This window comes from Kitasatospora sp. NPDC101447, from assembly GCF_044767225.1.
Taxonomy (GTDB): Bacteria; Actinomycetota; Actinomycetes; order Streptomycetales; family Streptomycetaceae; genus Kitasatospora.
In genome coordinates this window covers 1-57,671 of sequence record NZ_JBIWNL010000032.1, presented here as the reverse complement: position 1 = coordinate 57,671, position 57,671 = coordinate 1, and the positions used below count along the sequence as shown (strand labels likewise).

General features: G+C 70.0%; 49 protein-coding genes and 6 pseudogenes (1 of these 55 running past the window's edge). 28 read left to right on the top strand and 27 right to left on the bottom strand.

From position 1 onward, the window contains the following. Together ACIRST_RS32335 and ACIRST_RS32330 are read right to left on the bottom strand one after the other, a co-directional pair. Position 1: a 1-nt sliver of a winged helix-turn-helix domain-containing protein gene (locus ACIRST_RS32335; RefSeq protein WP_350526862.1), read on the bottom strand. The gene continues 539 nt to the left of window position 1, outside the view; a 1-nt sliver of its 540-nt coding sequence is all that appears in the window; the start codon is cut by the window's left edge — 1 of its three bases falls inside, at position 1; its stop codon lies off the left edge, out of view. Between the two features lie 181 nt (positions 2-182). Further along, positions 183-1,382 (bottom strand): IS701 family transposase, encoded by a 1,200-nt coding sequence (locus ACIRST_RS32330; RefSeq protein ID WP_402806747.1) that lies wholly within the window; start codon positions 1,380-1,382, stop codon positions 183-185. Positions 1,383-2,092: 710 nt separating this feature from the next. Here ACIRST_RS32330 and ACIRST_RS32325 point away from each other — a divergent pair. From ACIRST_RS32325 to ACIRST_RS32305, 5 genes are all read left to right on the top strand, one after another. Then, positions 2,093-2,278 (top strand): hypothetical protein, encoded by a 186-nt coding sequence (locus tag ACIRST_RS32325; protein ID WP_402806667.1) that lies wholly within the window; start codon positions 2,093-2,095, stop codon positions 2,276-2,278. Between the two features lie 56 nt (positions 2,279-2,334). Beyond that, positions 2,335-2,646, top strand: a complete 312-nt coding sequence (locus ACIRST_RS32320; RefSeq protein WP_402806664.1) for a hypothetical protein — start codon at positions 2,335-2,337, stop codon at positions 2,644-2,646. 179 nt (positions 2,647-2,825) lie between these two features. Next, on the top strand, positions 2,826-3,074 hold the full coding sequence (locus ACIRST_RS32315; protein ID WP_402806661.1) for a hypothetical protein: 249 nt from the start codon (positions 2,826-2,828) through the stop codon (positions 3,072-3,074). Between the two features lie 56 nt (positions 3,075-3,130). After that, the gene (locus tag ACIRST_RS32310) at positions 3,131-4,456 is read left to right on the top strand and encodes an IS701 family transposase (protein ID WP_402806658.1); all 1,326 of its coding nucleotides are present in this window, start codon (positions 3,131-3,133) and stop codon (positions 4,454-4,456) included. A 34-nt stretch (positions 4,457-4,490) separates the two neighbouring features. Then, on the top strand, positions 4,491-5,036 hold the full coding sequence (locus tag ACIRST_RS32305; RefSeq protein WP_402806655.1) for a hypothetical protein: 546 nt from the start codon (positions 4,491-4,493) through the stop codon (positions 5,034-5,036). Between the two features lie 454 nt (positions 5,037-5,490). Here ACIRST_RS32305 and ACIRST_RS32300 read toward each other — a convergent pair whose 3' ends face one another. From ACIRST_RS32300 to ACIRST_RS32290, 3 genes are read right to left on the bottom strand one after another with little or no spacing between them, the layout of a single operon-like run. Continuing rightward, positions 5,491-6,735, bottom strand: a complete 1,245-nt coding sequence (locus ACIRST_RS32300) for a HEAT repeat domain-containing protein (protein WP_402806652.1) — start codon at positions 6,733-6,735, stop codon at positions 5,491-5,493. Next, a complete protein-coding gene (locus ACIRST_RS32295; protein WP_402806650.1) occupies positions 6,728-7,504 on the bottom strand; it encodes a hypothetical protein in 777 nt (258 codons plus the stop codon). Before ACIRST_RS32295 ends, ACIRST_RS32300 begins: the two co-directional genes overlap by 8 nt. Next, the gene (locus ACIRST_RS32290; protein ID WP_402806647.1) at positions 7,504-7,806 is read right to left on the bottom strand and encodes a hypothetical protein; all 303 of its coding nucleotides are present in this window, start codon (positions 7,804-7,806) and stop codon (positions 7,504-7,506) included. The genes ACIRST_RS32295 and ACIRST_RS32290 overlap by 1 nt, the downstream gene beginning before the upstream one ends. A 551-nt stretch (positions 7,807-8,357) precedes the next feature. Here ACIRST_RS32290 and ACIRST_RS32285 point away from each other — a divergent pair. Then, positions 8,358-8,732 carry a hypothetical protein gene (locus tag ACIRST_RS32285; RefSeq protein WP_402806646.1) on the top strand — a complete coding sequence of 125 codons (375 nt, stop codon included), beginning with the start codon at positions 8,358-8,360 and terminating at the stop codon, positions 8,730-8,732. 87 nt (positions 8,733-8,819) lie between these two features. Here the strand turns inward: ACIRST_RS32285 and ACIRST_RS32280 are convergent, their stop codons facing one another. After that, positions 8,820-8,975 (bottom strand): hypothetical protein, encoded by a 156-nt coding sequence (locus ACIRST_RS32280; protein ID WP_402806643.1) that lies wholly within the window; start codon positions 8,973-8,975, stop codon positions 8,820-8,822. Between the two features lie 75 nt (positions 8,976-9,050). Continuing rightward, positions 9,051-9,473, bottom strand: a complete 423-nt coding sequence (locus ACIRST_RS32275) for a hypothetical protein (protein ID WP_402806641.1) — start codon at positions 9,471-9,473, stop codon at positions 9,051-9,053. Between the two features lie 541 nt (positions 9,474-10,014). On the opposite strand from ACIRST_RS32275, the gene ACIRST_RS32270 reads away from it, so the two are divergent. Then, a complete protein-coding gene (locus ACIRST_RS32270) occupies positions 10,015-10,905 on the top strand; it encodes a hypothetical protein (RefSeq protein ID WP_402806639.1) in 891 nt (296 codons plus the stop codon). Between the two features lie 456 nt (positions 10,906-11,361). After that, positions 11,362-11,673: a hypothetical protein gene (locus ACIRST_RS32265; protein WP_402806636.1), complete on the top strand. Its 312-nt coding sequence runs from the start codon at positions 11,362-11,364 to the stop codon at positions 11,671-11,673. 374 nt (positions 11,674-12,047) lie between these two features. On the opposite strand, the gene ACIRST_RS32260 is transcribed toward ACIRST_RS32265, so the two are convergent. After that, on the bottom strand, positions 12,048-12,581 hold the full coding sequence (locus ACIRST_RS32260) for a YrhB domain-containing protein (RefSeq protein WP_402806633.1): 534 nt from the start codon (positions 12,579-12,581) through the stop codon (positions 12,048-12,050). A gap of 352 nt (positions 12,582-12,933) precedes the next feature. Here ACIRST_RS32260 and ACIRST_RS32255 point away from each other — a divergent pair, with 352 nt between their 5' ends. Then, positions 12,934-13,473, top strand: a complete 540-nt coding sequence (locus ACIRST_RS32255) for a transposase (protein WP_402806631.1) — start codon at positions 12,934-12,936, stop codon at positions 13,471-13,473. Between the two features lie 57 nt (positions 13,474-13,530). Here ACIRST_RS32255 and ACIRST_RS32250 read toward each other — a convergent pair whose 3' ends face one another. Beyond that, positions 13,531-15,291, bottom strand: coding sequence for a serine/threonine-protein kinase (locus ACIRST_RS32250; RefSeq protein ID WP_402806628.1), 1,761 nt, complete (start codon positions 15,289-15,291; stop codon positions 13,531-13,533). 448 nt (positions 15,292-15,739) lie between these two features. Continuing rightward, positions 15,740-16,228 (bottom strand): hypothetical protein, encoded by a 489-nt coding sequence (locus tag ACIRST_RS32245; protein WP_402806625.1) that lies wholly within the window; start codon positions 16,226-16,228, stop codon positions 15,740-15,742. 319 nt (positions 16,229-16,547) lie between these two features. Between ACIRST_RS32245 and ACIRST_RS32240 the strand changes: the two genes are divergently transcribed. After that, positions 16,548-17,258 (top strand): hypothetical protein, encoded by a 711-nt coding sequence (locus tag ACIRST_RS32240; RefSeq protein ID WP_402806623.1) that lies wholly within the window; start codon positions 16,548-16,550, stop codon positions 17,256-17,258. A 112-nt stretch (positions 17,259-17,370) separates the two neighbouring features. Here the strand turns inward: ACIRST_RS32240 and ACIRST_RS32235 are convergent. Beyond that, positions 17,371-17,517: pseudogene (locus tag ACIRST_RS32235) on the bottom strand (RidA family protein); the annotation flags it as partial. Between the two features lie 184 nt (positions 17,518-17,701). Here ACIRST_RS32235 and ACIRST_RS32230 point away from each other — a divergent pair. The 7 genes and pseudogenes from ACIRST_RS32230 to ACIRST_RS32200 all read left to right on the top strand — a co-directional run bounded on the left by ACIRST_RS32230 (position 17,702) and on the right by ACIRST_RS32200 (position 24,831). Then, complete coding sequence (locus ACIRST_RS32230; protein ID WP_402806620.1) at positions 17,702-18,718, top strand: hypothetical protein; 1,017 nt, start codon at positions 17,702-17,704, stop codon at positions 18,716-18,718. Between the two features lie 857 nt (positions 18,719-19,575). Continuing rightward, positions 19,576-20,676 (top strand): peptidoglycan-binding protein, encoded by a 1,101-nt coding sequence (locus ACIRST_RS32225; RefSeq protein ID WP_402806618.1) that lies wholly within the window; start codon positions 19,576-19,578, stop codon positions 20,674-20,676. Between the two features lie 140 nt (positions 20,677-20,816). Then, positions 20,817-20,984 (top strand): hypothetical protein, encoded by a 168-nt coding sequence (locus tag ACIRST_RS32220; RefSeq protein WP_402806615.1) that lies wholly within the window; start codon positions 20,817-20,819, stop codon positions 20,982-20,984. 500 nt (positions 20,985-21,484) lie between these two features. Next, positions 21,485-22,713: pseudogene (locus tag ACIRST_RS32215) on the top strand (IS110 family transposase). Positions 22,714-22,850: 137 nt separating this feature from the next. Beyond that, positions 22,851-23,156, top strand: coding sequence for a hypothetical protein (locus ACIRST_RS32210; protein WP_402806612.1), 306 nt, complete (start codon positions 22,851-22,853; stop codon positions 23,154-23,156). Positions 23,157-23,294: 138 nt separating this feature from the next. Beyond that, positions 23,295-23,726, top strand: coding sequence for a HEAT repeat domain-containing protein (locus ACIRST_RS32205; protein ID WP_402806609.1), 432 nt, complete (start codon positions 23,295-23,297; stop codon positions 23,724-23,726). Positions 23,727-24,354: 628 nt separating this feature from the next. Next, positions 24,355-24,831, top strand: coding sequence for a hypothetical protein (locus ACIRST_RS32200; RefSeq protein WP_402806606.1), 477 nt, complete (start codon positions 24,355-24,357; stop codon positions 24,829-24,831). A gap of 62 nt (positions 24,832-24,893) precedes the next feature. On the opposite strand, the pseudogene ACIRST_RS32195 reads toward ACIRST_RS32200, so the two are convergent. The 3 genes and pseudogenes from ACIRST_RS32195 to ACIRST_RS32185 form a co-directional block, all read right to left on the bottom strand. Beyond that, a pseudogene (locus tag ACIRST_RS32195) lies at positions 24,894-25,187 on the bottom strand (IS630 family transposase); the annotation flags it as partial. Positions 25,188-25,237: 50 nt separating this feature from the next. Continuing rightward, positions 25,238-25,722, bottom strand: a pseudogene (locus ACIRST_RS32190) (winged helix-turn-helix domain-containing protein). A 38-nt stretch (positions 25,723-25,760) separates the two neighbouring features. Continuing rightward, on the bottom strand, positions 25,761-26,390 hold the full coding sequence (locus ACIRST_RS32185) for a hypothetical protein (RefSeq protein WP_402806604.1): 630 nt from the start codon (positions 26,388-26,390) through the stop codon (positions 25,761-25,763). A gap of 873 nt (positions 26,391-27,263) precedes the next feature. Here ACIRST_RS32185 and ACIRST_RS32180 point away from each other — a divergent pair. Continuing rightward, a complete protein-coding gene (locus ACIRST_RS32180; protein WP_402806601.1) occupies positions 27,264-32,033 on the top strand; it encodes an RHS repeat-associated core domain-containing protein in 4,770 nt (1,589 codons plus the stop codon). 187 nt (positions 32,034-32,220) lie between these two features. Further along, entirely contained in the window at positions 32,221-33,138 is a 918-nt protein-coding gene (locus ACIRST_RS32175; protein WP_402806598.1) for a hypothetical protein, read from the top strand. Between the two features lie 375 nt (positions 33,139-33,513). Here ACIRST_RS32175 and ACIRST_RS32170 read toward each other — a convergent pair whose 3' ends face one another. Beyond that, the gene (locus ACIRST_RS32170) at positions 33,514-33,846 is read right to left on the bottom strand and encodes a carboxymuconolactone decarboxylase (protein WP_402806595.1); all 333 of its coding nucleotides are present in this window, start codon (positions 33,844-33,846) and stop codon (positions 33,514-33,516) included. Between the two features lie 109 nt (positions 33,847-33,955). On the opposite strand from ACIRST_RS32170, the gene ACIRST_RS32165 reads away from it, so the two are divergent. Continuing rightward, the gene (locus ACIRST_RS32165) at positions 33,956-35,350 is read left to right on the top strand and encodes a polyprenyl synthetase family protein (protein ID WP_402806592.1); all 1,395 of its coding nucleotides are present in this window, start codon (positions 33,956-33,958) and stop codon (positions 35,348-35,350) included. 30 nt (positions 35,351-35,380) lie between these two features. Here the strand turns inward: ACIRST_RS32165 and ACIRST_RS32160 are convergent, their stop codons facing one another. From ACIRST_RS32160 to ACIRST_RS32150, 3 genes are all read right to left on the bottom strand, one after another. Beyond that, positions 35,381-37,018 carry an FAD-dependent oxidoreductase gene (locus tag ACIRST_RS32160; protein ID WP_402806590.1) on the bottom strand — a complete coding sequence of 546 codons (1,638 nt, stop codon included), beginning with the start codon at positions 37,016-37,018 and terminating at the stop codon, positions 35,381-35,383. A gap of 173 nt (positions 37,019-37,191) precedes the next feature. Further along, positions 37,192-38,262: a LuxR C-terminal-related transcriptional regulator gene (locus ACIRST_RS32155; RefSeq protein WP_402806588.1), complete on the bottom strand. Its 1,071-nt coding sequence runs from the start codon at positions 38,260-38,262 to the stop codon at positions 37,192-37,194. Positions 38,263-38,272: 10 nt separating this feature from the next. Next, on the bottom strand, positions 38,273-38,704 hold the full coding sequence (locus ACIRST_RS32150) for an ester cyclase (protein WP_402806587.1): 432 nt from the start codon (positions 38,702-38,704) through the stop codon (positions 38,273-38,275). Between the two features lie 321 nt (positions 38,705-39,025). Between ACIRST_RS32150 and ACIRST_RS32145 the strand changes: the two genes are divergently transcribed. Beyond that, positions 39,026-40,261: a PP2C family protein-serine/threonine phosphatase gene (locus tag ACIRST_RS32145; RefSeq protein WP_402806584.1), complete on the top strand. Its 1,236-nt coding sequence runs from the start codon at positions 39,026-39,028 to the stop codon at positions 40,259-40,261. Positions 40,262-40,515: 254 nt separating this feature from the next. On the opposite strand, the gene ACIRST_RS32140 is transcribed toward ACIRST_RS32145, so the two are convergent. Continuing rightward, positions 40,516-41,445, bottom strand: coding sequence for a CPBP family intramembrane glutamic endopeptidase (locus ACIRST_RS32140; RefSeq protein ID WP_402806581.1), 930 nt, complete (start codon positions 41,443-41,445; stop codon positions 40,516-40,518). A 180-nt stretch (positions 41,446-41,625) separates the two neighbouring features. Between ACIRST_RS32140 and ACIRST_RS32135 the strand changes: the two genes are divergently transcribed. Continuing rightward, on the top strand, positions 41,626-42,843 hold the full coding sequence (locus ACIRST_RS32135; protein ID WP_402806578.1) for a histidine kinase: 1,218 nt from the start codon (positions 41,626-41,628) through the stop codon (positions 42,841-42,843). Beyond that, entirely contained in the window at positions 42,831-43,508 is a 678-nt protein-coding gene (locus ACIRST_RS32130; protein WP_402806576.1) for a LuxR C-terminal-related transcriptional regulator, read from the top strand. Before ACIRST_RS32135 ends, ACIRST_RS32130 begins: the two co-directional genes overlap by 13 nt. Here ACIRST_RS32130 and ACIRST_RS32125 read toward each other — a convergent pair. Next, positions 43,447-43,773 (bottom strand): annotated as a pseudogene (locus ACIRST_RS32125) (hypothetical protein); the annotation flags it as partial. The gene ACIRST_RS32130 and the pseudogene ACIRST_RS32125 overlap by 62 nt on opposite strands. Here ACIRST_RS32125 and ACIRST_RS32120 point away from each other — a divergent pair. Beyond that, positions 43,774-43,950: pseudogene (locus ACIRST_RS32120) on the top strand (LysR substrate-binding domain-containing protein); the annotation flags it as partial. It abuts the pseudogene before it with no gap. A gap of 216 nt (positions 43,951-44,166) precedes the next feature. Here ACIRST_RS32120 and ACIRST_RS32115 read toward each other — a convergent pair. Then, entirely contained in the window at positions 44,167-44,691 is a 525-nt protein-coding gene (locus tag ACIRST_RS32115) for a MepB family protein (protein ID WP_402806573.1), read from the bottom strand. 48 nt (positions 44,692-44,739) lie between these two features. Then, the gene (locus ACIRST_RS32110) at positions 44,740-45,303 is read right to left on the bottom strand and encodes a TetR/AcrR family transcriptional regulator (protein ID WP_402806570.1); all 564 of its coding nucleotides are present in this window, start codon (positions 45,301-45,303) and stop codon (positions 44,740-44,742) included. Positions 45,304-45,386: 83 nt separating this feature from the next. Here ACIRST_RS32110 and ACIRST_RS32105 point away from each other — a divergent pair, with 83 nt between their 5' ends. From ACIRST_RS32105 to ACIRST_RS32095, 3 genes are all read left to right on the top strand, one after another. Then, positions 45,387-46,271: an NAD(P)H-binding protein gene (locus tag ACIRST_RS32105; RefSeq protein ID WP_402806567.1), complete on the top strand. Its 885-nt coding sequence runs from the start codon at positions 45,387-45,389 to the stop codon at positions 46,269-46,271. A 412-nt stretch (positions 46,272-46,683) separates the two neighbouring features. Then, the gene (locus ACIRST_RS32100) at positions 46,684-47,160 is read left to right on the top strand and encodes a DUF4265 domain-containing protein (RefSeq protein ID WP_402806564.1); all 477 of its coding nucleotides are present in this window, start codon (positions 46,684-46,686) and stop codon (positions 47,158-47,160) included. 515 nt (positions 47,161-47,675) lie between these two features. Beyond that, positions 47,676-48,242, top strand: a complete 567-nt coding sequence (locus ACIRST_RS32095; protein WP_402806562.1) for a hypothetical protein — start codon at positions 47,676-47,678, stop codon at positions 48,240-48,242. A gap of 103 nt (positions 48,243-48,345) precedes the next feature. On the opposite strand, the gene ACIRST_RS32090 is transcribed toward ACIRST_RS32095, so the two are convergent. The 5 genes from ACIRST_RS32090 to ACIRST_RS32070 form a co-directional block, all read right to left on the bottom strand. Further along, entirely contained in the window at positions 48,346-49,881 is a 1,536-nt protein-coding gene (locus ACIRST_RS32090) for a phosphatidylinositol-specific phospholipase C domain-containing protein (protein WP_402806560.1), read from the bottom strand. A 254-nt stretch (positions 49,882-50,135) separates the two neighbouring features. Continuing rightward, entirely contained in the window at positions 50,136-51,284 is a 1,149-nt protein-coding gene (locus ACIRST_RS32085) for an LCP family protein (protein ID WP_402806557.1), read from the bottom strand. An 82-nt stretch (positions 51,285-51,366) separates the two neighbouring features. After that, positions 51,367-51,900, bottom strand: a complete 534-nt coding sequence (locus ACIRST_RS32080; RefSeq protein ID WP_402806744.1) for a SigE family RNA polymerase sigma factor — start codon at positions 51,898-51,900, stop codon at positions 51,367-51,369. 551 nt (positions 51,901-52,451) lie between these two features. Continuing rightward, on the bottom strand, positions 52,452-52,958 hold the full coding sequence (locus ACIRST_RS32075) for a hypothetical protein (protein ID WP_402806554.1): 507 nt from the start codon (positions 52,956-52,958) through the stop codon (positions 52,452-52,454). Positions 52,959-53,294: 336 nt separating this feature from the next. Then, positions 53,295-53,582: a dTMP kinase gene (locus ACIRST_RS32070; protein ID WP_402806551.1), complete on the bottom strand. Its 288-nt coding sequence runs from the start codon at positions 53,580-53,582 to the stop codon at positions 53,295-53,297. 271 nt (positions 53,583-53,853) lie between these two features. On the opposite strand from ACIRST_RS32070, the gene fxsT reads away from it, so the two are divergent. Beyond that, the coding region (gene fxsT, locus ACIRST_RS32065; protein WP_402806548.1) for an FxSxx-COOH system tetratricopeptide repeat protein at positions 53,854-57,671 on the top strand (3,818 nt) is incomplete at its 3' end.

Here is a 57,671-nt window from a genome sequence, read left to right as displayed (position 1 = left end):
CACCATTGGCATACCGCAGGGGTCACTACCTGTCACCACCGACAACAGAACGAAAACCTCAGTAGTAGTGCTTTGTTAGGTGGTGTCGTAGGGCTGCCACGGGATGGGTTGTCGGCATGTGGGGCAGGTTCCGGTCCAGGTGGCGATGAGGTGTTGGAGGAGGTCCAGGGCCTGGTTGAAGGTCAGGCCCTGGCCAGGGCTTTTGGGAGGGCGCGCTGTTCGGTGAGGAACAGGTGGGCGGCGCTGACGAGGGTGACGTGGCGGTGCCAGCCGATGTAGGAACGGCCCTCGAAGTGGTCCAGGCCCAGGCGGGTCTTCAGCTCGCGGTAGTCGTGTTCGATCCGCCAGCGTGACTTCGCCAGCCGGATCAGGTCCTTGGCAGGGATGTCGGCGGGCAGGTTCGAGATCCAGTACTTGACCGGCTCCGTCTCGCCCTCGGGCCACTGGGCGATCAGCCAGGTGAGCGGGATCGTGCCGTCGGCGGCGGGCTTGGGCCGCCGCCCGGCGAGGCGGACCCGCAGCAGGACGAAGTGCGAACTCATCGCCGCCTTGGAACCCTTGCGCCAGGTGACGATCCGCCCGGAGCGGCGCCCGGCGGCCAGCACGTGCTCGCGCAAGGGCACGGGCCGGCACCGGTAGCGCGGCAGCGGCCGCGGCCCCAGACCGCCGTAGGGCGGCTGATACGGCTCGGCGTCCTCGGCGTAGGCGGTCATCTCGCCCTTGGCCTGCAGCGCGTAGGCCACCTGGCGCTCCTCCAGACCGTGGCGGAAGTCGGCGTTCGCCCCGTAGGCGGTGTCCGCGACCAGCACGGCGGGCCGCAGCCCCGCGCCGGCCAGTTCGTCGAGCATGTCCAGCGCCAGACGCCACTTCGGCCGGTGGTGCTCGTCCTCGGGGATCCGGCAGGCCGCCCGCCGACCGGCGGCCTCGGGTCCGTCCCAGCCCTGGGGCAGGAACAGGCGCCACGACAGCGGGCAGGAAGCGTTGCCGGAGACCGCGTGGACGCTGACACCGATCTGGCAGTTGGCGACCTTGCCCAGGGTGCCCGAGTACTGCCGGGCAACCCCGGGAGAGGCCTTGCCGTCCTTGGGGAAGCCGGTGTCGTCCACGGCCCACACCTCCGGCCGCACCGCCCGCACGGCCCGCCGCGCCAGGCGGGCCCGCACGTCCTCGACCGGCCAGGTCGAGGACGTCATGAACTGCTGCAACCGCTGATGGTCGACGCCCAGCCGCTCGGCCATGGGCTGCATCGACTTGCGCCGGCCCTCCAGCAACAACCCCCGCAGATATAAACCGCCCTTGGCCCGCTGATCACAGCGGGCCAAGGGCGCGAACCTCCGCCGCGAACTCCTCCAACCGACCCCGCCACATCGCCAACTCCCCAGCCCTCATACGACCAGAGAACTACCAACCACACGACGTGACAAGCCACCTAACAAAGCACTATTAGAGCTTGTCACCAGGTGGTCAGCTTTGCTGTCGCCTGCTGATGGGCGCCCTCGCGGGCGCGGCCCGGCCGGGACGGCGGCGGGCGGGAGGCAGGGCGGCGCGGCGGCCGAGCGGGGCAGCACCAGCAGGCCCGAGCTCTTCGCGGCGCGGTCCCGCTCGCACCTCGGGCACTCCCGCCGGTCCGGGCCGGCCTTCACCCGCAGCTCTCGCTTTTAGCCCACCTCCCTGCCGATCGAGCCACGGCACGGCCGCAGCTTCGCGTTGGCCCGCGCGAGCCGTCCCCAGCCCTGCCGATCGGCCACCTGAATGAGCGTCACGGGCAGCCGGGCCACCGGGTCGGCCAGCCGCCGCAATCAACGGCCGAAGCCGTGGCCTCGCTCGTGCGGGTGAACCGCCGCAGCCGCGGTTGCAGGAGCGCCCCGGCAAGACAGGCCCAGCGAGTGAGCCGCCAGACTGCCGGAAGCCGTCAGCCCGGGCTGCCAGGCCCGCGGCCGTCCCCGTCCCCGTCCCCGCTGTCGGTCCCGCCACCGGCCGGCTCCGGCACCGCGCTGCCACACGCGGACTGAGGCCGGAGTCCGCACCCGTCGCAATCGGGTTCCAGCAGCTGACCGAACACCACGACCCCCCGACCGAAGGGATCCCGCCCATGAACATCCTGCTCGCCCACACCATGACCGCCCTCGCCGGCACCACCATCTCCCTGGCAGCGATCTCACCGGCACCGCACCCGCCCACGCCGCGCCCCGCACACCTGCGGGACAAGATCGAATGCCCTCGGCCGCGGATGTCGGGCAGGTGGCGGACGCTGCCGTCGGTGGCGCGTTTGACGTAGGGCTGTCCGGCGAAGTCGATGTCGGGGTAGATGCACGCGAACCCGCTGGCAGCTCCGTGATCAACAACAGCAGCCGCACAGCCCGCGTCTACCAGAAGGACAACCACTTCGGCCGCCACGTCTGCGTCGGCGCCGACGGCGGTTCCATCCACGACCTGCGCTCCTACCAGCTCAACGACGTCACCCACTCCCTCAAGACCAACCACACGCCCTGCGGCGCCTGCACCGACCTGCCGGGCACACCGCGCCCGCCTCACCCTCGTCCCCGGGCCCCGGGAGGTGCCGGTCCGCCGAACGGCTCGGCGTCACCGGGCTGGTGCTCGGCATGGCCCGGGCGGCGAGGAGTGTCCGGCCTCAGCAAGCCTTGAGCAGTCTCAAGTTTTCTTGTGTACCTGCGATGCCACCACAGGGGGCTTGCCGCACAGTAGGCAGACCTGGATCATGCGAGCCATGACGGACATGACGGCCGTGATAGGGCTGATTGGCGGGTTAGTACTCCAGTGCGACTTCGCGATCATGTCGGCCTCCCGGTCTACCCTGGCTGACCATGGGCTACGACGTGCACATCACGTGGCGTGTGAACTGGTGGGCTGAAGAAGGCCAGGACATCAGCATGGCGGAATGGGAAGCGGTGGTCGCTGATGATCCCGGCCTCGCGATGGTCCCGATGTGGTGGACCGCCGGCCGGATCGTGTCCAAGAACCCGAGTGATGCGGTGATCGCGACGATGTGCCAGGTGGCGAAGGTGCTGGACGCGCGAGTTCAGGGCGACGACGGCGAGCACTACGACGCCTGACGCGTGCGGCCACCGCGAGATGATCAAGGGTTGTGTCGACTCTTGAAGATCGTGCGATGGCCGCGAGCCATAGCGTAGACCCTGCCCGATGGCGGGCGTTGTTCGACCAGGCCGTGGCCCGGATCGCGGGCCGGTTCGGGCGGGTGGAACCTCGCGCCACCGCCCGCGCCTATCTGCTCGGGTTGCTGTCCGGTGCCGAGCGCAAGAACTGCTGGCAGCTCGCGGAGCACGCAGGTCATGCCCGCCCGGGGCCGATGCAGCGGCTGCTGCGGACTGCCCGCTGGGATGTGGCCGCGGTGCGCGACGAGGTCCGCCGCTACGTCTTGGACCACCTCGGTGCCGGTGACGGTGTTCTGGTCGTGGACGAGACTGGATTTCTGAAGAAGGGCCGCAGTTCGGCGGGCGTCCAGCGGCAGTACACCGGCACCGCCGGACGGATCGAGAACAGCCAGGTCGGCGTCTTCCTCGCCTACGCCTCCAGCAAGGGACGAGCGTTGATCGACCGTCGGCTCTACCTGCCCGAACACACCTGGTGCCAGGACGCTGAACGACGCCGCAAGGCCGGAGTGCCCGACGACATCGTCTTCACGACCAAACCCCGCCTCGCCCTACAGATGATCGAGCAGGCGCTGGACGCCGGAATCAGCACGTCATGGGTGACTGGCGACGAGGCCTACGGCCAGGACCCCGGCCTGCGGGCCGGACTGGAGGCCCGTGAGATCGGCTACGTGCTGGCGATCTCCTGCGCGACCAGGGTGCGGATCAACCAGGGACGCACCGCGATCCGCACAGACCAGGTCGCCGACCGTCTGCCCGACTCTGCCTGGCACCGGCAGAGCGCCGGCCCCGGGGCGAAGGGGCCCCGCTACTACGACTGGGCCTGGGTGCACATCGGCACCGGCGACCACCGCCACCTGCTGATCCGCCGCAACCCCACGACCGACGAGCTCGCCTTCTACCTGTGCTGGTCACCCCGGACCGTGCCGCTGTCCGAGCTCGTGCGCGTCGCTGGCGCCCGCTGGTGCATCGAAGAATGCTTCCAGGCGGCCAAAGGCCAGGTCGGCCTGGACCACTACCAAGTCCGGAACTGGACCGCCTGGCACCGGCACGTCACCCTGGCCATGCTCGCCCTCGCGTTCCTGGCCGTCGCCGTCGACGACGCGCGGCCGAACAGACCTGCGGATCCGAACCGTCCCGCCCGAAGCGGAGAGCGGATCGACCTTACCGTCGCGGAGGTCCGCCGCCTGATCAGCGCATTGTTCAGCCCTCCGGACACGTCCCTGCGTGCGCTCCTGTACTGGTCGAACTGGCGTAGAAGCCACCAAGCTTCGGCACGTCGCAGCCACTACCGGCGGCGACTTTCCGTCCCCTCAAGCACGTAGATCGCGAAGTCGCACTGGAGTATTAGGTGCCGCAGTGATCGGTGCCGCGGGTGGAAGCCTGCTGCAACGATCAAGGCATAAGCAGGAAAGCGCCGTGGTCGCTGCGGAGAGAGCCGAAGCGGAGCGGGAACGAGAGCGGCTCGTCAAGCAAGTGGGGTTGGAGATTGCCACAGCCGCACGGACCGCCAATCACGCCATGCTGACCGCCATGGAGAGAATCCAGCAGGATGCCGAGGCAGGCAGACCGGTGGATTTCAGCCGATTCGATGAAGAAGTCGGGAACCTTGAAGCCGTCCTGGTGGCCTCACTCCACCGGCTCGCGGCAAGCGGGCTGGCCGTCGTGCCGACAGCATCGTCTTCAGATGATCAGCGACCATACGCAGCGGTGATCGCAGAGACGACTGGAAGCATGCGCAAACACCTCCTCGCGATCACGGATGGCGCCGGCACCGATGATCTGGCGGCCGACCTCCAGGCGGCCCGCGTCGTGTTCGAAGATCTGAACCGCTTCCTGCTGGCACAAACGGAACTCATCATCGAGAGGCCCGTGGGCTTCAGGATGGCCCTCGACGTGATCTGAAGCGTCCTGCCCGCCGATGCCGAACCCGACTCTGACAGGTCACCCCAGCGCAGCGACCGGAGCGACCCAACCACCAGACAGAGCTCCGCGAAGCAGCAAGCGGGCACCGCACGCCCACCGGGCGGCCGGAGCGCACCCCACGCGGCCGGCCGGTCCCGCCCAGGCACCGCAACAGACCCCAAGTCCCGCGCGGTACGCGGCCGTCCGCACCCCGGACACCTTTCGGCCGGAACGTCCAGGCCGAGCGCGAGCAGCGGACACGACGCACAAAGCCCGGAACAGGGTCCGGGTCCCCGGCCCGGCCGTGAGAGGCCGGGCCCCCACGGGATGAACTGTCTCGGGGTCCTGGCAGGATCGGAACCCACGGTGCGTGCCGCATCCCATTGCCCGCGGCGAGCAACGCACAGGCACATCAACGGCAGTGCGCCCGCGTCAGGCAGCGGGGTGGCCCGGTTCAGCCGTCACGGCGCTGCTCGTAGCGCGACACCGCATCCAGCAGCCAGGTGTCCGGCCACTCCATCCGATCGACCGGGCCGATCAGGCGAGCACCCTCCACACAACGGGGGTCATCGGCGTCGGCGAGGCCGCTGACGGCCTTGATGCGGACCAACTGGTCGTCTTCGTTGAGGAATGCGGCCAGGATGTCGGCGACGACGGGGCCGCGGCCTTCGAATGCGTAGAGTTGTTCGCACACGGTCGCACGAACGCCGGCGTCGGGGTCGCGTGCCAGTGCGGCGAGCACATCCAATGCCTCAGGGTGTGTGTAGGCGTATCGCGTCCTGCGCAGTGTCGATGGCACCTGCATGCGAACCCGCGGGTCGGGGTGCGCGCGGTGAGCCAGCCCCACCTCCTCGATCCTCGGGTCGTCGAGCTCGGTCAATCCGCACAGCACCGCCGCGAGCACCGCCGCGTGCGTCTCCTCGACGGCCCACGGGAGAAGGGCGTCCAGCGCCCGTGGCTCGAACGGGCATACCCCTGAGAGGATCGGACGGTCGCGGACGGTGAGAAGCCGCACGAGGTCCGCGGCGAACAGCCGGCGCAAAGGATCGGGGTCGGAGCGCAGCGCCATGGCCGCCTCCCAGGTCTCCTCGTCGAGCCGGTCGGCGAGCACGGCCGTGGCCTCCCTCCAGTCGGCGTGTCTCTCGTCGGCGCGGATGACTGCCCGGGCGAGCAGGTCGTCGAACGACCGTCGCACCCCGAAGCCCGCCTCCAGGCGGGTGAGAACGGCGCTGTGACCGTCATACACGCTCACCCCTCCGAGCGTGATCACGTCGTACTCGGTGAAGCTGTACCGGTCCGTGATCCTGCGGCTTTCGGCTGGACCAGTGGCACCGGTCGCATGGCGGAGTCCGGATTCGGCGCCGATCTCGCACCAGTGCCGCGCACAGGTCAGGAGGTCTGCCCGCTCCTCCTTGGTGAGCCGGTCCGCAGCATGTATGAACATGCTGGCGGTGAGACCGGCATTGCCGGAGGTGATGGCCCGCCGCAGTGGTGTGCTCCCGTCAGGCAGCGGCCGCAGCGGGTTGGCGTCCGCTTCCAACAGGGCGTCCGCCACGTGTCCGTCGAACGCGCGGACGGCGAGGCACAGCACAGGAACTCCGTCAGCGTCCGTTGTCTCCGGGTCTGCCCCCGCCCACAGGATTTCCCGCACGATGTGCGCGCGACCGGCGCGCACCGCCTCGATCAGCGGATCAGTCACGGATCACCACGCCCCATCCGTCTTTCGCGGACGCCGGCGAATCGGGGTTGTAGGGCACTGGATCGCCCTTCTTGGCCACCCATTTGGGATCCGTGGTGATCTTCCAGTCGCCGTCTTCCCACTGCAGGATCACGTTGGCCAGCTGGTCCTTGAGGGGGTTGTCGTCCGGGCCGCCCTTGGGCAGTGTGGCGGTGCGGCTGTAGTGCATCCACACGGTGATCACGGAGCCGTCGTTGTTGAGCGCCCAGGCCTGCGCCGCGTCCACGGTAGTGGTGATCGTCAGCCCTGCCGGGGTGCCGCCGGAGGGCGGCAGGCCCACCTGCTCGCGGAGCTTTCGGACCTCGCTCACGGCCTTGTCGATCGAGTCCTCGCTGCCCTTGGCTGTGATGACCGTCAGCTGACGCCGGACCATGTCGTCGTCCAGCATCGACAGCTCGTCCAGGTGGTAGACCGCGGCGGACATCGCGCCGAAACCGTAGCGCGGGAATCCGATCGAGGCGCCGTCCTTCTGCCCGGTCGGCTTGTTCAGGTGCACCGGCTTGGCCGTGTTCGGGGTCAGCGTCCTGGTCGCCGACGGACTCGGCGACGACACCGGCACCGGGCTCACCGGCACGGTCGAGGCAGGAGCCGCGCCGGGCTTCGGATTGTCGTCATGCGACAGGCCGTTGACGAGCGCGAAACCGCCGGTGGCAACGATGGCGCCCACCGCCACCCCCATAGCGATCAGGCGCAGGCGTGCCCGGCGGGCGGCGCGGTCATGGCGGTCCATCAGGCCGCCATCGAGTACGCGGCGAAGACCAGCCCGGAGGTGCAGACGATGCCCACCCTGGTGATCAAGCTCATGATGACCGCCTTCCTGCCACGCGCGGCGATACCGTCGCGCTCACTGTTCCCCCCGATCGCGACGACCGTCCACCCGAGCGGGCCGTCGAGCAGCGTCATCAGCTCTTCCAGCGAGCCATTGCGAACTGACATCGAAGGTCGCAACCGCACGTGCCCAAGGACGTCATGGACATCCCCACACTCGTCGATGGACTTGGGCTTCGGGCAGTCTCCGAGATCAGCTGGCACCAGCCCACCCTACGTTGACGGACCCGACTGAGTGACTACTTGTCACACCACTCAGGGAGATCAGATGTCCGCCGTAAAGGATCCGAAATGTCCACGGAGACTGCGTTTGAGGTCTGCGACGAGCGGAGCTGGGCGGGCATCCGTACTGTCGTGACCAGCACGTATCCGGCGACGGTGGCGCTCGCCGAACCTGTTCGCCGGCAGCCGGCACCGGGCGCGCCCGTCCGCGACCACCGCGTGGATGCGCTCCTGCCGATCCGACCCCGCCCGGCCGCCCGAGGTCCTCGTCGGCGCGGCACCGGGCTGGCGGCGTCTCACCGCACTCGGCACATCAGGCCAGGCGACGACCTTGCGCAGCACGTAGCCGGCCAACGCGACCCGGTCCGGCACAGGGAGACGCCCCGGATGGCGGTGCCGCCGCGAGGGCCACGACGGCGGCAACAGGGCTATCCGCTCCCACGGCTCGTTGGGGACAAGGTTCGCGATCACGACGCTGAAGCTTGCCAGAGAACCCAGTTGAGCAGCTCGGGCTGGCCGGACATACTCCCCGAATGACCAACACCGGCAGCGAACCCGCGGAGCAGGGTTGGGACGGTCCCTTCTACCGCGTCCGAACGGATCGCTTCGAGGCGTCGTTCGTGCCCGACGCGGACGAGCCCCTGGACAGCATCTGCAACGTCGATGTCGAGGTCCGGCTGACAGCGGACGGCTCACGTTGGAGCGCGACCGTGTTCACGCTCGCCGAGGTCGAACGCATCATGGACAGGTGGTCCCACACCGGCGAGGCCCTCGGCGGCCGCTACTTCTGGTGCTCCGACGGCATCATCGTCCGGGATCCCGGCATCGACAACATGACGCAGGTGCTGACCGGCCTGCTCGACGATGGTGACTTCACACAGGTTCTACAACGGCTTGACGACGAATGACCGCCCAGCTCTCATTCTGAAACGATCAGTTAGGGCAGCCGTTGTTTCCGCGATACGACCCAGCTTGCCGTCAGCCTCGACAGAACCTCAGTCAGCTTGACAGTCGTCCAGCTGTTGCCGCGACACGTTGGCCAGCACCGTGCATCCCATGAACTGCCTACATTGAGCTGTAAACATCGAGCGCTCGGCCGGGGTCCCGACCGAGCGCTCGAAAAAACTCATCGCCGCCTCGAAAGCCGTCATTTGTGGCAACTGAGAAGCCACCTGGCATTGACCGGGCCGCGACGACTGGCTCAGTAGTTCACCAGGCACATGTTTCTATTCCGCCTTCGCTCCATAGCGGATCCGGATTTTTTCCGCCAGGCCACATTCTGTTTCGGTCTCGTCGTCGACTTCCACCGTCCACCAAGTGCTGTCACTTGCAGTCAGAACCAGAGGGAGTCCCGCATAATCCTCCGCCGCAAGCCGTTCCGAATCAAGCTGGCGACGATCTCTGGCTGCCACAAGCAGCAGATCAAAGAACTGTCGGACACCAGATGCGAATTCCCGAACCTGAGCCCACGACATGACGCAGCCTTGCGGCGAAGATTTCAACTTCTCCCGAAGTTCGGCGTAGCTCGAACCAGCCGAAGGTCCCAGCATAATTCCATCAAATTCGAGAATTAACCAACTCCACTCACTGCCCGGCACCAGGGAGAGTAGTTCTTCGAGACCTACTATGCCACCCTCGGTGCCATGCATCCGAAATTCTACGGACTCACTCACTATCCATCCCACCTGTCCATCGGAGCGGGCACACCTCGACCCTTGGTGCCGCCGGTCGGGTTTTCGCACCGGTTGCACTGGTGTGGATTATCGCACTTCCACGGCCTTCCGTGATCAGCAAAGTCATCATCTCCGACAAGCAGACCATGAATCGAATTCCCGTGCCAAAGCATATGGTCCCAGGCCGCACCCGTATCCGGTTCCTGACCGAAGCCGGCCGTTTGCGGCCATCGGCCGGCAGTCGGCGGTGCGGGCGGGCGGGCGCCGATGTCCTGTTGCGGTGGGGCCGTGTCGAACAGGCACTGGGAGCTTCCTGCCCTCCCCAAGGGGTGGCTCTGTTCACGAGAGCGGGTTCTGGCGCGAGTCCCGTGGAGCGCCCACGCCGAGTAGCCGTTGATCTTCATGGCTGTCCCCGTGGATGGGCTACGCGGAACCCAACTGCCGAGTGTGGCCGCGGAGATCCGAGACCTTGGCCACCCCCTGTGGGCAATTCGGTCGTCGGCCTACCATGCGGTCCATGGATCTGGACTCTGAACTTGGCGCGCTGGCAGTCCAAGAAGGCCTCCCCACTCCCCTGGTATGGCGCCTCCTCCGGCATCCGGTGGCTCGCCGCAGAGCGGCACGGCTGCGTCGGGACCTGACCGAGGAACAGATGGAGGAGATCATCGCACTCGGCTCCGCGGGGTCGCTCGCCGATAACCGCTGGGTGCCGGCCTCGATCAAGTCCCGCCTGGCGGAACATCCGGAGCCGGAGGTTCGGTGCGCGGCCGCCGCCAGCGCCACCGACGAGCCACCAGGGCTGCTGGCTCGTCTGGCCGACGATCCGGAGCCATTGGTGCGGTCGTTCCTGGCGATGAACGAGCACCTGCCGACTGAACTCATGACCCGTCTCGCCGAGGACCCGGACTCCATCGTGCGGTCGTGGCTGCCCCAGCACTGCCGCAACGCCCCGCAGGCCGTGCGCCGGGCACTGTTCACGGACACCGAGCCGAGTGTCCGCCAGGCTGCCATCGCGCACTGGTTTCCTCCGCTTGATCTGTTGCCTGCCCTCCTTGCCGATCCGTTGACACGCGTCGGTGCCGCCAGGCGCTCGCCCCCGTCCCCGGAACTGGCCCGAGATCCAGATCCCCGTGTGCGCGGTGCCGTTGCCGCTCATCCCGAACTCCCTGCAGCGCTTCGCGACTTGCTGGCCGAGGATCCGGACGTTCTCGTCCGCAACGAGATCGCGTGCCGCGCGGACACGCCCCCAGTGCTGCGGGAGCGGCTCGCGGCCACCCTGACAACGGAGGACCCGGCCGAGGCCTTCCTGCTGTCGCACCGCAACCACAGGTGCCCCTCACCAGACCCCGCCCCGCCTGCGCTCACCCACGAGGAGGCAGAAGCCCTCCTCGCCAGAGCCGGCCTGTAGGCCGGTTCCTGAGGCAGAGCAGCGAAGGAGAGCAACAATCACGCAACGTGAGCCGCCACAGAACTCGTGCTGGAGCCACAACTCACCCATAGGGCCGGATCCCGCTGCAACGGGTCGCCGCTGAGGCGAGAACAGGTTCGCGAAGGCCCGCACGGCCGTGCTCCCGCCAGGGACGCTCGCTGATCATCACCAGCAACAGGGCACCCAGCGACCGGTATCCCCGCTTCCCCGACCGCGTCGTCGCAGAGCCGCTCTTGGACCGCCTGATCAACACCAGCCATCAGGTCATCACGAACGGTCCCGGCTACCGACCCGACAATCGCCCCAAGAATCCGAGCGACGAGCCGCCAACCGGATCGCCAGGACCAGCCCTGCGATCGCGAGCAAGCGCGCGGGCTCTTCGAGCCTGAGCCCGCCACTCTGGACACGTGGCCGGTCTCGGGCAGAGATCCGATCATGCTGTCCGATGACGAACTGGCCCTGATCGAGCGACGTGCTGCCGCAGCCACCCCCGGGCCCTGGGTGGCATGGACGGAGAGTCGGCACGGCATCGGAGGCGAGAGCTTCATCCAGATCCGCCCCGGCGCCGAGGGGGACGACGAACTCTACGTCCGGCGTTTCACAGCAGGGCAGGAGGTCAAGAGCCCCAACCCTGAACTGGACGCGGACTTCGACTTCATCGCCGCCGCACGCCAGGATGTCCCCCGCCTGATCGCCGAGGTGAAGCGGCTGAGGGCGGCCCTGGACCGACGCGATTCGAGTAACTGATCCACGGCCCCCAGCCTGGACAGGGACGACCCCCAGGTGCGGGCCCACCCAGGCCGGCACCTGGGAACTACGCCGACACGACCCTGGGAAGAACCGCCGCCGTTCACAACGCCACCCAGATCCTCGGCCAGGGACTGGAAATCGTCCACAAGACACCGACCAGCACGGCTTCCAGGTCCAATCAAAAGCGCTGGGCCATCGAGCGAATGCTGTCGTGGATCACCGCCTGCCGGCGACTCACCCGCGACTACGAGACCAGCCAGGCCCACTCGCAGACCGTGATCCGCTGGACGGTGATCGGCGTGATGGTCCTCGCCGGCTCACCCGGCGAGGACCAGCGGCACGGCCGGGGCATCGTCCCCTCAGGCGGATTGCTACTGGGCCGGCCCGGCAAGCGTCTCAATGTCCAGCTGTGGGTACTGCTCCTCGGCCTGCGCACGGCGCACCAACTCGTCCGGCGGCTCGGCACCGTCCCGAACGGCCATGACGAAGGCCTTGGCCTCCTGCAGACTCAACCGCGGAGCCTGCTTTCGCAGGTGGCTCATCGCGGCCACGAGCCCTGCGGACCTCACGAGTCCGCGGACGGACGATGCCAGTGGATCCGCCGGTCTGATGCCCTTGATCTGCCGGAGGTAGAGCTTCTCCCAGTCTTCGGCCATCCACGTCGTGGTCGGGATGTGATGGATGCTCCCGTCCTGACGATCCACCAGGTACGGGCCGGCACCGGCGGCGTTGTGGAGCAGATCGCGGGTACGGGCGTACTCCGCGGTGTTCCAGAAGACGAGCCATCCGACCGCGTGCTCTTCCACGTGGTACACCGCCCACTCCGTGACTGGGCCTGCCCACGTCAGCTGTTCCCTGGCCAGCTGGGACTCGACAAGCTCGACGGCGCGTTCCTCGGAGATCACGCTCTCATCATTCACCACCGGTCAACTGGGTATCCGAGCACTTGGCGTCGTGCACTGAGATCTCAATTGGCGTTCTCAGACATTCAAACCTCCCGAAACTGCGGGGCACAGCACCACACGAGCCTTCGGAAGAACGCGGTACATCGCGGGCGTGGCACCGGCCATGAAATCCAGGGGAAAGGCGCGGGCCTTCGGCGAGCAGGGCCGAGTCGTTCAGAGAATCTGTCCGGGTTGAAGCTGGTTCAGATCGTCGGTGTGGCCCCTGCATTCGCAGGACCGGAACTGATCGGAAGCAGGCGCGACTTCCGGGTGATCATGACATGTCGAAGCCCTGACCCCGCAACGGAAGACCGTGCCTGCCGGCTCCTCTTCGCCGATCCCGGTCGGCCTGAGCCAACTCGTCACCGCACTGCCAACCGTCTGCGGTGCGCATGCCGGGCTGCTTCTGCGTCTGGCCGCCCTACCCGATCCACGTCGGTCTGCCGGCCGTCGCCATCCCCTGGCTTTCGTCCTGGCACTGGCCGCCTGTGCCGTCCTCGCGGGTGCGAAGTCCCTGGCGGCGATCTCGGAATGGGTTGCCGACGCGCCGCCGACCGTCCTCACCGCGCTCGGCGTGACCAGCCTCCGACCCCGCCAGGCCGCCCCCGCCGAGCTCGCCTCATGGGTGCGTGGCCACTGGGGTATCGAGAACCGGCTCCACCACGTGCGCGACACGACGTTCTCCGAGGACGCCTCTCGCGTGCGCACCGGCTCCGCGCCCCGGGCGATGGCCAGCCTGCGCAACCTCGCCATCGGCGCCCTGCGACATGCCGGCCACGACAACATCGCCGCCGGGCTCCGTCATCACGCCCGCGATCCCTGCCGCTCGCTCGCCACCCTCGGCATCACGTGATCAAGCCGGAGAGATCAGTCGAACAATGCCACCTTCCAGTCGCAAAACGCCAAGCTTTCAAGGACTGGGCGCTTGGTTCGGGTCGTTGTAGCGGCTGCCCGCGAATAGGGCGAGCGCGTCTCGGAGGTCACAGGCGTCGACTGCGGCAGGGTCCGTCTCGGAGGGACCGTAGATCCGCCACCAGCCTTCCTTGGCTTCGGCGGCGCGATGCTCTTTGAGCCAAGCCTTAGAGGGCACATGGCTGCGGAGGAACAGGACCCGCAGTTCGGTCTTCGACCCGTACTCCTTGAGGTGCCCGCGCTTGTCGCGGACGAGTGCACCGTTCTTCTTTTGCGGCCTACCACCGACGACCTCGATCTCTTCGACGGAGGCCCAGTGGATCGTGAAGGAGGTCCGCTTCCGCAGCCTCCAGTACGGCTGACGTTGGATCGTGAACCCGTTCGCATCAGTCGTGATCACATCAGGTCCGGGACGACGCCCCAAGTAGGAGATATAACCGGTGAATAGGCTGAAGAGGCCGCAGATGACGCCGAGGGTAATGCCAATGGGTCTGGGGTCGTCTGAGCCGGGTGCCCAGTTGCCTGCGAAGCCGAGGAGTACCGAGCCTACGGCCAGCGCACCCATCATGATCGAGGCGAGTCCTGCTTGCCGTGCTTGCCCCGGGTCGTGCGCCGCCTTCACGTCTTGCTGACTCTTCGTCACGACGATTTCGGCGGAGACCGGGGCAGGTCGACGATCTGCCTCTTCCGGTGCTGCCCTCGGCCCGCTCGCGGTGGCGCTGCCTGCGACATCGCCCGATGGCGCGGGACGCACTGTCGCGGGGCGCTTCTCGCCGGCGGCGTCCATGACGGTGTGGGGGTGCGTTTCAGGGTGACCGCTTCCGGCAGCCTCCGCGACTCGGGCAGAGAGGGCATGCAGCGCTTGGGTGCGTTGCCGGATCGCATCCCGGGCGCCGGTGATGCCCATCCAGGCCCCCGGGCTGAGGGTGTCGCCGAGTTCGGTCTCGCACCACGTCCACACGCGCTCGGCTGTCGGGCGCTGTTCGGGATCTTTGTGGAGGCAGGCTGCGATCAGGCGGCGCAGCGGCTGCGCGAGGCCAGCCAGGTCCGGATTGTCGGCCACGATGCGGTGGGCGACGGCCCATTCGTTCTCTGCGGCGAACGCCTCGCGGCCGGTGGCCAGGAAGTGGAGGGTGGAGCCCAGGGCGAACACGTCGGACGATGGACCGACAGGGCGGCCAAGTGCTTGTTCGGGCGACATGTACAGCGGTGTGCCGATCCGGGTGGAGCTGCTCCTGTAGGTGGCGGACTGGGTGAGGGATTTGACGATGCCGAAGTCGATGACCTTCGGGCCGCTCTCGTCCAACATGATGTTGCCGGGCTTGAGGTCCCGGTGCACCACCCCAGCGGCGTGGATGTCGGCCAGAGCATGGGCGATGCCCCAGGCCAGCAGCAGTACCTGATCCGTGGGTAGCGGCCCGTCGCTGGTCGCGAGGTCCCGCAGGGACGGGCCGGCCACATAACCCGTGGCCAGCCACGGTTGCTCACCTTCCGGGTCAGCGTCCAGCAGTGGCGCCAGGTGGGCGCCGCGGACCTTCTGTGCCGCGGCCACCTCCCGCGCGAATCTGAGGCTGAACTCCCTGTCGCCGGCGAACTCGCCGCGGATGACCTTCACCGCCGCCGGCTGCCCGCCTGGAGAGAGTGCGAGGAAGACCTGTCCCATCCCGCCCTCTCCCAGCCGCGCCACCAGCCGAAAGTCTCCAAAGCTCCCCGGATCTCCCGCCCGCAGCACCGGAAATCCGAACACAGCCCTTGACATGCAGCCTCCCCCATACCGCCTGGACGCAGGACCCCACCCCGTCCTCTCGGTCACGCGCAGAGAACGGCAGACACGGGCTTCGTGCCGATGGCCGGATGGCTCTGATGCTCGCATCTGCCCCTCGATATCAACAAGGTCAAGGGCCTGGTCCTGCACGGCCGGGCGCCACAGCCAGACTCCGCTGAGCCTGTGACGCCCACCCACATCCGCACGCCACTGGCGAGCCTCAGAACCACAGCGCTGGTCTCCGCCACCACGTCCGCAGACCCCGCCGTCTGCTCACCACCTCCGCATCACGTGATGAAACCAGACAGATCAGCCCGCACACGAAGCACCGCCGTCAGGGAAGAGAGGCCGGGACACCCCCGCCCACGGGGCACCTGGACAACCGCCAGGACCGGCCCCGAGGACATCTCGCGATGCCGACACAACCTCAAGTCGGGTCGCGTCAGCAATCCGGGCAGCCGGTTCGGACAGGCGGTTGCGGGAAGTCCTCCCGGCCCTCCAGCCAGCCGGTGAGCCGCTCGGACAAGGTGAACGGTTCGGGGAAGAGGGAGTGAGGCAGGCACGAGCCGTTCGGGTCCCAGCCCCACATCCGTCCCGTGGGAGTGCTGAAGTCGATGAGCGACCAGACCGCACACCCCCAGGTCAGCAGGGGTACTACCGGCGTCGGATAGGCCGCGCCGTAGCCCTCGCGCCACGCGAGATACGCCTCCAGCATGGGCGGTTCGTCCCGGTACTCGGTGAGGGACAGGGCAGCGCCCCAGCCGCCGAACCCGCCATCGGCGACGTCGAGGTAGATCCGCCTGAGCAGCGGCGGCATTCGGTGCCCCACCGCGGCTTCGAGCCCGACGACGGCTTCCACCGGCACCGGCACCGGCAGCCCTCCGGGCCGGGCCTGGTCACGGATCCTGTCGATGATCTCGTCGTCTGTCATACAGAAGTGGTACCAACCGCCACCGTCAATGCCCGCACAGGACCCGAACGATAGAAACCGGGGAGGCGCAGCGCGGCGAGCCTGGCAGCCGGGCGGGCACGGCCCCACAGGCCCCTCCAGGATGGCGCCTCCGCCAGGGCAAAAAGACCACCGCCCTGTGCGGAGAGGGGCCCGAGGAGAGGAGGGGAGGTTGTTGTGACCATGCGCTACCTGATCGTGGCCTTGGGGGAACGACGCTCGCCCGATGGCAGCGTCCAGGCGCCTCCGGGACCGGGTACCCGTGCGGTCACGTGCGGGTGAGGGCATGCAGAATGCGTCCATGCCTGACGAATACCGGCCCGGTGATGTGCTGATGCTGGAGTGCCCGTTCACCGAGACGACGGTCACCGAGGTCTCCCGCTCCTACGTCTCCGTGCGGTGGCCGTGGCTGGAGGTGGATCCGCAGGCCAGGAACATCAGGTGGAACGGGCAGCGGGCGCTTCCCACGCCCGACGCCGGGGAGTGGGAGATCTTCCGGACGCAACCCGCGGAGACCGTGCTGAGGCCGGGTGACACATGCGTCGTAGGGGTTCCCGCGACCGTGGTGCACGTCCAGGCGGTCTGTCACTTCGATCCGCCCCGGGTCACCGGCATGCTGCCGCGGCCCGCGTCCTACCTCGATCTCTTGCGGCAGGGTGACACCTATGACCCCGAGCTTGAGGATCAGACTTACGCGCTCGATCCGGCCGGCGGTGAACCGGTCCGCATCGAGCTGCTGTTCCGCCCGTACGCGTTCCTCGAACCAGGCGATGAGGTCGCCGACCGGAACGGGCGCCGCTGGCGGTTCGACGCGGCCTGGGACTGGCACCCCCTCGGCGGTGAGCCGTCGGGCACCCCGGCGTGGCCGTTGGCACTGCTCTCCCGCAATGGTGAGCCGACGCGCGAGGACGCCGCGGCGGTCGCCCGGGCCACGGCGGTCGGCAGCCACGCCCAGGAACTCGACCGGTGGACCGGACTCGCTCTCACGCAGCCGGCCGCCCGTCAGCAGTGACCCACACCGGACCGGGACCGACACCGGGCCGGCAGCCGAGACGACGGCCAGGACAGCCGGACGCGGCGAGCCGACTCACCGGACCTGGTGAGTGGGCTCGGACTCGTCCGGGTCACACGGCGGTTCCCCGGTAGGCCTCGACCTCCACCTCGACCAGGACCCGGGAGTCCATGAAGCCCGAGACGACCACCAGGGTCACAGCCGGGCGCACCGCCCCGAAGATCTCCTTGTGGGCCCGGCTGACCGCGTCGACGTCCCGTGGGCGCCGGCGGCCCGGACGGCGGCCGGACAGCGGCTGCACCGCAGCCGTACGGCAGCCGCAGCCGAGCGGTCAGGCAGCGAGCCGGGCCAGGTGTCGCAACACCTGGCCGCCTGCCGCAACCGAGATCGGCACGCGCTCGTCCCACTGATGGCTCGAAGGCACCGAACGCCAGGGGGAAGCGATGGCCGCGGTCGAACCGCACAATCCGTACGCGGTCACTGCGCCGGGGCGCGCACCAGTTCGTCCGGCCTCGAACCGGCGCCGGCAAGTCGTCACCCTCGGTGCGGCCTGCGCCCTGCCGTCGTTGGTCTCGGTGGCCGTCGGCAGCGCCGTCCAGCACTTCGACCCCGGGGACAGCGGGAGCACCCACGCGATCGTGCACCTGGTGGTGACGCTCGTGGCCGTCATACCCGCGTACTTCGTCAGCGTCCGCGCCCTGCGGCCGTACCCCACCCGGTGGCGCCGGCTGCTGGCACCCGCGCTGATGGCGCTCGACCTCGTGGCCACCCACGGGCTGGCCCTCCTGCTGCCCTTCCGCCCGGGCCTGCTGAGCGTCCTGGTGTTCGCCCTCCCGTCCTTCGCCCTGGCCGGCGCCGTGGTGCTGCGCTCACGCACCGCCCTGCCGGCGGCCGTCGGCACCCTGCTGGGCGTGTTCGTGCTCGCGTTCCCGCTGCGGGCGATGCAGCAGGAGGCGGGGGTCCAGGACCTGCTGCGCGGGGCAGGCGTCCCCTCCCGGTCCCTGATACAACCGGTCCTCTCGGCGGATGTGGTGGTCACCGGGATCAGCTGGGACGGGCATCGGGCGGTCTTCGTGCTCAGCGACCAAGCGGACCTGGCCAACACGGGCGGAATCAGCGACGGCTTCGACAAGGCCGCGGTCGAAACGGTCTCCTTCGGCTACAGCGACCCCTGTGGCCGCCCTGTGCTGTCCGCGGACGGTGAGAATCTCACCACCAGCCCCTTCACCCCCTGCCTGCCGGAGCCGGGTGGCCTGTGGTCCGACGGAGCGAACCGGTTCGTCCTGCAACGCGACGGCTTCACGATCACGCTGGCCACCGACGGCAGCGAGCTGGACACCCTCAGCGGGGGCGGCGCGGTGCGCCGGGCCATCCTGGCGGCCCATCCCGCCACCGAACCCGAACTGCGCTCCCTGGAGGGCTGGTTCCCCTCCAGCTGGCTGGGCTGCTTGGTGCTCTGACACCCGGAGACGGGACGGTGCCATCCACCGGGTCCCGAGTCCCGGGCACCGCGCACCGCGCACCGCGCACCGCGCACCGCGGCCCGCTCGACGGTCCTGACCTGGGTAGTCAATCGTCGCTGACACCGACCACCGCCCGTCAACCTGCGGTGGCAATCGGCCGAGGTACGACACAGGAGAGGTGAACCTGCGGATGAGTGCTCGTACTCGCGGACAGGGCGATCTGCCGTGGTACCGGGTCGGCCGTCAGCGGCCCATGGCCGTGTTCGACAGAGCCATGGCCGATGGGACGACCCCGTCACCTACCGCCGGCGCGTCCGGCCGGGTCGGCTCGGGTGGACGACGTGGGGAGCGCGGTGTGGGAGTGGTATCGGTGGGGAGCGCGCTGCTGGCGGCCACGGCTCCGCCCGTGGCCGCCGCGCCGGTGGCCGCCGCGCCGGCGGAACCCATGCCAGTGCGGGCGCAGCGAGCCGATCCGTCGCAGACCTTCACCTTCACCGGCGCTCCGCAGACCCTGACGGTGCCAGCGTCCGCGGTGGTGACGATCACCGCGGACGGCGCCGGCGGCGCGGACAACACCGGCACCCCGTGTTCCGTCACGGGAACGGGCGAATACGGCATCAGTGAACGCCCCCCGGCCCCCGCCCCCCGGCCCCCGGCCCCCGGCCCCCGGCAACAGCTCATCGGTAGACAGCGGCCGTCGGCTGCTCGCCCCCGGGGATCCTCTCGCTCCCGTCCCCATTACTGTCCCACTCGTCCCACAGTGCGGGGAGACGGTGCTGATCGGTCGTCGGTTCTGCTCAGATGGGGTGATCCATATCCACCCGCCGCCCGTCGGCGGATCCCCTGGAGGAACTTTGCGCTCTCCCGTCAACTCCCGGCCCCGGCACCGGACACCGGCGCGGCACCGCCGCGCGATCGCGCTGCTCCTCGTCTCCGCCGCCCTCGGCCTCGGCTCGGCGACCGGGGCCGCCGCGGATACCACCCCACCGCCCGCGCTCAACCTCAACCACCCCTCGTGCCCTTCGGTCCTCTCCGCCGGCGAGTCCGACGGCTGCGTCACCGAGTTGCAGCACCAGCTCAACCTGCGCGGCGCGAACCTGACCGCCGACGGTTCCTTCGGCCCGGCCACCACCACCGCGGTGCAGAACTTCCAGACCTCCGCCGGGCTGAGCGTCGACGGCCAGGTCGGGCCCGCCACCAAGGGCGCGCTGTACGCGGTCTCGCTGACGCCGGTCAAGCTGACCTCACTCCGGTGCCCGGCGACCATCCACGCGGGCCAGCGGGACGGCTGCGTGACCGAGCTGCAGAACCTGCTCAATGCGCACGGCGCGAACCTGACCGCCGACGGTTCCTTCGGCCCGGCCACCACCACGGCCGTGAAGAACTACCAGGCCTCCGCCGGACTCGCCGCCGACGGCTACGTCGGCCCCGCGACCAAGGCCTCGCTGTACGGCCTCCCCGCCCCGGTGACCCCGCCCTCCCAGGGCTCCGGCCTGTACGCGTCGGTCGTCAGCCTCGCGCAGAACGCCACCCAGCAGTACATCCCCTACGCCTGGGGCGGCGGCAAGGACTCGACCCCAGGGCCCACGTACGGAAACTGCGCCCTCTACACCGGCGCGATCAACCCGTGCCCGGCCGGCAACACCGTAGGCCTGGACTGCTCGGGATTCACCCGCTGGATCTACTGGCAGGCCGGCGCCGGCGACATCGGTCTGGCGACGGACAACCAGATCGCCAACCGCCGGTTCCACATGGTCGACCAGTCCCAGGCCATCCCCGGTGATCTGGTGTTCTTCGGCGCCGACGCGAACTCCCCGGAGCACGTCGGCATCTACACCGGGAACGTCGACGGGGTGCCGATGATGATCAACGCGCCCTTCACCGGCGCCTACACGCGCTCGGACCCGGTCAGCATGGCGTCCGACCTGATCGGCTACTACCACTACGCGCTCTGACACCAGGCCTCCTCGGTCTCCCATGAGCGCTGCCGGACGTCCGGGCGGGCTGTCATCACGCTGTCGCCGGTGACAGCCCGTCCGGCGGCAACCGGGTTCCCGAGCTCCACCTCCACGCCCGCGACCGGCACGTCGCCGGAATGCTCGCCACCGTCCCGGCCGGGGCCGCCCGGCTGGAGGACCTGGAGACCGACGGGTACGACGGGTATGACGGGTACGACGGGTACGACGGCCAAGTCTGGTGGCCGCTGAACGATCCCGACGCCGACGCCATGCCCTGGTGGAAGCTCACCGGCACCGGTCGCTGACCAGCGACGGCGCCGACACCTAATTCGTTTTTAGCGGGTTGTGGTGGCCAGGGGGCTGCTGTCGGTCCGTTCGAATGCTGGGGTCGTGATGCCTCCCGCCACCCGGGCCGATGAGGCCTTCGGATAGAGGCGCGCGGCCCAGGCACTCGCTTTGGTGGTGGCCGCGTGGGCTTCGGAGGATGCCTTGCGGATACCGGGCGCATTGATGCCTACATCAAGAGCGGCGGCGTCCGGCGCCTCCGTGGCCACCACCACTGTCAACACCCTGCGAATGATCACTCGTTGGTGTTGGTGGTGCGAGCCCGCCGCGCGGTGCCCTCTCGATACTCCCGAGCCGTCTGAGCTCCCGAAGAGACCGGGGGCCCGCGCGGTGCGCTGGTGCCACGAACGGCTAGTGAGGTGGCGGACCGATCGGGTGGTCGAGTCCTGGAATTAGGTCGCTGCGTGGCCCGCATGCGCTCGCAACCAGCGCAAACACCGCGCCCTTGGGAGGGAACAACTTGATCTACTGCGGCATCGACTGGGCCGAGCGGACACACGACGTCGCTCTGGTCGACGACACCGGCCAGCTGCTGGCCAAGCGGCACATCACTGATGACGCGGCTGGCTACAAGCTGCTGCTGGACCTGCTCGCCGAGTACGGCGACACGCCGGAGAACCCGATCCCGGTCGCGATCGAGACCTCCCGCGGCCTGCTGGTCGCGGTGCTGCGGACCGGCAAGCGCCGGGTGTTCAAGATCAACCCGATGGCCGCCGCCCGCGACCGCGACCGCCACGCCGTCTCCCGCAAGAAGTCCGACCCGGGCGATGCCCTGGTCCTGGCGAACATCCTGCGCACCGACATGCACGCCCACCGTCCCCTGCCCGACGACAGCGACCTGGCCCGCGCCGTCGCCGTTCTCGCCCGCGCCCAGCAGGACGCGACGTGGAACCGCCAGCAGATGGCCAACCAGCTCCGCTCGCTGCTTCGCGAGTACTACCCGGCCGCCCTGGCCGCGTTCGAGCCGTGGAAGAACGGGCTGTGCCGCCCCGAGGCCCGCGAGGTTCTCAAGCTCGCCCCCACCCCGGGCAAGGCCGCCCGGCTGACCCGCACACAGCTCGCCGCCGCCCTCAAACGAGCCGGCCGCCAGCGGGGCATCGAGGCCGAGGCCGAGCGTCTGCGGGAGGTCTTCCGTGCCGATTGGGCTCACCGGCCCGTCCTGGTCGAGGACGCGCTCGGCCGGCAGATGCTCGCCCTCCTGGGCCAGCTCACGGCCGCCTGCGCCGCCGCCGACGACCTTGCTGAGGCCGTCGAGGAAGTGTTCCCGCAGCACCCGGACGCCGAGATCATCCTGAGCTTCCCTGGGCTCGGCGTCCAGCTCGGCCCCGGGTGCTGGCGGAGATCGGCGACGACCGCCAGCGCTTCGCCGACGCCCGCGGCCTCAAGGCTTACGCCGGTGCCTCCCCAATCACCCGGGCCTCCGGCAAGAAGTCCTCTGTCACCCGTCGGTGGGTGAAGAACGACCGGCTCAACCACGCCGGCTACCTCTGGGCCTTCTCCGCCATCACCGCCTCACCCGGCGCCAAGGCCCACTACCGGCGCCGCCGCGACGACCACGGAGACTGGCACGCCGCCGCCCAGCGCAACCTGTTCAACCGCATGCTCGGCCAGCTCCACCACTGCCTCAAAGCCCGCCGATTCTTCGACGAGCACATCGCACTCCCCACTCAACTCGCAGTAGCTGCTTGAGAATTCGGGGCGCGAGACGGTTTCCAGCTCGGTCGGCCGGGAGAGGGGCTGCCAACGCGGCTCTGTGCCCTTGGGGCAGGTTGTTGCCCCTGGCCCCGGAGCAGCAGGCCGATAGCACCCTCCGTAGGGTGAGCCGCGTGGCCAGTACTGGTGGGGCCGAAGACGCAGCGACAGAGCGTGCGGCGCTGGAACACGCGTTGAGCGGGTTGGGCACGCGGCTCGCCAGCAGTGCGGAGCGCGGGCCCGACGCCCATCGTCGGTTCGAGCCTCTGGTGGAGGAACTGCGGACGCCGGCTGCCGCGTTCCTGCGACCGGATCTGGAACAGCGACTTGCCCGTTACGTCGACGTGGACGATTCCTTCGCGCGAGACCAGATCGCCCATGTCCTGGCGGATGCCTGTGGTGCGGCGGCCTTGCCGGCCCTGATGCGCGCGGATGAGTGACCGCAACGAGGACGGGGATGCGCTGGAGGTGGTTGTCCTTGAGCTGTTCCTCGCCTGGCCCGAGGAGTCTCTCAGGCTGACCCTGGACTTTGCGTCCTCGCGCGACCCCACGGCCCGGATGGTCGGCCTCCGGGGCCTGTGCGTCACCGCCCTCGACGCGACGCGGTACGTCGGGACGGTCACCAGCGCGGCGTCCGACCCGGACCCGCGGGTACGCGCCTACGCGACGGGCACCCTCAGTACCATCTTCGGCGCAGGGTACCCCCGGCAACCCTGGCCGTCCTGGCCGTCCTGGCCGTCCTGGCCGATGGCACCCGCGATCCCGCGTCCGAAGTCAGACGCGCCGCCGTCCGAGCCCTTGGTTGGAATCGCGATGGGACAGTCATCGACCTTTTGGTAGCCCGAGCCGAGAACACCGACCGCTCAGTCCGCTTTGAGGCCGTCTTCGCGCTGGGCCACCAATCGGACCCGGCGGCCCGCGCCGCGCTCGAACGACTCACGACGGATGAGGACGCGAACGTACGCGACTCCGCACGCAGGGCCCTGGCGCCACCGACCGGATGGCAGTGACCCTGATTTCCGGCACTGTGCTACCCGATGCCCTGGCCGGACCAGTCTGTGTCCGCACCGAGGTCTTCCGGCGGGAAGCCCTCTCACAGGTCGGCCAGGTGTGCGACCCAGAACCCCCGGCTCGCTCAGTAGCGGGTGACCGGCTACGACGGGAGCCGACGAGTACCAGTGCCGTGCCATCACCATGTCGGGATTCTCGCCCATGAAGATCGGGCGTGTTCGACCGCTACGGCATGCTGCAGGGAGTGACTTGACGAGTTAATCAGGTTGAACTCGCCTTGTCGTAGATGCTGACGGACCTTGATCCCTGCGGTATGACAGCAAGGTGCGATACGCGCACGGGGCGGGTCAACTGGTCAGGAGCAACAGCGTCGGGAGCCGGTGCGACTGGCAGACGCTAAGCGCTTCGAGCGGACGGCAATAACTTGGGGGGCCAGTGAATCGAACGCTTCAATGTGCGTGGGTGGTGGCCGTGCTGCTGGCGCTGTCGGGATGCACTCATGCCGAGCGCAGGGCTCGCCCCGCACCCACAGTCTCCGCCGCTCCCACAGTTTCCGCTGCGCCGTCGCCTCACCGGGTGGTTCTGCCCGAACCTGCCCCGGCATCAGCCCAATGGATCGCAGACATCGTGAGCAAGGACCCGGCTGCACCGTCCGGCTGCCCGGCACCTGAACTGTCGAACATGCTGGTCCTCGACTCCGTTGGCCAGGACCAGGCCGATATCGTCTTGCTGGCCGACGACCTCCACGTCTGCTTCGTGACGCTCAACCGCCAGTGGGACGGCGTTGTGCGGCCCGTGTTCCTGGCCGACACCATCGACGACCTTGCTGCCAAGCTTCCACAGACAGTGTTCGTCGATGTCGGATCTGCTGACAAGCCGGACAATTTCACCGTCCTCCTCGGGGCGGTCGGGCAGGTCACCATGCGGGGGGACACCTTCCAGATTTACGGACCGCTGCACCAGAGCATGGTCGACCTCGGCAGTGGTCGACTCGCCACCTTCGTGCAATTCCGTTTCGCTGTCCCTGCGCAGGGCGCCCAAATCGGCTCGGACCTGGCTCTGTGCACGGCATCAGGCGGCTGCCATCCGGTGGCGCCCGAGTGACCTCCGGGCGGTCGCCGAGCGTGGAGCCACCCTCCGGACCTCGGCTACTCAAGTGGACTCGTGATGTCGGCGGCCAGGTGGGTGTTCAGGTTGTCCCAGATCAGGACGATCGGCCCGTCGAGCTGGTTGTGGGCCGCGACGATCAGGTCGCGGTAGTCGGTCCAGGCGAAGCTCTTGCGGCCCTTGGTTCTGCCCTGGCCGTCATCCAGCCGGGGCCGGTAGATCAGCCGGGACCGCTCTCCGGGCTTGTAGCAGGTCAGGGCGGCGATCGAGACCCGTCGACGGGAGCGGCCACGCACCCGGACAACGGGCTTTCGGCCACGGCGTCCCCAGGTGCGGGCCCGTGCCGGCGTCATCGAGACCCCGGCCTCGTCCTCGAACACCAGCCAGGCCCCGAGCGCCGCCACTAGGCTTTTACCTGCGGCTACACCTGCTTCTTCCACACCTCGACCGCCCGGTTGTCGCGTTCGATCGCCCGACGGACCGGCTGCTGGCACGACCACCCGTTGCGCCGCATCAGCTTCCACACGCCCTGGACGTGTACGAGACGTGGAACCGCCGACCGATCAGAGTCTTGATCCGCGCCAGCGTCCACCGCTGGTCCTCCCAACCGTGCGCCAGCGGCCCCTTCTCCAACTCCCGCTCCAGCTGGGCGAACTGCCGCTCACCGAGCCGGGACAGCGACTGTGGTCCCTTCGACTCCAAGCTGGCCGAACCGCCCTGCCGCCAGGACTGACGCCACCGCTCCACCGACCGCACCGTGACCCGGAGGTCAGCCGCGATCACCCTGTTGCCGTCACCGCATTCGAACCGCTCGGCCGCCTCAAGCCGCACCCGCTCCCGACGCTGTTGCTCCCGGGCGGTGAACCCGCCCCCCTGCGCGTATCGCAACACCATGTCGTACCACAGGGATCAAGGTCCGTCAGCACCTACGACAACGCGAGTTCAACCTGAGTAGGCGCGTGAGGTGTCTTGATGGCCGGCCCCGCTCCCGGGGGCGGGGCGGCCACTGCCCCGCGCGCGATGCGGGCGCGACCCTCGGGCGGCAGGACGACGAGGTACTGCCGGTCGCCGTCCTCGACCCGGGCCAGCGTGATGGAGGTGTCGGCCGCCGCGAGCGCCTCGGTGGCCGGGCCGGCTCCCTCCGTCATCCGGTCGAGCCGCGCGTGGAAGCGGGTGAGGTCCTTTACCGGGCCGGTGATCCAGATCGCGATCCGCGCGCCCCGGCGCAGCGCGGCGAGCAGGTCCGTACGCAGCGGTCCCTCATCGGCCTCCTGGAGGAGCAGGTCGTGCAGGCGTTCCTGCCCGCACGGACGGGACGGCGCCGCCTCAGCGAGCGCTCGGCACTTGCGGCACGAGGCCAGAGCCCGCGGTTGGAAGTGGTGCAGGAAGAGCTTCAGGTACCGGCCCCGGATTCCGCACAAGGTACGGCCCCTGCCCCCGGCGTGCTCGACGCCGGGCACGCCCTCGACCTCGACCGCGGGGAACTCGGCCGGCTCGCGCGCGGTCGCGAACGACCAAGTCCCGCCCGGGGCATCGCTATCGGAAGTGTCGACCATGCGAGGCAGCATGCCACGCCCGGGAACCCGCCCGCTCACACAACGGACTCAAGTGGACAGCGCGGCCTGGGACCGCAAGCCGTGCCACTGCTCGGCGTCCCAGGCCCGGAACCGCTCCACCTCGGTGAACCCCGGCCTTGCGCGCTGCCGAGGCACGCGACCGCCCGCACCGGCAAGGCACGACACGGGTGCGGGCGATGGCTGGATGAATGACTCCGACTGGCACATCAGGCGGCTGTACCGCCCGGTGCTTTCCGGCGTACGACCGCCCTGGCCGGCGGCGGGCGGTGGTCGGCGCTTCCCCATCGGTGATCCCGGGTGAACTGCTGGCCAAGGGGCTCGCGAGTCGATGTGTACGACGCACCGAGTGACCCGGTCCCGACCGCAACGGCCCCGGTACCGGCGGTCAGTCGCGACTGAATCCCTTGATCGTTCGGGCCGGAACCAGAACGGTCGGGCCCTCGCCGGGCCACCGGAACCAGCCAATCCGCGCGTTCCAGCGGTGCGGAGGACGACGGTGAGGCACTCTGGGGAGAGCCGCTCGGGTCGCATGCGGAGCTCGGAGTCCGTATGCGGAGCCCGTCTGTGGTGTCCTGCGGATGCGTGCCCATGGGGAGCGGGCGCGGGAAGCCGCATTTCGGCACGGTCGATCTCTCTGCTGTCTGTCTCTATCGGGGGCCCAGTATGAGTTCAGCACCGTCGTTCTTCACACACGCCGGGAACTTCGCGAGCGCGGTGACGGGGGGTGTGGATCCCCGTACGGGATTGTTCAGCGTCCAGGTCGCGTTGGGGAATCTGGTCGGCAATCGAAACCTCGGGCCGTCGTTGCCGTTGGTCCTGGGTTACTCGCCGCTCAGCAGTGTCGATATCGGCTTGGGGCAGGGTGTCACGCTGGGGCTGACCTCCTATGACACGGACGCCCGGCTGTTGGCGCTGTCCTCCGGCGAGCGGTACAAGACCCAGGAGGCCGGCGGGAACGTCAACCTGCAGCAGAAGAAGCTCGACACGGTCCGTGTCACGAAGGACTCTGACTCCTACCGTGTCGTGCACAAGTCCGGCGATGTGGAGATCCTGGCCGGGCCCAGGAAAGGGTTCAGCCTCAAGGTTCCCACCGCCTTGCTGACGCCCACCGGTCATTCCCTGACCCTGAGATGGGATTTCACGACCGGTCCGCAGCCGCGTCTCCTGGAGGTCAGGGACGAGACCGACACGCTGCTCACCGTCGACTACGCCGGCAAGAGCAAGGCCACCTTGAACGTGCTGCCCGGGCAGTCCGAGGGCTACGGCGTGGAGCTGCGGTTCCGGAACGGCCTGCTCGCCGGTGTGCGGCATGACGGCCTGGGTGCGGACGCACCGCTGGTCTGGGACTTCACCTCCGGTTCCGTGGGCCTGCAGGGGGTGTGGGGTTCGTGGATCACCGGGGTGAGCTCGCCGGGCGGGATGTCCGAGACGGTCTACTACCCTCAGGACGGGTCGGGCCACCAGTTCCCGGCCTCCGCCGGTCTTCCGGCGCTGCCCCGTGTGACGCGCTACGTCCGGCGTCCGGGCGGCGGGCAGCCGCAGATCGAGATCGACTACAGCTATACGGAGAGGAACTTCCTCGGCGGCCACTCAGGTGCGGCGTGGGATCCCGACCGGGACAATCTCTACGGAGTGCTGACCAGTTATTCGTACGGTTCCACCGAGTCCCGGACCTGCGACGGCCGGACCACGGAAACGGTCCGGAGCTACAACCAGTACCACGTGCAGACAAGCGAGGAGACACGGCAGAACGGTTGCTCCCGGAAGGTCGAGACCGACTACTACGCGTCGGTCGGCACGCCGTTCGACCGGCAGCCGGCGCAGTTCCAGCTTCCGAGGAGCCGGACGGTCACCTGGACCGACCCCCAGCACAACGCGCGCTCCGAGACCACCGAGACGGCCTTCGACGACGCGGGCAACCCTCAGAGCCAGGTCGATCCTGACGGCACCCGGACCGAGTGGACCTACTACCCGGCGAGTGGAAGCGGCTCCGACTGCCCGCCCGAGCCCAACGGCTTCACCCGGCTGCTCCGGTCGGTCACCCGCACGCCCCCGAAGACCGGGTTCGACACCCCCGTCCACAAGGTGACGTACGGGTACCTCCAGCTCCAGGCCACAGCAGATCCGCGGGTGAGCGCCGCGGTGTTGAAGTCCGGCGAACAGCACTACGCCGACGGCCGGCTCCTCTCAGCGAGGACGTTCGCCTACAGCGCCACGGGAACGGAACTGGCCCGCCTGACCCGCCTGGTGGAGACCGAGTACCCCAGCGGCGGCAACGGTCCGGCGTACGCCGCCACCCACGACTTCGCCTTCTCGGTGGAACAGGACGCGCTGGTCCAGCGGCACACGCTGACGAGCCACGACGACCTCACGCTCACGCGGTCGCAGACGCGCTCGCGCTTCACCGGGCGCCTGTTGACCACCACCGACCCGCACGGCAACACCGAGACCATGACCTACGATCTTCTCGGCCGCATGACCGCCCGCACCCGGAACGCCGACGATCCCCGGTACCGGGCGACGGACACCGTCACGTACGAGACGGGCGGCAGCGCCCCGTTCGTCGTGACGTCCACCGACACGGTGGGCAACGCGCTGCGCGAGAGCCTCGACGGCATGGGCCGGCCGATCCGATACGAGCGCAAGGACACCGACGGCGACGGCACCTGGTACACCGTCCGGACGCTCGGCTACGACGAGCAGGGCCGCCTGTCGTCGGTGACCGAAGCGGACCAGGTCCGCGGCGGCGGGCCGCTCCAGCTGACCCGGTCCTACAGCTACGACGACTGGGGTCAGGTGTCGGTCACGACCTCCGGCGACGGTGCCCGCCACCGCGTCGTGACCGACCCGATCCAGCAGACCACCACCACCCAGCTGCTCGACCCCGGCACCCCCGTCACCGGGACACAGGTGACGACCTACAACACGCGGCGAGAGCCGGTGAGCGTGGCACGGTTCGACCTGCAGGGCGAGCCCGCGGGGACCAGCGAACTGCAGCGCGACGGCTGGGGCCGGGTGCGCAGCACGACCGACGAACTGGGCAACACCACGCGCTACGACTACGACGACCGGGGCCGGCTGGCGACCACCACGCTCCCCGACGGCACGACGATCACCCGCACCTACGCACCGTCATCCCCCGCCGAACTGATCGAGGCGATCGCGCTCAACCGGATCTCCTACGGCACACAGAGCTTCGACGGCCTGGGCAGGATCACCGCCGGCACCTCGGGCGGACGCACCTGGACCCACCGCTACGCCGCGCCCGAAGACCCCCTTCCGGCCTCGGTCACAGCCCCCGACCAGCAGACCACCAGCTACGAGTACATCCCCCAGCTCGACCACGCCCTGGCCCAGGTCCGGGCCGGCGCGATCACCCAGCGGTACACCCGCGACCCGGTGACCGGCTACCTGACCACCGCCCGCGAGGGCGAGGTCACGATCACCCGGGACCACTACCCCTCGGGCCTGCCGCGCACCGAGACCACCGCGCTCGCCGGCCAGGATGACCGCGGCACGCAGTGGACCTACACCGTGGGCGGCCTGGCGCAGACCTACACCGGAGTGGACGGCGCCACCGAGACCGTCAGCCGGGACAGCTTCGGCCGGGTCACCCGGATCGACGACCCGGCCACCCGGGTGACGCTGACCTACGACAGCGCCGGCCGCCTGACCCGGTGGACGGCCGAGGACAAGCAGTCCCGGCACACGCTGACGACGACGCTGGAGCTGGACGACTTCGGCCGCGAGGTGAAACGCACGGTCACCGACAGCCAGGGCACCACATGGACGCTGACACAGCGCCGGCAGCTGAACGGCCTGCTCAGCGGCAGGACCCTCACGCGCGGAGCAGAGACGCTGCGGGACGAATCCTTCTCCTACAGCAGCCGCAACCAACTCCTCACCTACACCTGCGCCGGAGACTCGCCCCCCGAGGACGACCGCGGCAACCCGGTCACCCGGCAGACGTTCACCTACGACGCCTACGGCAACGTCACCCGCTGCGACAGCACCTTCTCCTCGGGGTCGGACACGGCGACCTACCTGTACGGGAACCGGGCCGACCCCTGCCAGCTGACCGGCGTCCGCCACACCCACGCCTCGTTCCCCGCCACGACCGACCTGCGCTACGACCTCGCCGGGCGCCTGACCACCGACGACGCCGGGCGCACCCTCACCTACGACGCCCTGGGCCGTCTGCGGACGGCGGGCGCGGCCGCCGGCTACGGATACGACCCGCTGGACCGGCTGCTGACCCAGACGACGGACGGGACCACCAGCACGCTGTACTACCGCCAGGGGCAGCTCGCGACCGTGATCGCCGGTGACCGGACGACGCGGCTCCTGCTGCTCGGCCCGCAGTGCGTGGCCCAGCACCGCACCGCGGCGGGCCAGGACGAGAACCTGCTCCTGGGCACGGACGCCAAGGGCACCGTGCTGGTGTCGACCGCGGGTCACAACCCACGGGAACTCGCCTACACCGCCTACGGCGCCCGCCCGGTCGGGGAGACGGGCAGCGTCCTCGGGTACGACGGCCAGCGGACCGACCCGGCCACCGGCTGGTACCACCTCGGCAACGGCTATCGCGCCTACCACCCCGCCCTCATGCGGTTCAACGCCCCCGACTCCCTCAGCCCCTTCGGCGCGGGCGGCGTCAACCCCTACGCCTACTGCGCCGGCGACCCCGTCAACCGGACCGACCCCACCGGGCACCTCAGCTGGATGGCGTGGCTGGGCATCGGGATGGGTGTGCTGGGCGTGGGCCTGGCCGTGTTCACCGCGGGCGCCTCCATCGCGGCGGCCGGCGGCGTCATGGCCGCCTTGAGCGCCGCCTCCACCGTCGAACTCGCCGTCGGCGCGGTGGGCGTCGTCTCCGACGTTACCTCCATCGCCAGCGGGGCACTGGAAGAGGCATCCCCCAAGGCGTCCTCGATCCTCGGATGGGTCTCCCTCGGCACCGGCCTGGCCGGTGCGGGAATCGGCACCGCCGCCGCACGAGGCTCCTCCCGGCTGGCCGCACAGGGAACGGCGGAGACCGCACAGGGAGCGGCAGAGGCCGCACGGGCCACCGAGGACGTCACCTCGGAAACCCGCACCTACAGCTTCACCGAGCACTACCCGGCCCAGAGGGACAACCTGGTCCTGACAGGGAACGGCGGCCGACGGGCCGGCGGTGGGACGGGCGCGCGGGGTGCCCGTCGGCCTTGGCGGCCCAGGCCCACCCGGGACGCAGCGGCTGACCGGCGGATGTATCACTACACGAACGCGCAGGGACAGCAAGGAATCATCGACAGTGGCACGCTGAACGCATCGACGATGAACCGCCATGCGCGGTACGGCCACGGGCAGTATCTGACGGACCACGCGCAAGGAGGCATCGTCGAGGACGCCAGGAAGGGCGTCGACTGGCGCGTCTCCAAGGACGAGGCCGACAGCGCGACCTCACAGATCCTCGTGCTGAACCCCGACGAGGGCGCCCGGTTCAGCCACTGGCTGGAGATCGACGTACGCGGTCTGGAAGGCCTTCGCGTTGCTGCGGACCGGCCACAGGTATTCCTGATCCCCAATGAGGGCCCCCTCGACCTGACGCGCCGTATCAGGGGCTGGTGGGCACCGCTGTGACATCACACGTGACGGGACGGAGACGGCCGGGACCTCCCATCGTCGGGCGTCGCACACTCTGCACCACCTCACACGAACGAAGGGGATAGAAATGGCAACGTGGACGGGTGTGTCGCACCTCTCGGTGACGCTCACGAGCGGCGATCAGAACTGCGCGATCTATGCGAACGGGCTGAACAGGATCGGCGTGACGATCAGCATCACGCCGACCGACGAATGCGGAGACCTGATCGAGGTCGACCCCCAGCACCTGGTCTCCAATCTGTGGCTCATCGACTACATCGACGAGTCGAAACTCCACTGGAACGGCAAGTCGGGCTGGTCCTACACGGACACCGAGAACGAGTTCACGGCCATCCCCGGCGGAGCGGGCGAGCGTGCCGAAGTCGCCACCGGAGGCAACGGAGCCCAGCACGTCACGTTCTACGTCTATTGCTCACCCGGAGTGACCAAAAAGTCGATCAGCGTCCTGGTCAGGACCGACTCGGAGGACGGTGACACCTTCAGCACCTCCAAGGACGGGGCGTACCCGAGCCAGGTTGTGATCAATCCTCGGGCAGCCGCGACCTACACGAAGGACAACATCAGCTGGGACTACTCGCGCACGTCGACCGACGAAGAGAACAACACGCGGTACGTAACGACTCGCGCCTGGAACTACTACCTGTCCCTGAAGGAACCGGACAACTACTTCGTCACCTTCCGGGTCCACGGCCACTTCAGTGACTCCGGTTACGACGGTCTCTTCTCGGCCCACATTCCTGCCGACAATGACCGCGGGAACTTCTACGGCGGTTACGTCTGGTACGGCGAGCCGCACGACTACAGCACCGGGCAGATCGTCAATTTCCCCGACGGGAACCACTGGTGGGACACCGCGGCGATCTACGACAGGTCATATCCCGAGCAGTACCTGTGCTTCACATGGGTGCACTCCACCACCGGCGGCGACGGATGGCACATCCCCAACGGGCCGATCACCAACTGGCACGTCTACTACACCCCGAGGATCGTCGCGTGGGACCGGTACGGCAACACGGGCACGTTCTGGGTGGACGGGGACGAGATCACCAAGGGGCTCAACCTCACCGACTACCAACCGTAGTCACAGGGCGAACGCACAACCCGTGCAGCGTGCGTCCGCGCAGGTGAGTCGACGGCGCTGTGCGTCGGAACGACCGGAAAACCAAGCTGACCGGCACCGCCAGAAAAGTGGAGGTGATCGCGGCAACCACGGTACGTGACAGGCGGTCCGGCAGGGGCGACTCCTCATCGGCCCTGCCAGACCGCAGTACGACGAGACGCAGATACGCATCCGGCAGTGCCGGGCGCGCCGTCATGACCTGCGCTCCCCGGCGCCGCTCCGCCGCCGGGCACCGCCACCTGACCCGGCGCCGGTGCGAACCGCCGACAGCGCGCCGCCCCTCCTACGGGCCGCTACCTGCCGAATCGTCGAAGCCGCAGAGACACCTGCCACGTACTACATGGAGCCCTGGCTTTCGATGCCCTCATCGGCCACCGCGATGGCGACCCCGAGCGCCTCGGTGATGTGGGTCGCGGCCGACATCACCCGGGCGGTACCGACGATCGGCGCGATCGCCACCAGCACGTCCTGCAGCTGGGCCGCGGTCATGTGCTCGCGCATCGCCGGCTCCAGGTGCGCGAGGTAGGAGACAGCGGGAGCGTCCATCGCAGCCAGCGCCGCGATCCGGGTGAGGATGAGCATGTCGGGGGCCAGACCGCACCGCTCGATCGAGTCAGCGGTCATGGCCATGAGAGTGTCGAGAACGGGCGTCTCGGAGGTGGTGGACATGGTTCCGTCTCCAGATGTCGTTCGGCTCGGCCTGCGTCGTACACCCAGACCGGGGCACCCGTAGCGCCCGGTCCGACCGTAGGCAACCAGCGGACCGCTCGCACGGGCGGTGAGCCGCCCGAGTGGATCGCCCAGGAAGCGACCGGGGCACCTCCCGCGTGCTGGTGGATCTCTGCGTGCTGGTGAATCTCTGCGTGCTGCCTTCCGTCGGAGCGAGGTGCCCAGAGGAGCGCGGCAGTGGCCTTCCTCTCCCTCGCCTTCTGGCGCTCGTCGTACGCGGCGCGGGTGTCCGGGCTCTCCGGCGCGTCCAGCGGGGAGTGCCGGCCTTCACGGCCGTTCCGCCGCCACACCGGCCCGAGCGGCCTGGACGGACCCCGTAGGCTCGCCCGGGTGCGGTGGATCTGCGGGGTGGCGGCTGAGTCTCCGGACTCGGCCGTGCGGGGAGGTTGGGGGGTGGGCGTTGGCGGAACGTGCGGGATCGCGTGCCGAATCGGTCCTGGGGTGGGCAGCTGCCTCCTGCGACGCGCAGTTGCGTCGTTGGGTTGCGGGGTTGGAGGGCGCGGTCGGGGAAGTGGCTGCGTACCAGTTCGGGTTGTCCGGTGGCGGGTCTTCGGATCTGCGGCATGGTGGCAAGCACGTACGGGCGGCGTTGACGCTCACCTGTGCCCGGGCGGTGGGGGGAGACCCGGATCGGGCGGCTCCCGCCGCGGTGGTGGTGGAGATGGTGCACAACCTGTCGCTGTTGTACGACGACGTCCTGGACGGCGATGTGGTGCGCCGTCACCGGGCGTCCGCCTGGAAGGTGTTCGGCTCGGCCGCCGCGACTCGGTCGGCCGATGCGCTGCTGATGCTGGCGTTCGAGATACTCAACGAGCCCAACACGCCCGACCCCGTCGCGCGTGAGGCGTCAACGAAGCTGCTGGACACGCTGATTCAGCTGGCAGTGGGTGAGAGCCTGGATGTGCTGTTCGAAGCCAAGCCGCGCATCGACCTGGCCGAGTGCCTGGAGATGGTGTCGGGCAAGACGGCCTCCCTGTTCGCCTGCGCCTGTCGGCTGGGCGCCCTCTACGGCGGCGGCACACCGGCGCAGGTCGATGCCCTGGCCGCCTTCGGACACGACCTGGGCATGGCGTTCCAGCTGGTGGACGACCTGCTCGGGATCTGGGGAGATCCGGCAGTCACGGGCAAGCCGGTCTTCGCGGACCTGCGCGCGCGCAAGCTGTCGGTGCCTGTGGTGGCCGCGATGGCCTCGAACACCACCGCAGGCGGCGAACTGGCCCGCCGCTATGCGCTGCCACCCGCCTCGGACACGGCCGAAGAGGCGGCGCTGGCCCACCTGGTGGAGGAAGCCGGCGGCCGGCGCTGGGCGACGGACCGCGCCGCCACGCATGCGGACGCCGCCCGCCACCGCCTCCACGACCTCGCCGCCGGCACCGTCACCGTCCCCCGGGCCGTCGCCGACCTCGACGCGCTCTGCAGCCTGATCGTCGACCGGTCTCACTGAACCGGCCGTCCCGGCCTGAGGGCGGCGAGGCTACGGGGCTTCGGCCCACGGCGGTGGGGTGTCGAGAATGTGCGCACGGCCGATCCGGTAGAGCTCGGCGTCCACCTCCTTCAGCCGGCGCAGCTCGTCCGGCTCGTACAGGGCGTGCACGACGGCGGGCTCGGCCGGATGCCCGGCGGCTTCCAGGAGCGCGTTCGCCGCTGCCCGGCCGCTCTGGTTCGCACCCTCCATGGTGGCCAGGTTCACCGGGCAGCGCACGAAGTCCCCGGCCATGAACAGATTCACCGCGGCCGTCACCGCCCGCGGGCGCAGCGCCCAGGAGCCGGTGGTGTTGATCAGCAGGGCTTCGTCGTTGGTGGCGGGCCCGGGGCCGTCGAGGTTCTTGACGGCCGGATCCAGGTGCCAGGAGTGCAGCAGACCCTCGTGGAGGGTCTGCCGGTGGCCGTCGTTGAGGGCGTCGGCGAGCTGGGCCCAGACCTCGGCGGCGACCTCGGCCCGGGTGCAGTCGCGGGCCGGTTTGCCGTAGAGGATGCCGGGGGTGTCCCAGGAGGAGATGTCGACCGACAGGCAGTCGGCCACCGTCCCGTCGCCGTAGGTGGCGCGGAAGTCGGTGTCCCAGAACTGTGCCTGGCTGATGGAGGTGAGCGCCCACGGGGAGTCCTGGTAGATGACGTGGCCGCGGGTGACGGGGGTGGGTTCGGTGAGGTAGAACTGCAGGCCGACCATCCAGTCCGTGCGCAGGCCCGCCGTGCCCTTCAACTCGGGGTCCGCCTGGGCCAGACCATGGTCCAACAGCGCCCCGATGCGGTCGACCGGGAGCGCGCACACGTACCAGTCGGCGTTCAGTTCCCGCTGCCGGCCGCCCGGCCCCCGCAGGACCGCGCCGGTGACGGTGCGGCCCCGCACCGTCACGCGCTCCACCCGCCAGCCCAGCTCAAGCCGCACCCCCAGCGTCTCCAGGTGCCGCACCCAGGGGTCGATCCAGGCGGTGCTGGTCGGGGCGTTCAGGACCCGGTCGGCGGCCTGGGCCTCGCCCCGGCCCAGGAAGCCGTAACCGAAGGCCTCCAGGAACCCCCCGACGGTGTGCGTGCTGCACACCTCCGCCCTCGCCGCCACCACCGTGCGCGTCGCCCCGACGACACACACCTTCCGGTACTCCTCGGACGCACCGTCGGCGGCCGTGAAATCCCACCACGACGTCTGCTCCCACTGCCCCAGCCGCCGCTCCGTGCTGCTCGTCATGTAGACCAGCATCCGGTTGGCGAAGTACAGCAGTTCCTCGTTCAGTTCGCCCTCGGCGCCCAGCCGCATGCCCCTGGCCCGCAGGATCTGCAGAGGCGTCCTCACACCGGCATCCAGCGACACGTCGGCAACCGTCTCCCCGATCCTCCCCGAGCGCGCGGACAGCATCTGCGGCGCCTCCCGCAGATTGCCCTCCACACTCGACGGCGAGCCCGGCACCGGTATCCGCCGCATCGTGTCCGGCAGGCTCCGGTAGAAGCCGGGGAAGAACCGGAACCCGTGCTCGCTGGGCAGATCGAGCCGCCCGCCGGCGCCCGTTCCGGGAACCGAGGCGCTGCGGGCCTTTCCGCCCCACCCGGCGGGTTCCACCACGGTCACCTCGAACCCGCGCTCCGCCAGTTCCATCGCCGCCGTCAACCCGGCCACCCCGCCCCCCAGTACCGCAACCGCACGGCCCGAACGCCCCACCACCGCACACCCCTCCCCGATCCCCGTGACCGCTCACCGGTCCCACCCAGCCCAGACGGGCACGACAAGCCTGCCAGCTGCTGTTGCTGGTGCGGCCTGGCCGGCCGCGGGACGCGGTGCCGCCGGTCGGCTCAGCGTCCCTTCGGGGCGAGCACCGCGGCGATCAGTTCCCGGCGGCTGCTCACGCCGAACCGGGCGAACACCGCCGTCAGGTGCTCCTGCACGGTGTACCCGGAGACGTGCAGCCGGGCCACGATCTCCCGGGTGGAGCACCCTTGCAGTACCAGGGCGGTGACCCGGCTCTGGGCCGGGGTGAGGCCGTGGGCAGCCAGCAGCAGGGAGCCGAGTTCGGCGGCGGGCGCCGGCTCGACCACCACCCCGATCTGCTCCCCCGCCCGCCCCCGCAGACGGGTGGCATGCAGGCTCAGCCACTGCCCGTCGGCGGTGCGCAGCCTGACCGAGCCGGGCTGATGCGCGGCCTGCGGCGACGCGTCGGGCGTCCGCGCCAGTTGGGCGGCCACCGAGTAGATCGGCATCGGCAGGCCCTGGATCTCGGGCCCTTCGAGCCGGGCGAGCCACTGTTCGGCGTCCGGGCTGATCGAGACCAGCGAGAGCCCCTGGTCGAGCACGATCACGCCGGGGCGGCCCGCAGTCGCGGCCCCGTCGCCGGTCAGCGCCTGGTGCACGACGTCACGGCGAAGGCCTTCGGCCAGGTGCGGGGCGAGCCTGCGCACGACGTCCAGGTCGGCGGCGGAGAAGCCGGCTTCCGCGTCCGCCCGGTGCAGGCAGAGCACGCCCCAGCACTCGTGCCCGACGACCAGGGCGGCCCGGAGCTCATCGCCGAGCCCCAGGCCGGCCATGATCTCGCGGTAGCGGGCGCTTGCGGAGCGCTCGCCCCGGGTCACCCGGTCCAGCGACATCACCGGCTCCGGGCCCCGGGCCAGCGCGGCGAACTTGTTGACGTCCGCGCGGGCGAACTCGTTGTCGAGGAAGAGCGGGGTGGCACCGGCCAGCGGATCCTGGGCGACAGCCGAGGTGAAGAGCAGGGTCGCCGGGTCCACCGAGGCGAAGAACGCGGCCTCCACCGGCAGGATGCCCGGTAGGCGGCGCAGCACCTCGGTGGTCAGGGCGGGCTTTTCCAGGTCGGCGTAGCAGCTGTCGATCAGCCGCTCGACGTGTCGCTCCCGCAGGGCGGCGGCCATGGCACTCACGCTACGCCGCCGCCCGGTCCGGCACGAGCCCGAGCTGGCTCAGCAGACCCAGCTCGTCCAGCCGGCCCCAGCGTTCGGCGATCCGGCCGTCCCGCAGCCGGAAGACGTTGATGCCCTTGAGGACCAGCGTGCGGCCGTCACCGGGGACGCCCATCACCTCACCGTGCCGGGTGCCGGAGGCGGTGAAGAGTTCCACCACCACGTCTCCCTCGCCGACCAGGCGCCCGAGGTCGGAGTGCCAGTCCGGGCATGCCTGGCGGAAGATCGCCCCTGCGGCGCGCATGCCCTCCCGGTCCGTGCCGACGCCGACGGGCGGGTCGTGGTTGACGAAGTCCTCCGTGAGGTAGGTGTCGACGGCTGACAGGTCGCCCCGGGTGAACAGCGCGTCGATGAATGCGGTCACGGTCTGCTTGTTCTTTTCGATGGTGTTCATACGGCCAGCGTCGGCCTGCGGGCCCGGCATCGGAACCCCACTTTTCTGGGGTCCACACGTCCGAGGACCGAACCGGCGCGGCCTCCCGCCCGGTGTGGGACCCCGGAACCCTCCCCGCCCCTGTCTGTCGACGGACGGGCGCCTCCGGGGAGGTCCTCCGGCCTCATCGGCCCGTAGCCGCCCCCGGGCAGGAGTTCCGGCCGAACGGACCCGGACGACCCCCGAACGGCCCAGCCGGTACGAGCGGGCCGTCCCGGGGGCCCGTGCCTATCGTTGGTAGCACTCCTTGATCGGAGAGCGGCGAGGGACGGCAGGTGAAGTGTGGACGGACCCGTCATCGACTACCAGGCCGTGTTCCAGGCCCTGCCGGGCGCCGTCGCCCTGCTGACCACCGACCTGGTCTTCGCGGACGCCAACGTGGCGTATCTGGCCTTGTCCGGGCACACGCGCGAGCAACTGGTCGGCCGCTACCTGTTCGATGTCTTCCCCGACAATCCCAACGACCCGGCGGCCACCGGCGTACGCAACCTGCACGCCTCGCTCCGGCGCGTCGCCGCCACCGGCGAGCGCGACACCATGGCCATGCAGCGCTACGACGTCGAAGACGCCGAGCGCCCCGGCGTGTGGCAGGAACGCTACTGGAGCCCGGTCAACACCGCCGTCCTCGCCCCGGACGGAACCGTGGCGCTGCTGCTGCACCGCGTCGAGGAGGTCACCGAACTCATCAAGGCCCGCGGCAACCGCGGAGGCGACCGCACTCGGGTCCTGGAAGCCGAGCTCTACACCCGCGCCCGCGAACTCCAGGACGTCAACGAACGCCTGCGCCAGGCCCACGCCCGCGAACGCGAGGTCGCCCTCCACCTGCAGGAGGCCATGCTCCCCGCGCCCCAGCCACTCGGGCACCACCGCGCCGCCGTACGCTACCGGCCCGCGACCGGAGCCCTCAACGTCTGCGGCGACTGGTACGACCTCGCCGACCTGCCCGGCACCGCCCACACCGCCGTCGCCGTCGCGGTCGGCGACGTCGTCGGCCACGGCCTCGTCGCCGCCGGCGTCATGGGACAGCTGCGCAGCGCCCTGTCCGCCGCTTCCCGGGTGGCCTCGGGCCCCGCCCAGGCCCTGGAAGTCCTCGGCCTGTACGCCCGCTCCGTGGACGGAGCGGAGAACACCACCGCCGCATCGGTCTTCGTGGACTGGACCGACCACGCGCTCACCTACAGCAGCGCCGGCCACCCGCCGCCCGCCCTGTGCCGGCCCGACGGCACCGTCACCTTCCTCGACCGGGCCACCGACCCCCCGCTCGGCGCCCGCCCCGAACACGTCGCCCGCCCCCAGACCCGTACCGCCTTCACCGAAGGCTCCGTCCTCGTCCTGTACACCGACGGCCTCATCGAACGCCGCCACGAGGACATCGACACCGGCCTGACCCGGCTCGCCCGCTCCCTCGCCCGCCACCGCCACGCCGACCCCGAAACCCTCGCCGACGCCCTCCTGGCCGACCTCGTCCCACCCGCCGGACTCACCGACGACACCGCCCTCGTCGTCCTGCGCCTCTGAACCGCAATCTCGGCGCCCGCACTCGGGCCGCTACGGACAGCGACCGAGGGCCGGCCTGGGCGATACGCGACAGGCGATACGCGACACCGGAAGGTGTGGTGCTCGCGCCCCGCAGCAGGAGAGTCGGCGCGCAGAGCAGGAGCGGAGTCGAGATCCCCACAACCTGATGCTGCGCGCCGACGGCGACGGGTAGTCGCTGCGCGCTGCAGCGCGCTCTGCCCGACGAGCGGCACGGGGGTGATCGGTGGCCGGCGCTACCGGGATGCGGTGGGCTGCTCCTGCGACGCGGGCAGGCGTCCGCGCAGCCTGGCATACCGCCGGCCGGCGAGCCAGACGCCCAGTACGGCGAGTGCGGTGACCGGCCAGGTCGAGATGCTCAGCGGCCCGGCGAACAGCGGGTCGACCGGGCCGCCCGACACTGCGCGGGTGAGGGGCAGCGTGAACTCGTTGAGGCACAGGTGTGCCGCGACAGCCGCCCAGACCGACCCGGTGGACAGCCGGATCGTGGCGATCACGGTTCCGAGCAGCGTGGCGGTGCCCACGGCCACGGGTATGCCCAGCAGGATCGAATGGCCGGGGTAGCTTCCGCCGAGCGCCGTCATCGGCACGTGCCAGGCCCCCCAGATCGCGCCGCCGAGCAGCAGGCCCCGGATCCTGCCCAAGCCGAGCAGCCGCGGCAACAGGTAGCCCTGCCAGCCGAGTTCCTCGCCGAAGTACAACGGTACGGACAGCAACGCACTCAGCACCAGCGGCACGACCGTTGCGGGCCCCGGCAGATGCGCGGGGGCGTACCGGCCCGCGAGCGTGGCCAGCGCCAGACCGGCGGCGGTGAGGGCCACCGGGATCATCAACCCGACTGCGACGGACCGCAGTTCGTGCCGCCACGGATTGGCCCTGGCCAGCCCGAGGACCCGCGCGGCCCGGCGCGGTCCGAGGCCGCGCATGGTGAGGCCGAACGCGGTCAGCGCCGGCACCAGCATCATCAGGATCATGCACAGCGCCGCGAGCCGGGGCGTGCCCTGCCCGGCGCTGGTACGGCGCAGGCCCTCCGCCCACAGCGGCACCATGGCGAGCCACGCGCCGACGAAACTGATCGTCAGGAAGAGGAGGAGATCGGAGCGGGAGTGGCCTGAAGTACTCGTCGGTTTCATGGCTGTGTGGCCTGAAGCACTCGTCGGTTTCATGGCTGTGACGCTACGAACCACGGGCCGCCCGGGCGATCGCGCAGGCTCGTCGATCGATGGTGTAGCACGCTCCACTGCGCCCGGGGCCGCGAAGGGGCAAGACTGGTCGGTGTGAACGACTTGTCAACCACACGAGCACGCGCGGCGCGTAGCGCTCGGGCCGCCGGGTACTGCGCGACCGTGTTCGTCCAGGCCCTGGCCCTGGTCGTGCTGGTGCCCGTCCTGATCTACTCGGCGGTCCTGTGCCTGGTCGGTGCGGGACTGCTCGTCCTGCCGCACGAGCTGCGGCTGCTGCGCCGGCTGGCCGATGGTGAACGCGCCCGGCTGGGACGGTGGGCGGCTCCCACGCCACCCGCCGAGCCTCACGCGAGACGCGGCCTGATGGCGGTGCTGTCGGATCCGGCGACCGGCCGCGATCTGCGATGGGCGGCCGCCGCCGTGCCCGTCCACGCCGCGCTCGGACTGCTCGGCACGGCGCTGTTCCTGTTCCCGGCGGCCGCGCTCGTGCTCGGCTGCCTGTGGTGGCTGTTCCCGGCGGACGACCCGATCAGGCTGCTCCTGAACGTCCCGATCGACAGCTGGGGATCCGCGGTCTACGCCGGAGTGCCGCAGCTCCTGCTCAGCGTGCTGCTCGCCCTGTACGGCCCGCCGCTGCTCGCCCGGCTGGCGGCGTCCGTGAGCCGCCGGCTGCTCGCCCCCTCGGCCGCCGTGGTCCTCGCCGAGCGCGTGTCGACGCTGGACCGGACCCGCACCGGGGCGCTCGACGCGCACGGCGACGAACTGCGCCGCATCGAACGCGACCTCCACGACGGCACCCAGGCCCGACTGGTGTCGCTGGCCATGCAACTCGGCCTCGCCGAGAGGACGTTGAGCACCGACCCCAGCGCGGTGGGCCCGTTGTTGACCCGGGCCCGGGAGGGCGCCGAGGAGGCGATGGCCGAGCTTCGCGACGTGCTGCGCTCCGTCTACCCGCCGGTCCTCGCCGACCGGGGCCTCGCCGGCGCGGTCGCCGCGGTCGTTGCCCGCTGCCCGGTGCCCGCCACCGTCGACCTCGGCAACTTCGGCGGACCCGGCGGACCCGGCGGACCCGGCAGACCGGGAGGGCTCGGCGCCCTGCCGGCGCGGACCGAGGTGGCCGTCTACTTCGCGATCACCGAGGCGCTCACCAACGCGGCCAAGCATGCCGGGGCCGGATCGGTCCTGGTGACCCTGGCCCGGACCGGCGGCACGCTCCGCGCGGAGATCACCGACGACGGCCGCGGCGGCGCAGCCGAGCGCGGTGGCACCGGACTGCGCGGCATGCGGCAGCGCATCGAGGCGGTCGACGGCACACTGCGCGTCCAGAGCCCGCCCGGCGGCCCCACCGTGATCACCGTGGAGTGCCCGTGCGGATCGTGATCGCCGAGGACAACGCGCTGCTCGCCCAGGGACTCACCGCGCTGCTGGAGGCTCTCGGGCACCAGGTGCTCGCCACCACGGGGGAGGCCGGGTCCTTCGTGGAGACCGTCCTGACCCACCGGCCGGACGTGGCGATCGTGGACGTCCGTCTCCCGCCGTCCTTCACCGACGAAGGCATCCGGGCCGCGCTGCGCGCCCGGGAGCGTCTGCCCGGCCTGCCGGTCCTCGTCCTGTCCCAGTACGTCGAGGACACCTACGCCCGGGAACTCCTCGACGACGGCGCCGGCGTCGGGTACCTGCTCAAGGACCGGGTCGCCCGCGTCGACGACTTCCTCGACGCGCTCCACCGCGTCGCGGCCGGCGGCACCGCGCTGGACCCCGACGTGGTCCGCCAGCTGCTCGCGGCCCGCGGCAACCCGCTGTCCCGGCTGACCGAGCGCGAACGCGAGGTGCTCGCGATGATGGCGCAGGGGTACGGCAACTCCGAGATCGCCGACCGCCTCGTGGTGACCGAACGGGCCGTCCACAAGCACGTCGGGAACATCTTCATGAAGCTCGACCTCCCGCCCGAGGACAGCGGCGACCGCCGCGTCCTCGCGGTCCTCACCCACCTCGGAGTCCCCCAACGTCGACCCCGCCATGCGGAGCCCCGCCACCCAGCTTGAAGCCGTGTCGGCGCAGGATGTGGGGAACCACGAGGATCATGGCCTCGGTGGCGCGGGCTGTGGTGATGCCGCCGAGGTCCTCGATCCATGCGGGCTGCCAGCCCAGGTCGCCGAGCAGGCCGGTGACGGTCTTCTTCGCGTTCTGGTCATCGCCCGAGAGGTAGGCGGTCGGTGGCGTGGCCAGGGTTTCGGGGGCGGTCATGACCATGAACAGCATGGTGTTGAGGGTCTTGACCACATGGGTGTCGGGGAGGGCGGCCTGCGCGTCCGACTGCGCCTGACCGCCGAACCCGGAACGGACGACGCCGAGTTGCGCCGGGGTGAGGTCGACCTCGAATCGAGCTCCGGCACCCCGGCGCTCCCCGACATCCGCCACCGCCTCGTCGGCAGCGACCGCCTGGTCGTCGCCGTCCGGCCGGGCCACCCCCTCACCGAAGGCCCGCCTCCCGACAACCCGTCACCCACCGGACCGGGCAGTGACGGGTACGCCGGGCGGAAGGCCTGCGGCAGCTGACTCCCGTTCTCGTGAACATCACCTGTTCGTGCGAGCGCACGACTCCCGATCTCGGGTCGAAACGACGTCGCAACCCGCGTACAACGCCACCCAGCGGTCGGTCCCACGACCGCGGCGACGATCAGCGAGGACGGAGAAGCACTGCTACGGGTGGTAAAGAGCCTGGGCACGCGCCCTGTCGACAGGCCCGTCCCCGCCGAGGTGCAGGAAGTAGTCCACCTGCCACACCTGCGTGGCACGTGCCTGACGGTTGGTCGTGGTCACCCACGGCGGGTACACACGAAAACCCCGCTTCCCGCCCGCGTGATCCCGGGACACGACGCCACGCTCGCACAGCACCTCGCGCGGGAACACGAACTGCCCGAAGTGGCCGCCCTCCCGGCTGCTGACAACGAAGAGGTCGACCCCGTCCTCGGCGTCGAAGGGCCTGATCGGCCCGTCCTCGGACCGCTGCCACACGGTGACGAACTGGCCGACCTTCGTCGGGGTGGTCTTCGCCACGCGGAACCGGACCGAGAGCCCGTCGAGGGTGAACCCGTGAGCCGCGTACTCGGCACTCTCCGGTTCGGGCACCGGCTGCGAGCAGGCAAAGCCACTCGGGTCGTACACCGATTCCTTCACCGCCAGGAGATCACCGTGAAGCCCCTCCCACAGCCCGTTCGTCGTCATCCCCACATCCTGCCATCACGCTCGCGCACCCGGCCGATCGGTAGTGGGTCAGCGTTCGGGGCCGCGGATGCCATCGAGCAGCAGCGTGACGTACCTGCGCCAGTCACCGGCGCCGGTCATGTTCGCCATGGCGCCACGGGTGATGAGGACGAAGTCATGAGCGTGGAAGTCGGCACGGAGGCGGCCTGCGTCGACGGCACGCTGCACGATGCTTTCGGTGATCGCCGAGAAGTCTGCCTTTTCGGCCGCGATGTCGTTCCAGCTCGGCTCTTCCGGGCCGAGGAGCGCGAAGCGGAACGCGGCATCGGCCTGTACGGATTCCAGATAGCCGTAGAGCAGCGTCTCGAACGCCGTCCAAGGGTCCTCGGTCTCGTCGGCGGCGCGGGCGAGGGCGGTCATCGCCTCGAACCGGCGGCCGATGATCGCCGCGAGTAGCGCTTGCTTGTCGGCGAAGTGCCGGTAGAGGGTGCCGACGCCCAGGCCAGCACGCTCGGCGATCTCGTCCATCTGCACGGCGTCGCCTCGCTGGGCGAACAGCGCGCCGGCGGCGTCGAGGACGGTTTCGCGGTTGCGTCGGGCGTCGGCGCGCAGCGGGCGTTCGGGAGCGGTCATGGTCGCTCCAGGGTAGTTGACGTCGCGCGGAAGTCGCCCTTACATTCGGAACCGGAGTTCAGGTTCATGTTAGAGGAGATGTGATGATCGTCGTCACCACGCCGACGGGACAGATCGGCAGCCAACTGATTCGTGAGTTACTCGACCAGGACAAGGAGGTCCGGGTCATCGTCCGTGACGCCTCGCGTCTGGACGACTCGGTCCGCGAGCGGGTCGGGACCGTCAGCGGTTCCCACGACGATCCGGCCGTACTCGACAGGGCTCTTCCCGGTGCCGACGCGCTGTTCTGGCTCGTCCCGCCGAACCCGCAGGCACCGAGCGCCGAGACGCACTATCTCCGTTTCGCCCGGGCGGGCGCCGCTGCCGTTGCCCGGCACGAGGTCGGCCACGTCGTCGGTGTGTCCAGCGCGGGCCACGGCTGGCCGTCCCCGGCCGGCGTCCTGTCGGCGGCCTTCGCGATGGACGCCGAACTCGGCACGTCCGGTGCGGCGTACCGGGCGCTGTCCATGCCCTTTTACATGGAGAACCTCCTCGGGCAACTCGACGCCATCCGCGGGCAAGGCGCGTTCCACCTGACCTGTGCAGGCGACCTGCCGCTGGCGTCGACCGCGACGCGGGACATCGCCGGCGCCGCCGCCGGCCTGCTCACCGATCTGTCCTGGACCGGACAGGAGAACCTCCCCGTGTTCGGCCCCGACAGACTGACCCCTGACGGGATGGCCGAAGTGATCAGCCAGGAACTCGGGCGTCCGGTCACCTACCGCCGCCTGAGCATCGACGACTTCGCGTCGCTGCTGCGCTCCCGAGGCGCCGGCGACCAGGCAGTCAAGGACATGACCGAGGCGTTCGCCGCACAGGACCACGGCATCTACGACACGGACTGGGCGACCGCCGAGCCCACACCGACAGACTTCCGCACCTGGTGCAGGGAAGTCCTCAAGCCCGCCGCAGACGCCCGGGCGTCCTGACCCGAGCGAGGCTCAGCCGGCCCAGCAGACCCACCCGGGATCACCACGGGGGATCGCGATCTCGCCCGCGCGGTCGTCACCACGACCGACCCCGGCCGGTGAGCAGACCTGCTCACCGGCCCATCTGCGGCGCAACGTGGCACGTCCGGTACCAGGGCACGATGGTTCCGCGGGTCTGTCCAGAGGTGTCGAGTGGATGAGAGACACCACCCGCCCGCTGGCCACTCTCGGCCTCACCTGGTCAAACCGGGCAGATCCCCTGAACGACGCCACCCTGGTCCCGTAACCGCTGGTCGGGTGGGACTGGCGCAGACCCGGCGGCGGCCAGGGCAGGACGGTGCCGCCGGGGAGCACCGCGGGCGGGGCGACCCCGACGCCGGGCGCTGTGGGCGGTTCGCGCATGATGGCCGCCATGGAGAGCGCGATCGAGAAGATCAAGGTCTGGTTCCGGTTCGTCCCGCGTGAGGGCTGGTTCGCTCAGGACATCGAGGGTTTGTGGGCGACAAGACTCAGTGCCGACACGGCCGTGATCGAGAACGTCCCGTTCCTGCAGGACGGTGTGGCTGAGGGGGACGTTGTACGGTTCCAGACCGATTCGGACGGACTGCACTGGGCTGCCGGTCGGGTCAGTTCGGCCGGCAACTGCACGGTTCGCGTCGTGCCCGTCCCTTCGGGGCCGCTGGGCCGCAGCCCTCAGGCGGTGCATCAACGCCTGGCCGTCTTCCATCTTGGCGGCGAAGTCATGAGCGCAGACTTCCCCATGGTGGCCTTCAACGTCCCGGCCGACGCGGACTTCGCCGGGATCAAGGCACTACTGGATCAAGGGCGAGACGATGGCTGGTGGCACTACGAGGTCGGGTGTGGCACCGACGGGTGGTGGAGTGCCTGACTCCACGTCACTCCACGTCACTCCACGTCACTCCACGGCTTCACCTGCTACCTCGCTGCCGTGGAGCAACTGCCAGTGATCAGTTGCGGGTTCGCAGATCCTGCCGCCGGCGGCCCGGCCTGCTGACGGCAGCGTGTCGAGCGCCATCGACCGGGCAGCAGATCGCCCGCCTGAACGCCCAGTACGCTGCCCGAACCCGTGCCGGGAGCCGGGGCGACGGGAGCACCCAGCGGCCGGGGCCGGGCCCGTAGCCGCCGCGGCACAAGGCCGTTGCCGTTCGGATACTTCCGGCCCGCAGGATCGGGCAGGATGTGATCGAACGTTTCGGGGGCAAACGAGATGACGGGGGTTGCATGATGGGGCGTACGGCACGGCGTGAGGGCCCGGCAGTGGCTGCGGTGGTGGTGCTGGCACTGGGGGCGGCGGCCTGCACGGGGCAGGGCGGCACAGGGGCAGCCGCATCCACGGCAACGGCGATGGCCGCCGCGACGGCAACCCCGCCAGCGACCCCGACGGTGACGGCACACCCCGTGGTGCTGCCCGAGCCCGCCCCGGCATCGGCGCAGTGGATCGTGGAGCAGCTGGCCAAGAACCCGCCACAGCCCTGCCCCGCCCCCACCCTGGCGAACCTGGCGGTGCTCGACCGCAGTGAGGACGCCCACGACCGGGCGGACGTGATGTGGCTGAGGGACGACTCCTACCTGTGCCTCGCCTCGATCAGCCGCGTCAACGGCAACCTGACCACCGGATTCTCCTACGGCTCGATCGCGTCCTACACCTCCGGGCAGAGCCCGTCGACGATCGGCAGCCTGCGGCAGCCCTCCTACTTCACAGTCTTCCCCGTCAACACCGGGCAGGTCGTGCTGCAGGGCGGGGGGAGCCGGTTCGGGCCGCTGCACCAGCGGACGGTCGACCTCGGCGCGGGCAAGGCGATCACCGTCGTCCAGTACCGCTACGCCGTCGAGCCGACGCCCGACCCCGATTCGTCGGTGGTCGAGCTTCCGCCGAGGGAGGACCCGGACCACCCGGCCGAGCTCTGCCCGTCCGTCCACTCGCCGTGCCGCCTCGCAGACGTCTACTGACCCTCAGGTTGCCGGGGTGGGCCCGCCGCTCAGGCGCACGGCCCGAACGGCCGCGCCCGGCCCGACGCGGTGTGGCGTCGGGCCGGGTGGCGGGGTGGTCCGGTCAGGCCGGGCAGTTGCCCAGGACGACCTTGCCGCCCGACTGCGAGGCGGTCGCCGGATCCACCATCAGGCACAGGTTCGTCCACCGGTTGATGAACCGGTAGGCCGACTGGTCGGCGAGATTGGTGGGCATGATGTTCCACATCTGGTTGTCGGAGATCCAGCGGGTCTCGCAGGGCCACCAGAACAGCTGGGTCCCGGCCGGCGGGGGAGTCCCGTTGTTGTAGGGGGCGGTCAGGCACTGGCCGTTGTTGGCCTTGATCCAGAAGTAGCCCATGCTGTCGAAGGTGGAGGGCTTGGCGGCCTGCCACTGGTGACTGCTGGGCGGGTTGCTCTGGCAGGCCCGCTGCTGCACCACACCGCCCTGCCCGGAGCTGTCGAACTCCGGCCCGCGGGTCATGCACCGGCCGTACTTGCTGTCCACGTACGTCTTGTCGGACTTGACCACCCAGATCGCCGGGCTGGCGCTCCTGGCCTCGTAGTACCTGTTGCGGGCGATGATGTCCTGCACCACCGCCCAGCCGGGGAAGTCCATCATGACGATGCCCAGCCGGTTGCCGCCGCCGCTGTTGAGGTAGTTCATCAGCCGCAGGTTGACGCCGTCGACCCAGACCAGGTCCTTGCCGCGCAGGACGCCGTAGCCGCCCGCGTAGTCGGAGGGGACGTGGTCGAAGGGTGCCCGGGAGGCGGAGGTGTAGGTCACGAAGGTCTGGTTGGCGGGGGCCCAGGCGGCCGCGTCGAGGTTCTTGTTGACCAGGCCCCACTTGACCGGGGCGTCGGCGGCGTTCCAGGTGTCCTCGGTGTGGTCCTCGAAGCCGTTGAGGCCGTAGGAACCGCCGTTGGCGGTGTTGAAGACGGACAGCACGATCTTGCCGCGGGCCTGGCCCAGCGTCGGCGGGTCGCTGCGCTTGCCGTTGTTGTAGAACAGTCCCGCGTACTGCTTCGCGTACGCGTCGAAGAGGGCCGTGTGGCTCGCCGTCGGGTGGTCGTCCGAGCAGCTGAAGGTGGAGCCGTCGCACTCGGCCCGCAGCCGCATCAGGACGGTCTCGCCGCGGTGGGCCGAGAGGAAGGCCTTCGCCCTGGTCAGGACGTCGTCGAAGTTGGCGTTCTGGTAGAAGGGGCCGTGGTGGATCACGAACTTGTCGTTGATGATGCGGACCCGGATGTCGACCGCGCGGATCCCGCGGTCCAACTGCGCGGTCAGGGTCGCCGCGCTGTCGCCGAAGTCCTGCTGGGTCTGGGCGCTGGAACCCCCGTGCAGGGACAGCGTCTCGTGCGTGCCGGGTATGGACATCGCCGTCAGGGGCGTGGTCGCCCCCACCTTGCCCATCCAGTCCTGCTGGGTGGCCGAACCGAGGTTCTGGAAGGCGTCGCGGTTGTCCGTCCCCGCGGCCAGGGCGGCGTGCGGTACGGCCAGCGGGGCCACGACCAGGGCAAGGGTGGCGACGGCGGTCACCGTCGCGGTCCGGGCCAGGCGGCGCAGGCGCCGCAGGGCGGCACCTGGCGGACGGACGGACGTGGCGGGGGTGTTGAGCATGGTCACCTTTCTCGGTCGGGGACGGCCGTACTCGTACGGCCCGTGGTACTGATGCCTGCGCCGGAAGGGCAGGATCCGGCGGACGCACAATCACCTGATGGTGCGTCAGCTGGTGACGTGCGGGGCGAATCGGGGTGTGGGCGAAGCAGGCGCCCCCGCTCCCGGTGGTCGCGGTCGGCCGCTGAGGGATGTCCGGCTCTCCTGACAGCGGCCGGGCCCGTCCCCGGCCCGCACGCCCGGGCCTGCCCCTATTCTCAGTCGACGCAGGTCACTCCGTTCCCGGCCGGGGACCCTCCGGTGTCCTGTGCGGTCAGGATCTCCTTGGCCTTCCCCGGTTCCGCCACCAGCGCCGCCCCCTTCGGCTGCACCGGCAGTGTCGAGGCCGACGCCTGCCCCCCTGCGAACGCGGGCACCTGGCGGACGAAGTCCACCGGGCTCCACCCCTTGTCGACGACCAGGTCGTCCTTCAACGCGTCGTAGAGGGCTGCAAGCTTGCCGGCGTCCCCCACCACCCCGCCGTCACGCAGCTTCTGCAGCACTCCCCCGAGGAAGGCCTGCGCGCGCCGGGTCCGTCCCAGGTCCGAGTCGTCGCCCACCCCGTGCCGTTGCCGGACGAAGGCCAGCGCCTGCGCGGGCGCGAGCTCCGACCGGCCGGCCGGCAGCCTCGCCCCGCTCCACATGTCGTCGACCGCGTGGTTCAGGCAGACCGGTACCCCACCGACCGCCTGGGCGACCCGGTAGAAGCCGGTCATCGAGACCTCCGCGAAGTGGTCCACCGGCACGCCCGTCAGCTGGTGCACCGACCGGATCAGTGCGGCCCGGCCGGCTTCCCGTCCCTGCCAGCGAAGGTCGGCGCCCGACACGCCCCGGCCCGTCAGCCGGGCCAGTTCCGCGGTCTCGGCCTGCGTGTAGACCTGGTTGATGCTGATCTGCTTGCCGCCGTCCGCGTCGACCAGCACGTCCCGGGGGATCGACAGCTGACGCACCGTCCCTCCACCGGCCGGGATGTGCATCAGGACCAGGGTGTCCGCGACGTCCGCGTCGTCGGCCCCGGCGTGGAGCTCCCCGCGGCGCAGGTCGTCGGGCGCCGGCCGCCCCTGGGCGTCGGTCGTCGACTGCAACCCGATCAGGAGGATGGTCACTCCGTGGTCGAGCGGCGCCGGCGCCCCCGCCGAGGCGGCGACGGCCAGCGCCCCCGAGGTGCGCCCCGGCATCGCGGACGGGATGGTCAGCGCGCTCGCCCCCACCGCGACGGCCAGCGTCAGGCCGCCCGCCAGCAGCACCGTACGCCGCCGCCCCCGCCTGCGCCGCCGTCCGGCCTCCAGCCCGCCGTCCACCAGCCGGGCGGCCGTGTCCGCTCCGAGGCCGACACCGGCGTCTGCGAACACCGTGCTCAACCGCATCTCGAACTCCTCGTCCCCGCCCGTCACTTCACCACTCCACTCGCCGAAGATCCGTCCATGACAACCGACTCGCCCCGCACACTCACGGCGCCACCAACTCCGCCAGATCCGCGCCCAGCAGGGACCGCAGCCGGGCCAACGCCCGAGTGCACCTGGTCCGAACCGCCGACGAACTGACCTTGACGATCACCGCGGTCTCCTCCACGCTGCGGTCCTCCCAGTACCGGAGCACCACCACCGCCCTGTCCCGCGGCGGCAACTGGGCCAGCGCATCGACCAGCGCCATCCGCAGCGCCGCGTCCCGCTCGTGCGCCGACTTCTCCGGCAGCACACGGCTCGGCCGCTCGGAACTGCTGCGCTTGCGCTGGTGCGTCAGGAACGCCCGGACCAGCACCGTCTGCGCGTACCCTGCCGCATTGTCGATCCGCCCGGCCCAACTCGGCCGGTACAGCCGGTGCCACTGCGCGTACATCTGGCCCAGCGTCTCCTGCACCAGGTCCTCGGCCAGGTGCGCGTCGCCCCCGGTCAGGAAGTACGCCGACCGGTAGAGCGGCCCGGAGCGGACCGTCGCGAACGCGACGAACTCCTCCTCCACAGCCGCCCGGCGTCGAGCTATGCCCACTACCCTCTCCCGTTCCCTCTCGATATCCGCCCTATGACGTCCCAAGGGCACCAGGATGTTTCAAAGATTTTTTTCGACGGCCCCCACAGCCCCTCGACCGGCCTCGCCAGTGGAAACGTGGCCGATGAACCTGCACGTCGCCTCGCTCCGCCGCACTGGCGTGAGGGCCGCACAGGAGAGCGCTGGATGCGCCGGGGACAAGAGACCTTTCCCTTGTGCATGGCGGGAACGTGTTGTGCCGTCAGCCGTTCATCGCCGGGGCCGACCACGCGGCTCAGTCGACTGACCGTCACCCCGCGACGTGGGCCGGGGCGGCGTCAGGCCGGCTCGTCACACATCGTCCATGTGGGATCTCTCACATCCGAGGCCTCTGCAGTCGGGCCTACTGCAGAGGCCCTACTGCCGCGGAGCGCCCGGGCACGGCCGGCGCCTCGCGCCGCACCGCCCGAGGGGGGCCGCCGCAGTGCTCTTGCGGAGCAATCGTCATGAGTCGTGGACGTCGAGAGCGCTGAGGCGGCGGCCGCAGTTGACGGGGACGTGTTCGGTCAGTCGGAAAACCCGAGATGCAGGACGGTGGCCCAGTTGTCGGTGACCAACAGCAGGTTGCGGCACCATATGTCGTCGCCCAGGTACGGGCCGCTGACGTCGCCGGCGCTTCGGACGGGCCCCAGATGTGCTTCGATGAGGTCGGCGACGCCATCGGCGAGTTCGCCTGCCCCCCGGATTTCAGCGGGCGTGCGCGCGTTGGGATCCGAGGACCTCTGGGCGGAGTGCATGAACCCGTCGATCACCTGTCGGCGGAATATGTCCCGCCAGGCCCCTGGTGACTCGAACGGGACGACCGATGTTCCTACCTGGTGTCCACCGGCCTCCGGGTGGCACACAGCTTGAACGAGATCCTTCAGCCAGTCATGACCGGGTGTCACCCCAGCCACCGGGACGACATGGAACAGGACTATGGACGACACCCCCCAGTTGCAGTCGTCGAGCAGTTCCTCAAGTGGTTCAGCTGCGCCTGACACCGCGTCCGGAGCGTCGAGTGGGTTCAGCATGGGTGTCTGGGTCCTCTGTGCGGTTCTGCGCTTCGGCCTCAGTGTGTCAGCTGAACACGTTCATGCTGCGAGGTTCGGGGCGTTCGACGAGCTGACCGCGTTCGAACCGGGCCCCAGCGCGGACCAGCGGGACGAGATGCTCACCGCGCACGGGAAGCGGATGCTCACGCAGCCGGGCCACGAGGCAGCCGGCTGAGGGCAGGCCCCGGGGCTTCTCCTCGCCGACATCGCCCTTGTCCTCAGCGCCCTTGCCCGCAGCGCGCCTTGTCCGCAGCGCCCTTGTCCGCGTGCCAGCAGGAGCCGTCGTGCTCGACGGCGACCAGACGGGACACGCTGTCAGGGGCGGCGCCGGCCGGATCCTCTCGGACCCTGCCCCCTGGCTGTCGCTGGTGTCCCGCCCGGTCCGGTGTCGGTCCGGCTGCCGGCCAGGAGAGCGGCGGCAGCGTCGGTGTGCGAGCGCAGGAGGCTGGCGGTCCGTCGGTTGCCGTCGCGCAGGAACGGCAGCACAACGAGGGCGGGCACGGTGGCGAGAACCGTGATGAGCAGTACGGGCGCCAGCAGGGCGACGAGCAGCACTCGCTGCAGGCTGCTGAAGGCGCGCGGGCCGAGGGGCAACAGGGCCATCGGAGTCTCCTGCCGTCGGAGGCGAACGGTGGAGTGCAACGTCGCATGCCGCTCGGTTCTTCACGGTTGTTCGCCGGGACGGATCCTGGTGAAGTCCGAACAACACCAGGGTTGTTCGGCGATAATGCCGAACAAGGTCGGGTGGGCAGGGGGACGTGTGCCGCAGGAGAATCGGGGCGGCCGCCCCTTCGGGCCGATCCGGGCGGAGAGCCCGGAGGCGGAGGAACTCGCGGAGTTCCTCCGCCAGCTCTTGCGGTCGAGCGGCAGAACGGTGGCTGAGGTCGCCCGCGCGATCGGCAAGGCCCAGGCGACCGTGAGCGGGTACCTGAACGGCCGCGTTCCCAGCGACCAGTTCGTCGAGGCGGTGGTAGCCGCCAGCACCCGCGACCCGCGCGACGTCGTCGCGGCGCGCAGGCTCCTGCAGGCCGCCCGCAACCCCGCCCCGCAGCGCACGCCGGTGCTGCGTGTCCCTGCCGGCCTGGATGAGCGGCGCGAGCACGTCGAGAGCCTCGTCGAGCGCCTACGGCAGGCCAGGAGCCAGATCGCCGAACTGGAGGTGACCTGCGTCAACAGTGAGCAGCTCATCAGGGTCCTGCTGACGATGGTCAACGCGCTGCAGCAGCGGGTCGGTGAGCTCACTGAGGAGCGCAGCGCACTGCTGGGGCACCGCGAGGAGATTGCGCGCCTGGAGGCGACCCAGCAGCAGCTCGTCCGGGCCCACGCCCAGGAGAACCGGGCGGTGGACGAGATCGTCCGGGCGGAACGCCGGGGCAGTGAGGCCGAACGCTTGCTGGGTCAACTGCTGCTTGAGATGGGGCGTTTGACCGACCATGTTGCCTTGATCCAGGGCACGGACGGCGCGCGCTTGCACGAGGCAGCACGCTCGGGGCTCCGCCAGGTCGCCCCCGCGGTGGCGGAGGACCCGGTCGGCGAGGACATCGACAGGGCTCTGGCACGGGTGAGTGAGATCAACGGTGAGGGTGAGCGCACCGTCCGACGAATTGCGGGCGAGCTGGCGACCTCTTCGCCACCCGGCCTCACGGCCTCGACCCACCGGACGAACCGGGCGACGGGGTCGGGAGAAGCCTCAGGGGACGAGGACGACCAGCAGCACGACACCGAGGCCCGGCGCGGAAAGATCGTCACGTTCTACTCCCACCGTGGAGGCACCGGCCGTACCACCGCTCTGGCGAACTGCGCCTGGATCCTGGCGGCCAACGGCTACCGGGTCCTCGCCATCGACTGGAACCTGGAAGCACCGGGTCTTGAGCACTACTTCCGCCCCTTCCTCGGTCCCGACGGCGGCCCCGGGTACGGCGGCGTCCTGGAGCTGCTCGACACGTACCACGAGGCAGCACTGCGGGGCGGAGTACAGGAAGCCGATCACAGCCCCGACGAAGCCTGGCTGCGGCGCATGGCTTGCGTCCACCGCTTCATTCGGCCCACCACCTGGAACGGCTTCCCTCCGGGCGGGTGTCTCGATCTGCTCCCCGCCGGCACGGCCGACCCGGACGACGACGCGGTCGTGGCCTTCTTCACCCGGCCCGAGGCCGGGGAGTTCGTCCGGGTGCTTCGAGAGGACCTCCGTCACCACTACGACTTCGTGCTCATCGACTCCCAGGCCGGCGACTCCGGGCTCGCTTCCATCTGCAGCATCGAGCTGCCCGACGACCTGGTGGTCTGCTTCACCCTGAGCGACCAGTCCATCGGCGGCGCTTCCCGGATCGCCCAGCACATCCACGACCGCTACCGCGAGCGCGGCATCCGCATCCTGCCCGTCCCGATGCGCATCGACGAGGGCGAGAAGGGGAAGGCAGACGCCGGCCGGGCGCTTGCGCGGGTCCGCTTCGACGGCCTGCCCGCCCGCCTCAGCAGCGAGGAACTCGCCCAGTACTGGGGGTCGGTGGGGATCCCGTACCGGCCGTTCTACGCCTACGATCAGATCCTGGCGGCCTTCGGCGACCAACCCGGTGCCCCGACCTCTCTACTGGCTGCCTGCGAGCGGCTCACCTCGATGATCACCGAGGGGCGGGTCACCGATCTGCCGCAGATGGACGAGGAGGTGCGGCTGCGCTACGTGGACGCGTTCACCCGCCGCCGTCCGTCCGTCCCCGCCGACCTCTATCTCTCCTACGTCCCCGAGGACCGGGTGTGGGCGGACTGGATCGAGTCCGTCCTCACCCGGGCGGGCTTCCGGGTGCTGCCCCGCGACCTCGGCGCCGGCACCGACCCGCGCGAGGAGACCGAACGCGGCATCGACTCCGCGTACCGCACGGTCACAGTGCTTTCCTCCGCCTACCAGCGCTCCCCGCAGGCCCGGGTGCTGTGGGAGTCGGTGATCGGGTCCGACACCTCCGGCACTCGGCGTGAGCTGCTGGTGCCCGTGCGGGTCGGGGACGTCCGCCTCACCGCGCCGTTCAGCAACCGCAACCCCGTCGACCTGGTCGGCCGCGACGAGACGCAGTCGATCCAGAGCCTGCTGCGCGCGCTCGGCCGCGGCGACGTCGACCTGACCGAGACCAACGGCGGCGGTCCGCGGTTCCCCAGCAGCAGGCCGTCGGTGTGGGACGTCCCGCCCCGCAACCCCTCCTTCACCGGCCGCTCAGCCGGCCTGGAGCAACTGCGCGTCGGCATGACGGCGGTCCTGCCGACCCCGCAGACCCTGTACGGGCTCGGCGGCGTCGGCAAGACCCAGGTGGCGCTGGAGTACGCCCACCGCTTCATGTCCGACTACGACCTGGTGTGGTGGATCGACGCCGAGCAGACCGAGCTGGTCGCCCCGGCGCTCGCCGAACTCGCCCGCCGGCTGGGCCTGCGGGTCGGCGACTCGGTGACCGAGGCCGCCGAGGCCGCCCGGGAGGCACTGCGCCGCGGTGTGCCCACCTCGCGCTGGCTGCTGATCTTCGACAACGCCGACGAGCCCGCCGAGATCCGCCGCTTCTTCCCCGGCGGCTCCGGCCACATCCTGGTCACCTCCCGCAACCAGGCCTGGACCAGGAACACCGCTGTTCTTGAGGTGGACGTCTTCACCCGCGGCGAGAGCGTCGAGCACCTGTGCCGGCGCGCCCGCAGCCTCTCCCGGCCGGACGCCGACCGGGTCGCCGAGGCGCTCGGCGACCTGCCGCTGGCCGTCGAGGTGGCCGCCGCCTGGCTGGACACCACCGGCACCCCGGTGGAGACCTACGTCGCCCAGCTGCACGCCGAGGCCGCCCGCGCGCTGGCCGTCGGCCGCCCCGCCGACTACCCGACCCCGGTCGCGGCGACCTGGAACGTCTCGATCGGACGGCTGCGCGAGCAGTCCCCGGCGGCGGTGCGGCTGCTGCAGCTGTGCGCCTTCTTCGCACCCGAGCCGATCTCGATGAACCTCTTCTACAGCGACCAGATGATCAGGGCGCTGGTGAAGTACGACGCCGACCTCAGCGACAAGTTCATGCTGGGCAAGGTGATCCAGGCGATCGGCCGGTACGCGCTGGCCAAGGTCGACGCGGGCAGCAACAGCTTCCGGGTGCACCGGCTGGTCCAGGCGGTGATCCGGGCCGGGATGACCGCCGACGAGCAGGAGGTCGCCGTCCACGAGGTGCACCGCATCCTCACCGACGCCCGGCCGGCTACCGGCGACGTCGACGACCCGGCAAGCTGGCCCGCCTTCGAGCGGATCTGGCCTCATCTCGAACCGTCCCGAGCACAGACATGTGAGGACACCGACACTCGGCAGCTGCTCATCGACCGGGTCTGCTACCTGTGGAAGCGCGGCGAGCTCGACCGTGCTTGGGAGCTCGGCCAGGCGCTGGACGCGGAGTGGACCAGCAAGCTCGGCGAGAACGACCGGCAGGTCCTGCTCCTGCGCTTCCAGCTCGCCAACGTGCTGCGCTCCCGGGGCAACTACAGCGATGCCCTCGCTCTGGATGAGGCTCTGTTCGAACGGGGGCGGAGGTCGATGAGCGAGCACCATCCGTACACCTGGGCGGCTGGGGCTTCGGTAGCCGCCGACCGTCGGGCGCTCGGCCGGTTCCAGGCCGCGCTCGACCTCGACCGCGAGATCCTCGACCAGTTCCGCGAGTTGTTCGGCGACGACAACCCGCGCACGCT

Coding starts and splice junctions, on each gene's coding strand:
- ACIRST_RS32325 (WP_402806667.1), top strand. CDS start 2,093: ATGAACATCCTGCTCGCCCACACCATGACCGCCCTCGCCGGCACCACC.
- ACIRST_RS32315 (WP_402806661.1), top strand. CDS start 2,826: ATGGGCTACGACGTGCACATCACGTGGCGTGTGAACTGGTGGGCTGAA.
- ACIRST_RS32310 (WP_402806658.1), top strand. CDS start 3,131: ATGGCCGCGAGCCATAGCGTAGACCCTGCCCGATGGCGGGCGTTGTTC.
- ACIRST_RS32295 (WP_402806650.1), bottom strand. CDS start 7,504: ATGGACCGCCATGACCGCGCCGCCCGCCGGGCACGCCTGCGCCTGATC.
- ACIRST_RS32285 (WP_402806646.1), top strand. CDS start 8,358: ATGACCAACACCGGCAGCGAACCCGCGGAGCAGGGTTGGGACGGTCCC.
- ACIRST_RS32280 (WP_402806643.1), bottom strand. CDS start 8,975: ATGACGGCTTTCGAGGCGGCGATGAGTTTTTTCGAGCGCTCGGTCGGG.
- ACIRST_RS32275 (WP_402806641.1), bottom strand. CDS start 9,473: ATGCATGGCACCGAGGGTGGCATAGTAGGTCTCGAAGAACTACTCTCC.
- ACIRST_RS32270 (WP_402806639.1), top strand. CDS start 10,015: ATGGATCTGGACTCTGAACTTGGCGCGCTGGCAGTCCAAGAAGGCCTC.
- ACIRST_RS32265 (WP_402806636.1), top strand. CDS start 11,362: ATGCTGTCCGATGACGAACTGGCCCTGATCGAGCGACGTGCTGCCGCA.
- ACIRST_RS32250 (WP_402806628.1), bottom strand. CDS start 15,291: ATGTCAAGGGCTGTGTTCGGATTTCCGGTGCTGCGGGCGGGAGATCCG.
- ACIRST_RS32245 (WP_402806625.1), bottom strand. CDS start 16,228: ATGACAGACGACGAGATCATCGACAGGATCCGTGACCAGGCCCGGCCC.
- ACIRST_RS32240 (WP_402806623.1), top strand. CDS start 16,548: ATGCCTGACGAATACCGGCCCGGTGATGTGCTGATGCTGGAGTGCCCG.
- ACIRST_RS32230 (WP_402806620.1), top strand. CDS start 17,702: ATGGCCGCGGTCGAACCGCACAATCCGTACGCGGTCACTGCGCCGGGG.
- ACIRST_RS32220 (WP_402806615.1), top strand. CDS start 20,817: ATGCTCGCCACCGTCCCGGCCGGGGCCGCCCGGCTGGAGGACCTGGAG.
- ACIRST_RS32185 (WP_402806604.1), bottom strand. CDS start 26,390: ATGGTCGACACTTCCGATAGCGATGCCCCGGGCGGGACTTGGTCGTTC.
- ACIRST_RS32170 (WP_402806595.1), bottom strand. CDS start 33,846: ATGTCCACCACCTCCGAGACGCCCGTTCTCGACACTCTCATGGCCATG.
- ACIRST_RS32155 (WP_402806588.1), bottom strand. CDS start 38,262: ATGGCCGCCGCCCTGCGGGAGCGACACGTCGAGCGGCTGATCGACAGC.
- ACIRST_RS32150 (WP_402806587.1), bottom strand. CDS start 38,704: ATGAACACCATCGAAAAGAACAAGCAGACCGTGACCGCATTCATCGAC.
- ACIRST_RS32140 (WP_402806581.1), bottom strand. CDS start 41,445: ATGAAACCGACGAGTGCTTCAGGCCACACAGCCATGAAACCGACGAGT.
- ACIRST_RS32115 (WP_402806573.1), bottom strand. CDS start 44,691: ATGACGACGAACGGGCTGTGGGAGGGGCTTCACGGTGATCTCCTGGCG.
- ACIRST_RS32110 (WP_402806570.1), bottom strand. CDS start 45,303: ATGACCGCTCCCGAACGCCCGCTGCGCGCCGACGCCCGACGCAACCGC.
- ACIRST_RS32105 (WP_402806567.1), top strand. CDS start 45,387: ATGATCGTCGTCACCACGCCGACGGGACAGATCGGCAGCCAACTGATT.
- ACIRST_RS32100 (WP_402806564.1), top strand. CDS start 46,684: ATGGAGAGCGCGATCGAGAAGATCAAGGTCTGGTTCCGGTTCGTCCCG.
- ACIRST_RS32090 (WP_402806560.1), bottom strand. CDS start 49,881: ATGCTCAACACCCCCGCCACGTCCGTCCGTCCGCCAGGTGCCGCCCTG.
- ACIRST_RS32085 (WP_402806557.1), bottom strand. CDS start 51,284: ATGCGGTTGAGCACGGTGTTCGCAGACGCCGGTGTCGGCCTCGGAGCG.
- ACIRST_RS32075 (WP_402806554.1), bottom strand. CDS start 52,958: ATGCTGAACCCACTCGACGCTCCGGACGCGGTGTCAGGCGCAGCTGAA.
- ACIRST_RS32070 (WP_402806551.1), bottom strand. CDS start 53,582: ATGGCCCTGTTGCCCCTCGGCCCGCGCGCCTTCAGCAGCCTGCAGCGA.